At 72.2% G+C, this 56,505-nt stretch carries 49 protein-coding genes, 2 pseudogenes and 1 riboswitch; of the genes and pseudogenes, 24 read left to right on the top strand and 27 right to left on the bottom strand.

The window, feature by feature from the left end; all coding sequences use genetic code 11:
* The first annotated feature begins 50 nt into the window (after positions 1-50).
* From manD to ACIGXO_RS24745, 5 genes are all read left to right on the top strand, one after another.
* Positions 51-1,259 carry a D-mannonate dehydratase ManD gene (gene manD, locus ACIGXO_RS24765; RefSeq protein WP_399790804.1) on the top strand — a complete coding sequence of 403 codons (1,209 nt, stop codon included), beginning with the start codon at positions 51-53 and terminating at the stop codon, positions 1,257-1,259.
* Positions 1,260-1,264: 5 nt separating this feature from the next.
* A complete protein-coding gene (locus tag ACIGXO_RS24760) occupies positions 1,265-2,725 on the top strand; it encodes a mannitol dehydrogenase family protein (RefSeq protein WP_399790801.1) in 1,461 nt (486 codons plus the stop codon).
* 87 nt (positions 2,726-2,812) lie between these two features.
* Complete coding sequence (locus ACIGXO_RS24755; RefSeq protein ID WP_399790797.1) at positions 2,813-4,210, top strand: MFS transporter; 1,398 nt, start codon at positions 2,813-2,815, stop codon at positions 4,208-4,210.
* Positions 4,207-5,253, top strand: a complete 1,047-nt coding sequence (locus ACIGXO_RS24750; RefSeq protein WP_399790795.1) for an L-idonate 5-dehydrogenase — start codon at positions 4,207-4,209, stop codon at positions 5,251-5,253. The genes ACIGXO_RS24755 and ACIGXO_RS24750 overlap by 4 nt, the downstream gene beginning before the upstream one ends.
* A gap of 88 nt (positions 5,254-5,341) precedes the next feature.
* Positions 5,342-5,863: an AAA family ATPase gene (locus ACIGXO_RS24745; RefSeq protein ID WP_399790792.1), complete on the top strand. Its 522-nt coding sequence runs from the start codon at positions 5,342-5,344 to the stop codon at positions 5,861-5,863.
* A 12-nt stretch (positions 5,864-5,875) separates the two neighbouring features.
* Here the strand turns inward: ACIGXO_RS24745 and ACIGXO_RS24740 are convergent, their stop codons facing one another.
* Together ACIGXO_RS24740 and ACIGXO_RS24735 are read right to left on the bottom strand one after the other, a co-directional pair.
* A complete protein-coding gene (locus ACIGXO_RS24740; protein WP_399790789.1) occupies positions 5,876-6,769 on the bottom strand; it encodes an alpha/beta hydrolase fold domain-containing protein in 894 nt (297 codons plus the stop codon).
* A complete protein-coding gene (locus tag ACIGXO_RS24735; RefSeq protein WP_399790786.1) occupies positions 6,766-7,323 on the bottom strand; it encodes a quercetin 2,3-dioxygenase in 558 nt (185 codons plus the stop codon). The genes ACIGXO_RS24740 and ACIGXO_RS24735 overlap by 4 nt, the downstream gene beginning before the upstream one ends.
* A gap of 100 nt (positions 7,324-7,423) precedes the next feature.
* Here ACIGXO_RS24735 and ACIGXO_RS24730 point away from each other — a divergent pair, with 100 nt between their 5' ends.
* The gene (locus ACIGXO_RS24730) at positions 7,424-7,858 is read left to right on the top strand and encodes a MarR family winged helix-turn-helix transcriptional regulator (protein ID WP_399790783.1); all 435 of its coding nucleotides are present in this window, start codon (positions 7,424-7,426) and stop codon (positions 7,856-7,858) included.
* 39 nt (positions 7,859-7,897) lie between these two features.
* Positions 7,898-8,446 carry a dihydrofolate reductase family protein gene (locus ACIGXO_RS24725; RefSeq protein ID WP_399790780.1) on the top strand — a complete coding sequence of 183 codons (549 nt, stop codon included), beginning with the start codon at positions 7,898-7,900 and terminating at the stop codon, positions 8,444-8,446.
* Here ACIGXO_RS24725 and ACIGXO_RS24720 read toward each other — a convergent pair.
* Entirely contained in the window at positions 8,429-9,085 is a 657-nt protein-coding gene (locus ACIGXO_RS24720) for a TetR/AcrR family transcriptional regulator (protein ID WP_399790777.1), read from the bottom strand. The two genes, ACIGXO_RS24725 and ACIGXO_RS24720, sit on opposite strands and share 18 nt — an antisense overlap.
* Before the next feature lie 172 nt (positions 9,086-9,257).
* Between ACIGXO_RS24720 and ACIGXO_RS24715 the strand changes: the two genes are divergently transcribed.
* Positions 9,258-10,334, top strand: coding sequence for an aldo/keto reductase (locus ACIGXO_RS24715; protein ID WP_399791553.1), 1,077 nt, complete (start codon positions 9,258-9,260; stop codon positions 10,332-10,334).
* Here the strand turns inward: ACIGXO_RS24715 and ACIGXO_RS24710 are convergent.
* The 3 genes and pseudogenes from ACIGXO_RS24710 to ACIGXO_RS24700 form a co-directional block, all read right to left on the bottom strand.
* Positions 10,312-12,480 carry a LuxR C-terminal-related transcriptional regulator gene (locus tag ACIGXO_RS24710; protein WP_399790774.1) on the bottom strand — a complete coding sequence of 723 codons (2,169 nt, stop codon included), beginning with the start codon at positions 12,478-12,480 and terminating at the stop codon, positions 10,312-10,314. The two genes, ACIGXO_RS24715 and ACIGXO_RS24710, sit on opposite strands and share 23 nt — an antisense overlap.
* Positions 12,481-12,558: 78 nt before the next feature.
* Positions 12,559-13,491: an alpha/beta hydrolase family protein gene (locus tag ACIGXO_RS24705; RefSeq protein WP_399790771.1), complete on the bottom strand. Its 933-nt coding sequence runs from the start codon at positions 13,489-13,491 to the stop codon at positions 12,559-12,561.
* A 74-nt stretch (positions 13,492-13,565) separates the two neighbouring features.
* A pseudogene (locus ACIGXO_RS24700) lies at positions 13,566-13,796 on the bottom strand (hypothetical protein); the annotation flags it as partial.
* 284 nt (positions 13,797-14,080) lie between these two features.
* Here ACIGXO_RS24700 and ACIGXO_RS24695 point away from each other — a divergent pair.
* From ACIGXO_RS24695 to ACIGXO_RS24680, 4 genes are all read left to right on the top strand, one after another.
* Entirely contained in the window at positions 14,081-16,297 is a 2,217-nt protein-coding gene (locus ACIGXO_RS24695; protein ID WP_399790768.1) for a prolyl oligopeptidase family serine peptidase, read from the top strand.
* 33 nt (positions 16,298-16,330) lie between these two features.
* On the top strand, positions 16,331-17,233 hold the full coding sequence (locus tag ACIGXO_RS24690) for a LysR family transcriptional regulator (RefSeq protein ID WP_399790765.1): 903 nt from the start codon (positions 16,331-16,333) through the stop codon (positions 17,231-17,233).
* A 207-nt stretch (positions 17,234-17,440) separates the two neighbouring features.
* A complete protein-coding gene (locus ACIGXO_RS24685; protein ID WP_399790762.1) occupies positions 17,441-19,162 on the top strand; it encodes an acyl-CoA dehydrogenase family protein in 1,722 nt (573 codons plus the stop codon).
* A 76-nt stretch (positions 19,163-19,238) separates the two neighbouring features.
* Complete coding sequence (locus ACIGXO_RS24680; protein WP_399790759.1) at positions 19,239-19,754, top strand: Rieske (2Fe-2S) protein; 516 nt, start codon at positions 19,239-19,241, stop codon at positions 19,752-19,754.
* 53 nt (positions 19,755-19,807) lie between these two features.
* Here ACIGXO_RS24680 and ACIGXO_RS24675 read toward each other — a convergent pair whose 3' ends face one another.
* Positions 19,808-20,479, bottom strand: coding sequence for a cysteine hydrolase (locus ACIGXO_RS24675; protein WP_399790756.1), 672 nt, complete (start codon positions 20,477-20,479; stop codon positions 19,808-19,810).
* Positions 20,480-20,660: 181 nt separating this feature from the next.
* Here ACIGXO_RS24675 and ACIGXO_RS24670 point away from each other — a divergent pair, with 181 nt between their 5' ends.
* Positions 20,661-21,131: a pyridoxamine 5'-phosphate oxidase family protein gene (locus ACIGXO_RS24670; RefSeq protein WP_399790753.1), complete on the top strand. Its 471-nt coding sequence runs from the start codon at positions 20,661-20,663 to the stop codon at positions 21,129-21,131.
* A gap of 61 nt (positions 21,132-21,192) precedes the next feature.
* Here ACIGXO_RS24670 and ACIGXO_RS24665 read toward each other — a convergent pair whose 3' ends face one another.
* Positions 21,193-21,909: a FadR/GntR family transcriptional regulator gene (locus ACIGXO_RS24665; protein ID WP_399790751.1), complete on the bottom strand. Its 717-nt coding sequence runs from the start codon at positions 21,907-21,909 to the stop codon at positions 21,193-21,195.
* A 199-nt stretch (positions 21,910-22,108) separates the two neighbouring features.
* On the opposite strand from ACIGXO_RS24665, the gene ACIGXO_RS24660 reads away from it, so the two are divergent.
* The 3 genes from ACIGXO_RS24660 to ACIGXO_RS24650 all read left to right on the top strand — a co-directional run bounded on the left by ACIGXO_RS24660 (position 22,109) and on the right by ACIGXO_RS24650 (position 26,737).
* Complete coding sequence (locus ACIGXO_RS24660) at positions 22,109-23,488, top strand: SLC13 family permease (protein WP_399790748.1); 1,380 nt, start codon at positions 22,109-22,111, stop codon at positions 23,486-23,488.
* Positions 23,489-23,595: 107 nt separating this feature from the next.
* Positions 23,596-25,110: an acyl-CoA synthetase gene (locus ACIGXO_RS24655; protein WP_399790745.1), complete on the top strand. Its 1,515-nt coding sequence runs from the start codon at positions 23,596-23,598 to the stop codon at positions 25,108-25,110.
* Positions 25,111-25,132: 22 nt separating this feature from the next.
* Positions 25,133-26,737, top strand: coding sequence for a carboxyl transferase domain-containing protein (locus ACIGXO_RS24650; protein ID WP_399791551.1), 1,605 nt, complete (start codon positions 25,133-25,135; stop codon positions 26,735-26,737).
* A gap of 162 nt (positions 26,738-26,899) precedes the next feature.
* On the opposite strand, the gene ACIGXO_RS24645 is transcribed toward ACIGXO_RS24650, so the two are convergent.
* Positions 26,900-27,805, bottom strand: coding sequence for a LysR family transcriptional regulator (locus ACIGXO_RS24645; RefSeq protein ID WP_399790742.1), 906 nt, complete (start codon positions 27,803-27,805; stop codon positions 26,900-26,902).
* A 75-nt stretch (positions 27,806-27,880) separates the two neighbouring features.
* Between ACIGXO_RS24645 and ACIGXO_RS24640 the strand changes: the two genes are divergently transcribed.
* Entirely contained in the window at positions 27,881-28,915 is a 1,035-nt protein-coding gene (locus ACIGXO_RS24640; RefSeq protein ID WP_399790739.1) for a DMT family transporter, read from the top strand.
* A 74-nt stretch (positions 28,916-28,989) separates the two neighbouring features.
* Positions 28,990-29,463: a DUF4180 domain-containing protein gene (locus ACIGXO_RS24635; RefSeq protein ID WP_399790736.1), complete on the top strand. Its 474-nt coding sequence runs from the start codon at positions 28,990-28,992 to the stop codon at positions 29,461-29,463.
* A gap of 20 nt (positions 29,464-29,483) precedes the next feature.
* Here ACIGXO_RS24635 and ACIGXO_RS24630 read toward each other — a convergent pair whose 3' ends face one another.
* Positions 29,484-30,815, bottom strand: a complete 1,332-nt coding sequence (locus tag ACIGXO_RS24630; protein ID WP_399790733.1) for an aminotransferase class I/II-fold pyridoxal phosphate-dependent enzyme — start codon at positions 30,813-30,815, stop codon at positions 29,484-29,486.
* A 37-nt stretch (positions 30,816-30,852) separates the two neighbouring features.
* On the opposite strand from ACIGXO_RS24630, the gene ACIGXO_RS24625 reads away from it, so the two are divergent.
* Positions 30,853-31,620, top strand: a complete 768-nt coding sequence (locus ACIGXO_RS24625) for a pyridoxamine 5'-phosphate oxidase family protein (protein WP_399790730.1) — start codon at positions 30,853-30,855, stop codon at positions 31,618-31,620.
* Between the two features lie 130 nt (positions 31,621-31,750).
* Here the strand turns inward: ACIGXO_RS24625 and ACIGXO_RS24620 are convergent, their stop codons facing one another.
* The 3 genes from ACIGXO_RS24620 to ACIGXO_RS24610 form a co-directional block, all read right to left on the bottom strand.
* Positions 31,751-32,176: a VOC family protein gene (locus tag ACIGXO_RS24620; protein WP_399790727.1), complete on the bottom strand. Its 426-nt coding sequence runs from the start codon at positions 32,174-32,176 to the stop codon at positions 31,751-31,753.
* A gap of 553 nt (positions 32,177-32,729) precedes the next feature.
* The gene (locus tag ACIGXO_RS24615; RefSeq protein ID WP_399790724.1) at positions 32,730-33,752 is read right to left on the bottom strand and encodes an EamA family transporter; all 1,023 of its coding nucleotides are present in this window, start codon (positions 33,750-33,752) and stop codon (positions 32,730-32,732) included.
* Positions 33,753-33,881: 129 nt separating this feature from the next.
* Positions 33,882-34,430 carry a Clp protease N-terminal domain-containing protein gene (locus ACIGXO_RS24610; RefSeq protein ID WP_399790721.1) on the bottom strand — a complete coding sequence of 183 codons (549 nt, stop codon included), beginning with the start codon at positions 34,428-34,430 and terminating at the stop codon, positions 33,882-33,884.
* A 272-nt stretch (positions 34,431-34,702) separates the two neighbouring features.
* Here ACIGXO_RS24610 and ACIGXO_RS24605 point away from each other — a divergent pair, with 272 nt between their 5' ends.
* Positions 34,703-35,155 (top strand): SRPBCC family protein, encoded by a 453-nt coding sequence (locus tag ACIGXO_RS24605; RefSeq protein WP_399790718.1) that lies wholly within the window; start codon positions 34,703-34,705, stop codon positions 35,153-35,155.
* 85 nt (positions 35,156-35,240) lie between these two features.
* On the opposite strand, the gene ACIGXO_RS24600 is transcribed toward ACIGXO_RS24605, so the two are convergent.
* Complete coding sequence (locus tag ACIGXO_RS24600; RefSeq protein WP_399790715.1) at positions 35,241-35,831, bottom strand: PadR family transcriptional regulator; 591 nt, start codon at positions 35,829-35,831, stop codon at positions 35,241-35,243.
* Between the two features lie 258 nt (positions 35,832-36,089).
* On the opposite strand from ACIGXO_RS24600, the gene ACIGXO_RS24595 reads away from it, so the two are divergent.
* On the top strand, positions 36,090-36,923 hold the full coding sequence (locus ACIGXO_RS24595; RefSeq protein ID WP_399790712.1) for a PhzF family phenazine biosynthesis protein: 834 nt from the start codon (positions 36,090-36,092) through the stop codon (positions 36,921-36,923).
* 346 nt (positions 36,924-37,269) lie between these two features.
* Here the strand turns inward: ACIGXO_RS24595 and ACIGXO_RS24590 are convergent, their stop codons facing one another.
* Positions 37,270-38,064 (bottom strand): CPBP family intramembrane glutamic endopeptidase, encoded by a 795-nt coding sequence (locus ACIGXO_RS24590; RefSeq protein WP_399790709.1) that lies wholly within the window; start codon positions 38,062-38,064, stop codon positions 37,270-37,272.
* Positions 38,065-38,295: 231 nt separating this feature from the next.
* Complete coding sequence (locus tag ACIGXO_RS24585; protein ID WP_399790706.1) at positions 38,296-39,804, bottom strand: glutamate-cysteine ligase family protein; 1,509 nt, start codon at positions 39,802-39,804, stop codon at positions 38,296-38,298.
* Positions 39,805-40,338: 534 nt separating this feature from the next.
* On the opposite strand from ACIGXO_RS24585, the gene ACIGXO_RS24580 reads away from it, so the two are divergent.
* Positions 40,339-40,923 (top strand): hypothetical protein, encoded by a 585-nt coding sequence (locus tag ACIGXO_RS24580; RefSeq protein WP_399790703.1) that lies wholly within the window; start codon positions 40,339-40,341, stop codon positions 40,921-40,923.
* A gap of 372 nt (positions 40,924-41,295) precedes the next feature.
* Entirely contained in the window at positions 41,296-41,502 is a 207-nt protein-coding gene (locus ACIGXO_RS24575) for a DUF5999 family protein (RefSeq protein ID WP_030263889.1), read from the top strand.
* Positions 41,503-41,635: 133 nt separating this feature from the next.
* Here the strand turns inward: ACIGXO_RS24575 and gcvP are convergent, their stop codons facing one another.
* Positions 41,636-44,521 carry an aminomethyl-transferring glycine dehydrogenase gene (gene gcvP / locus ACIGXO_RS24570; RefSeq protein WP_399790699.1) on the bottom strand — a complete coding sequence of 962 codons (2,886 nt, stop codon included), beginning with the start codon at positions 44,519-44,521 and terminating at the stop codon, positions 41,636-41,638.
* 189 nt (positions 44,522-44,710) lie between these two features.
* Positions 44,711-44,808: riboswitch (glycine riboswitch) on the bottom strand.
* Positions 44,809-44,870: 62 nt separating this feature from the next.
* Here gcvP and ACIGXO_RS24565 point away from each other — a divergent pair.
* Entirely contained in the window at positions 44,871-45,335 is a 465-nt protein-coding gene (locus ACIGXO_RS24565; protein ID WP_399790696.1) for a PRC-barrel domain-containing protein, read from the top strand.
* Positions 45,336-45,475: 140 nt separating this feature from the next.
* On the opposite strand, the pseudogene ACIGXO_RS24560 reads toward ACIGXO_RS24565, so the two are convergent.
* From ACIGXO_RS24560 to ACIGXO_RS24515, 10 genes and pseudogenes are all read right to left on the bottom strand, one after another.
* Positions 45,476-46,831 (bottom strand): annotated as a pseudogene (locus ACIGXO_RS24560) (DNA polymerase IV); the annotation flags it as partial.
* A 120-nt stretch (positions 46,832-46,951) separates the two neighbouring features.
* The gene (locus ACIGXO_RS24555; protein WP_399790694.1) at positions 46,952-47,569 is read right to left on the bottom strand and encodes a MerR family transcriptional regulator; all 618 of its coding nucleotides are present in this window, start codon (positions 47,567-47,569) and stop codon (positions 46,952-46,954) included.
* A 219-nt stretch (positions 47,570-47,788) separates the two neighbouring features.
* A complete protein-coding gene (locus tag ACIGXO_RS24550; RefSeq protein ID WP_030263902.1) occupies positions 47,789-48,262 on the bottom strand; it encodes a bifunctional nuclease family protein in 474 nt (157 codons plus the stop codon).
* Between the two features lie 74 nt (positions 48,263-48,336).
* Positions 48,337-49,086, bottom strand: a complete 750-nt coding sequence (locus ACIGXO_RS24545) for a MerR family transcriptional regulator (RefSeq protein WP_399790691.1) — start codon at positions 49,084-49,086, stop codon at positions 48,337-48,339.
* 17 nt (positions 49,087-49,103) lie between these two features.
* Positions 49,104-49,973, bottom strand: a complete 870-nt coding sequence (locus tag ACIGXO_RS24540; protein ID WP_399790688.1) for an FHA domain-containing protein — start codon at positions 49,971-49,973, stop codon at positions 49,104-49,106.
* 106 nt (positions 49,974-50,079) lie between these two features.
* Positions 50,080-51,006: a DUF881 domain-containing protein gene (locus ACIGXO_RS24535; RefSeq protein ID WP_399790685.1), complete on the bottom strand. Its 927-nt coding sequence runs from the start codon at positions 51,004-51,006 to the stop codon at positions 50,080-50,082.
* Positions 51,007-51,698: 692 nt separating this feature from the next.
* Entirely contained in the window at positions 51,699-52,031 is a 333-nt protein-coding gene (locus ACIGXO_RS24530; RefSeq protein WP_003984969.1) for a small basic family protein, read from the bottom strand.
* Positions 52,028-52,945, bottom strand: coding sequence for a DUF881 domain-containing protein (locus tag ACIGXO_RS24525; RefSeq protein WP_399790682.1), 918 nt, complete (start codon positions 52,943-52,945; stop codon positions 52,028-52,030). The genes ACIGXO_RS24530 and ACIGXO_RS24525 overlap by 4 nt, the downstream gene beginning before the upstream one ends.
* Before the next feature lie 86 nt (positions 52,946-53,031).
* The gene (locus ACIGXO_RS24520) at positions 53,032-55,527 is read right to left on the bottom strand and encodes a sugar phosphate nucleotidyltransferase (RefSeq protein WP_399790679.1); all 2,496 of its coding nucleotides are present in this window, start codon (positions 55,525-55,527) and stop codon (positions 53,032-53,034) included.
* 112 nt (positions 55,528-55,639) lie between these two features.
* Positions 55,640-56,248, bottom strand: coding sequence for a CDP-alcohol phosphatidyltransferase family protein (locus ACIGXO_RS24515; RefSeq protein WP_399790676.1), 609 nt, complete (start codon positions 56,246-56,248; stop codon positions 55,640-55,642).
* Between the last annotated feature and the right edge of the window lie 257 nt (positions 56,249-56,505).

The following is a 56,505-nucleotide window of genomic DNA, read 5'->3' as shown; positions in this document are numbered from 1 at the left end:
TCGTTCGAGCGGTGTCACCACCCCCGAGGTCCCCGAAGGAGCAGGAACCTGTGAGCAAGATCGAGCGTGTCGAGGTGTTCGTCGCCTCGCCGGGGCGGACCTTCGTCACCCTGCGCATCACGACCTCGGACGGCGTGACCGGCCTGGGCGACGCCACGCTGAACGGCCGCGAGCTCGCCGTGGCGAGCTACCTGCGCGACCACCTCGTACCGCTGCTCATCGGCAAGGACCCGGCGCGCATCGAGGACATGTGGCAGTACCTCTACCGGGGCGCGTACTGGCGCGGCGGGCCGGTCACGATGACCGCGATCTCCGCCGTCGACACGACGCTGTGGGACATCAAGGGCAAGGTCGCCGGCCTGCCCGTCTACCAGCTGCTCGGCGGCCGCTCGCGCGCCGGCGTCATGGTCTACGCGCACGCCAGCGGCACGGACACCGCCTCGCTGATCGACGACGTCGAGCGGTTCCTCGGCCTCGGTTACAAGGCCGTGCGCGCCCAGGCGGCGGTCCCCGACGTCGGCGGTACGTACGGGGTGCGCAAGGGCAAGGTCTACGAGCCGGCCGCCACCTCGCTCCCCGACGAGCAGCCCTGGGACACCGAGGCGTACCTCCGGTTCGCGCCCACCTACCTGGAGGCGGTCCGCGAGCGCTGCGGCTTCGGCTTCCACCTCCTGCACGACGTCCACCACCGGCTCACCCCGATCGAGGCGGCCCGCTTCGGCAAGCAGGTCGAGGACTGCCGGCTGTTCTGGATGGAGGACCCTACGCCGGCCGAGAACCAGGAGGCGTTCCGGCTCATCCGGCAGCACACGACGACGCCGGTCGCGGTGGGCGAGGTACTCACCTCGATCTGGGACGTGCAGCGCCTGATCACCGAGCAGCTCATCGACTACGTGCGCACCAGCGTCGTGCACGCGGGCGGCATCACGCATCTGCGGCGGATCTTCGATCTGGCAGCGCTGTACCAGGTCAGGACCGGTTCGCACGGGGCGACGGACCTCTCCCCCGTCACCCTCGCCGCCGCCGTCCACCTCGACACCGCGGTCCCGAACTTCGGCATCCAGGAGTACATGGCGCACGCGGACGAGACGGGCGAGGTCTTCCGCAGCGGCGTGACCTTCGCCGACGGCATGCTGAACGTGTCCGAGGAGCCCGGACTCGGCGTCGAGTACGACGAGAAGGCGGCCGAGCGCTTCCCGTACCAGGCCCGCTACCTGCCCGTCGCGCGCCGCCTCGACGGCTCCGTGCACGACTGGTGAGCGCCATGACGTCCCCCGTACTGAACCTGGCCGCGCTCCCCCGCATCCCTGAGCACCTGCGCCCGGCCGTGGACCCCCGCGAGCTGCGCCCCCGTACCGTCCACTTCGGCCTCGGCGCCTTCCACCGCGCTCACCAGGCCGTCTACACCGAGAACGCCGCCGCCCGCTCCGGTGAGCCATGGGGGATCGCCGTCGTGGCCCCGCGCTCGGCCCGGACCGCGGCAGCGCTGCGGGCCCAGGACTGCCTGTACTCGATGACCGAGCTGCGCGCGGCGGAGACCGTGACCCGCGCCGTCGGGTCGGTCGTCGAAGCGCTGGGGATGGGTCCGGACGCCGCGCGGATCGACGCGCTGCTCGCCGATCCCGAGGTGTCCGTGGTGACCCTGACGATCACCGAGAAGGGCTACTACCGCAGCCCCGAAACGGGCGCGCTGGACGTCGCGGCGCCGGAGATCGCCGCCGACCTCGTGGCGGCGGCCACGGGCCCGCTCACCACCGTCGTCGGGCGGCTCGCCGCCGGGCTCGCCGCGCGGATGCGCGCGGGCGGCGCCCCGGTCACCGTCGTCTCCTGCGACAACATGGCGGCCAACGGTGCCGCGCTCGGCCGCGTCGTACGGGACTTCGTCGCGGCCGCGCCCTGGCCGGACCGGCAGGCCGTACTGGACTGGATGACGGCCTCCGTCGCCTTCCCCTCGACCATCGTGGACCGCATCGTGCCGGCGGCCACCGACGCGGACCGGCAGGCGGCACAGGCCGCGCTGGGCGTCCACGACGCGCTGCCGGTCGTCGGCGAGCCGTACCGGCAGTGGGTCCTGGAGGACGCCTTCGCCGGGCCTCGGCCGCCGTGGGAGCTGGACGGCGCGCTGTTCGTCCCGGACGTCGTGCCGTACCAGCTCACCAAGTTGCGGCTGCTGAACGGCTCCCACTCGGCGCTGGCCTATCTCGGCGCCGCGGCGGGCCGCACGACGATCGCGGACGCGCTGGCGACCGGCTGGGGTGAGCGCCTCGTCCGTGCCCTGTGCGCCGAGGTCGCCCCGACGCTGCCCGCGGGCGGCCCCGACCCGGCGGCCTACGCAGCGGACCTGGTCGAGCGGTTCCGCAACCCCGGGGTGCGGCACCTGCTCCGGCAGATCGGCTCCGACGGGTCCCTGAAGATCCCGGAGCGGTGGCTCGACGCGCTGCGCACGCTGCGCGCCGCCGCCACCGCCACCCCCGTGCTCGAACTCGCCCTCGCGGGCTGGGCGAACGCCACCCGCCCCGCCGACGACGGCGGGCAGCTCTTCGGTACCACCGACCCCGCGGCCGCCGCCCTGGCCCGCTGCTGGCACGAGGCACCGGACGACGCGGACGCGGTCCGCCGCCTGCTGGGTGTCCTCGGCGCCGCGGACCTGGCCGGGGACGGGGCGCTCGTCGCCGCCGTCGCCGCCCGGCTCCCCGCGCTGCGGGCCGGCCGGGTCGAGGTCTGACACCCGCCCCGCAAGCCCGAAGCGCAGTCCCGAAGTGCAGTCCCGAAGCGCAGTCCCGAAGTGCAGTAAGAACAACGGAGTTCACCCATGACGGACACCACACAGGCGGAGCCGGACGGCGCCGTCGGAAGAACGACGCGCGACCTGACCAGAGCGGCCGTCTCCGGCTGGCTCGGCACGGCCATGGAGTTCATGGACTTCCAGCTCTACTCGCTGGCGGCCGCCATCGTCTTCAACAAGATCTTCTTCCCCGATGTCAGCCCCGCGATCGGGCTGATCGCCGCCATGGCGACCTACGGCGTCGGCTATGTCGCCCGGCTCGCCGGCGCCCTGTACTTCGGGCGGATGGGCGACCGCATCGGCCGCAAGAAGGTCCTCTTCCTCACCATCCTCCTGATGGGCGCGTCGACCACACTGATCGGCGTGCTGCCGCCGTACAGCGTGATCGGCATCCTCGCGCCGGTCCTGCTGGTCGTCCTGCGGCTCGTCCAGGGCTTCGGCGCGGGCGCCGAGATCGCCGGGGCCACGGTCATGCTCGCCGAATACGCGCCCCCGAAGCGCCGCGGGCTGATCTCCTCCCTGGTCTCCCTCGGCACCAACTCCGGCACGCTGGCCGCCTCCGGCCTGTGGGCGGTACTGCTCGCCGTGCTCAGCGAGGACCAACTGGTCACCTGGGGCTGGCGGCTGCCCTTCCTGCTGAGCTTCGCCCTCATGGTCTTCGCGGTCTGGCTGCGCCGGAACCTCAAGGAGAGCCCGGTCTTCGAGGAGCGGCCCGACGTCGTGGACGGGGTGGCGATGTCCCGCGCCGAGGCCGCCGCGGCGGTCGAGGACAAGGCCGTCGAGCCGGAGCGCGAGAGCGTCATCGAGGCCGGTCTGCGGCAGCGCAAGGGCAAGGCGTTCTTCCTCGCGCTCGGGCTGCGCTTCGGACAGGCCGGCAACTCCGGCCTCGTACAGACGTTCCTCGTTGGCTACATCGCCACCACGCTGGGCGCCGACCGGTCCGTCCCGACCGACGCCATCGTGTACGGCTCGCTGCTGGGCTTCGCCACCGTGCCGCTGGTCGGCCTGCTCGGCGACCGCTTCGGCCGCCGCCCGGTCTACATCGCCCTCACCGTGCTGACCGTCCTGCTCGCCTTCCCGGTGATGTTCCTCATCGCCTCGGGCACCACGGCCGGGGTGACGGTCGGCATGATCGTCGGGCTCAACGTCGGCGTCCTCGGCCTCTTCTCGCTGGAGAGCGTCACGATGGCCGAACTGTTCGGTGCGCGGACCCGCTTCACCCAGCTCGCGCTGGCCAAGGAGATCGGCGGCATCCTCGCCACCGCCATCGGCCCGGTCGTCGCGGCCACCCTCACCGCCGTCACCGGCAGCTGGTGGCCGATCGCGGCGATGCTCGTCGGCTACTCGCTCATCACCCTGCTGTCCGTCGTCCTCGCCCCCGAATCGCGCGGGCGTGACCTGGTGCGTCTGGAGGACGCGATATGAAGTCGGTTGTCGTGCACGGCCCCGGTGACCTCCGGATCGACGAACGCCCCGACCCGGTGCCGGGTGCGGGCGAGGTACTGCTCGCCATGGAGTGGGGCGGCATCTGCGGCTCCGACGTGGGCTACTGGAAGCACGGCGGGACCGGTACGGCCGTGCTCAAGGACCCGCTCGTCCTCGGGCACGAGGTCGCGGGCCGGATCGCCGCCCTCGGCGAGGGTGTCAGCGGGCTGACGGAGGGTCAGCCGGTCACCGTCCACCCGGCCACGCCGGCCGACGACGAGCCCCTGCCCGACCGGCTCGCCGGCCGCAGCAATCTCCATCCCCGCGTCCGGTACTTCGGGTCGGCCGCGCTCCATCCGCACACGGACGGCGGGTTCAGCGAGTACCGCGTGGTCCGCGCGGCGCAGGTCCGGCCGCTGCCGGAGAACGTGACCACCGAACACGGCGCTCTCGCCGAGCCGCTCGCGGTGGCGATGCACGCCGTGCACCGCGCCGGGGACGTGCGCGGGAAGACGGTGCTGGTCAATGGCGCGGGGCCGATCGGGGCCCTGGTGGTGGCCGCCGCGAAGCACCGCGGAGCCGCCGCGGTGCTGGCCGCCGACCTCTCCGCCGCGTCGCTCTCCGTCGCGCGGGCCATGGGCGCGGACGAGACGGTCGACCTCGGCAGCGGCGCGGCCCTCCCGGAGGACGTCGAGCTGGTCTTCGAGGCTTCGGGCGCGGCGGCCGCGCTCGGCCCGGTCCTCCGGGCGACCGCGCGCGGCGGCACCGTCGTCCAGGTCGGCAATCTCCCCGGCGTGGCCGTACCCGCGGCGCTCGGGGACCTGGTCACGCGGGAGATCACCTGGATCGGCTCGTACCGCTTCGTCGAGGAGATCGACGACGCGCTGCTCGCGATGCAGCAGGGCCTCGACGTGTCGCCGGTCATTACGCACCGCTTCGGCATCGACCGCGCGGCCGAGGCGCTGGCCGTCGCCGCCGACCGGTCGAGCGGCAGCAGCAAGGTCATGCTGCGGCTGGCCGCCACGCCGGCCGGCGCTGTGTGACGCCCGGGCCGTCCGGCACCATGAGAGTGCCGGACGGTCCGGAACGCGGTGGATGGTCCGGAACGCGGCGGAAGGAGGTGCACAGCGGATGCTGCCGGAAAGTACGGAGCCGGAGCCGGCCCTGTCCGTCCCGGAAAGTACGGCACCGGGCCCGGTCCTGTCCGTGCTCGTCGGGCTCCAGGCGGCCGGTAAGACCACCTTCTACGAGCAGCACCTCGCCGGCCGGCACGCCCTGGTGAGCAAGGACCGTTTCCCCCACTCGGCCCGGAACAAGCAGGCCCGGCAGATGCGCCTGATCGAGGAGGCGCTGGCCGCCGGACGGCCGGTGGCGGTCGACAACACCAATCCGACGCCGGCGGAGTGGGATCCGCTGATCGCCATGGGCCACGCGTACGGCGCGCCGGTGACGGCGTACTGGTTCCCGCCTGACCTCGCGGGCTCCCTGCACCGCAACGCCGCGCGGGAGGGCCGGGACCGCGTCCCCGACATCGGTGTCCGCGCGACCTGGCGGCGGCTGCGCAGGCCGTCGCCTGCGGACGGGTTCGACGCCGTGCTGGAGGTGCGGTTCGACGGCCGGGGCGGGTTCACGGTACGGCCGGCCCGCGACTGATTCCTCGCGGGCTCAGCGCACCAGCCGCTCCACGAAGGCCAGCGAGCGGGTGAAGATCTCCGTCACCCGCGCGTCGGACGCCCCGTGCCAGCCGTGCTCCGCGCCGGGCACCGTCCACAGCTCGGCCGGCGCGCCGGCCGCCTCCAGGCGGGCGGCGAGGGCGTGGCTGTGGCCCGCGGCCACCATGGTGTCCGCGTCACCGTGCACCAGCAGGAAGGGCGGGGCGCCCGCGTGGGCGTGCGTCACGGGGCTGGCCGCGCGGGCGAGGCCGGGCACGGTGGCGGGCGCCGCGCCCAGCAGCGCGGCTTCGGGCGTGGCCGCGTCCCACGGGTCCCAGCCGCCGCGCGCGGTGGCCAGGTCGCTCGGCCCGTACCAGATGACGGCGCCGGCCGGAGCGGGCCCCGCGTGGCCCGGTGCCAAGCCGGTGAGGGCGAGCAGCGAGGCGAGGTGGCCGCCGGCGGACTCGCCCCACACCACCGTCCGCGCGGTGTCGACGCCCAGCTCGGCGGAGCGCAGCGCGAGCCAGCGCAGGGCGGCACGCAGATCGTCCAGGGGCGCGGGGAAGTGCGCCTCGCCGGAGAGGCGGTAGTCAGCGCAGGCGACCGCGAGGCCGGCGGCGGCGATCCGGGCGAAGGGGCCGGGCTCCCAGTCCCGCAGCCGCATCCCCATGTCGTCCCGCCGCCCGACGCGCCAGGCGCCGCCGTGCACGTACAGCACCAGCGGCACCGGGCCACCCGCCGGCTCCTCGGGCAGCCACAGGTCCAGCTCCAGGGGGCGGCTGCCTGCCGGAACGGCATAGGGGACGCCGCGCAGCAGCCGGACGCCGGGGGCGCAGTGCGCGGCGGGCGGCAGCGGGGCGGCCTCGGGCGCGGGCGCCGCGATCAGCGCGCGCAGCGCGGCGCTCACCGGGTGCGCCACTGGTGGTCGGGCAGGAACCGGACGTCGAACTCCCGCGGTACGGTGCCGAACTTCTCGGGCGCGGGGATCACGGGCTCGTGCGGCAGACCGAGCTGCTCGGCGGGCGCGCCGAGGTTCTCGAAGAACCGCTCGAAGGTGCCGCCGGGTCCGGCCGCGACGCCGACGACCTGGCTGTGGTGGCGCTCCATGCGGTACGCGTGCGCGCAGTTCTTCGGTACGAAGCCGAAGTCGCCGGTGGTCAGCAGCTTCTCCTGCTGCTCGCCCTCGGTGTCCTCGACGAACAGCCGGACGGCGCCCGCGGTGATGTAGAAGACCTCGTGGGTGTCGGCGTGCACATGGGCCGGGATGACATCCCCCTTGGGGCCCTCGACCGTGAAGAAGTTGAAGGTGTTCTCGGTCTGCTCACCGCCCGCGTAGATGGTGATCAGGTCGCCGAACAGATGGGCGCGGTCGCCCTCGCCCTTCTCGACGAAGTAGGGCTTGCCCGGCTCGGCGGGGATGCGCGAGGCGCGCCGGTAACGGGTGGCGTATTCAAAGGTCATCGACTCTCCCGGAGGCGTACGGCATTCATGTCAGGGCACTCGCACCATGGGCTGCATGTCAGGCAGCCTGACACCGACTACGTCAGGTAGCCTGACATCGATGGACACCAACCGCAACCTCCCCCAGCTGCTCGGCGAGGCCCGCAACTGGTTCGACCAGGGCCTGCTGGCGGCCATGGACGGCGACGGCACCCCGCCGGTCTCCCCCACCCAGCTCCAGCTCTTCGCCGTACTGGACGAGGACGGCACGACCGTGTCCGAACTGGCCCGGCGGATGGGCGTCACGCGGCAGACCGCCCACCAGGCGGTGCACAGCCTGGTCGCCGCCGGCCTGCTGGAGCAGGCACCGCACCCCGCCTCCGCCCGGCAACGCCTGATCCGCCGCACCCCGGAGGGCACCCGCGCGCACCGCCGGGCGCTGCGCGTACTGGAGCGACTGGAGCAGGAGCTGGCCGAGCGGATCGGCCACGGAACGGTCGACGCGCTCCGGACCGCGCTGGAAATGCCGTGGGGGGACCCGCCCACTGCCGGGTGAGCCGCCCCGGGCCGGCCGGGGAACGGCATACTGCGGGCCATGGCCAAGCTGCTGTACTCCGCGACCATGTCGCTGGACGGCTTCATCACCGGCCCCGACGGGGACATGTCCTGGCTGACCCGCCACCTCGGCGGCCCCGACCCGATGGTGGACCGGCTCATCGGGGAGACCGGTGCCCTGCTCGTCGGCAACCGCACCTTCCGCGGCGACGATCCGCACAAGGGCACGCCCCAGGAGGGCGAGCCGTTCGGCGGCGGCTGGGAGGGGCCGCAGTTCGTACTCACGCATCACGCGCCGGAGACCGCCGTACCGGGCGTCACCTTCGTCGGTGACCTCGACAGCGGTATCGCCGCGGCCAAGGCCGCGGCCGGCGAGAAGGAGTACGTCAACGTCCTCGGCGCCGACGTCGCGAAGCAGTGCCTCGCCGCGGGCGCGCTCGACGAGATCTTCGTGTGCATCGCCCCCGTCCTGCTCGGCGACGGGGTCCGGCTGTTCGCCCAGCCGGGCGGAGCGGACGTCACACTCGAACGCATCGACCTCGGCCGGACACCGCAGTCGACCAATCTGTGGCTACGCGTTGTGCGATGAGCCCTTGGGGCGCACGTACGCCCCTGCTCGGGCCGCGGCCGTGGCGGCTTCGGCCGCGCGGTCGGCCGCCGCCTCGTCCAGCGGGTCGCCGCTGGCCAGTGCGCGGTAGTAGAGCGGCGCCGAGACCGCGCGGATGACCTCGTGCGGGTCCGTGCCCGTCGGCACCTCGCCCCGTTCGACGGCCTGGCGCACGCAGGGCGCCCACTCCTCGATGCGCGCGGCGTAGAAGCGGTGCAGCGCCTCGGCCGTGCCCGCCTCACTGGTGGCCGCGGCGATCACCGCCTTGAACAGCGGGCCCTGCCGCGGATCGGTGAGCGTCCGCCGCACGAGAGCGGCGTTGGCCTTGAGGTCGCCGAGCAGCGAGCCGGTGTCCGTACGCGGCAGGGACTGTTCGGCCATGTCGGCCAGCAGGTCGGCCACCAGGCCGGCCGCGCTCCCCCAGCGGCGGTAGACGGTCGTCCGGCCGACGTCCGCGCGGCGGGCGACATCGGCGAGGTCCAGCCCCGCGAGCCCCCGCTCGGCCAGCACGTCACCGGCCGCCGCCAGCACGGCCGCCCGCACCCGCGCCGTGCGCCCGCCCGGACGCACGGTTCCCGGCTGCTCCGTGGCTCCCGGCCGCTCCGCACCCTCATCCGCCATAACGGTACTCCCGTTCCATTAGCTCGCGATCCCTGTTACGGTAACGCCCAGAGCCTAACGGAACGGATGACCCATTAGCGGGTTCGGTCTTCCGTTGCCTTCGCCGGCTTCCGTTGCCTTCGCCGGCTTCTTCGCCTTCTTCACCTTCATCGCCGTCGCGAGAGGATCGATCATGGAATACCGGCAGTTGGGCGCCTCCGGCCTCAAGGTCCCGGCCCTGAGTTTCGGCACGGGCACCTTCGGCGGACAGGGGCCGCTCTTCGGAGCGTGGGGCACCACCGACGCCCAGGAAGCGCGGCGGCTGGTCGACATCGCCCTCGACGCCGGCATCACCATGTTCGACACCGCGGACGTGTACTCGGGCGGCGCGTCGGAAGAGGTACTGGGCCGGGCGGTCAAGGGCCGCCGGGACCGGGTCATCCTGTCGACCAAGGCCGGGCTGCCCATGGGCGACGGACCGCAGGACGCGGGCACGTCCCGGTCGCGCCTGATCGGGGCGGTCGAGGACGCGCTGCGCCGGCTCGGCACCGACCACCTCGACCTCTTCCAACTGCACGCCTTCGACGCGCACACCCCCGTGGAGGAAGTGCTCGCCACGCTCGACGGGTTGGTGCGGGCCGGGAAGATCCGCTACGTGGGCGTCTCGAACTTCTCCGGCTGGCAGCTGATGAAGTCGCTCGCGACGGCCGAGAAGTACGGATATCCGCGGTACGTGGCGCACCAGGTCTACTACTCGCTCGTCGGCCGCGACTACGAGTGGGAGCTGCTGCCCCTCGGACTCGACCAGGGCGTCGGCGCGGTGGTGTGGAGCCCGCTCGGCTGGGGGCGGCTCACCGGCAGGATCCGGCGCGGGCAGCCACTGCCGGCCGGCAGCCGGCTGCACGACACGGCGGACTACGGCCCGCCGGTCGAGGAGGAGGCGCTGTACCGGGTGGTCGACGCGCTGGACGAGGTCGCGCGGGAGACGGGCCGGACCGTCCCGCAGATCGCACTGAACTGGCTGCTGCGGCGGCCGACCGTGTCCTCCGTCATCATCGGCGCCCGGAACGAAGCGCAGTTGCGGCAGAACATCGGTGCCGTGGGCTGGGAGCTGACGGCGGATCAGGTGGCCAGGCTGGACGCGGCGAGCGCGCGGACCGCGCCGTATCCGCACTTCCCGTACCAGCGCCAGGAGGGCTTCGCCCGGCTCAATCCGGCGCCGGCGGGGCTCACGTCCCCGGTCGGTCTCACGCCCCCGTCCGCGGCGTGACGGCACGGTCGACCAGGCGGGCCAGCTCAAGCCGGGACCGTACGCCCAGGGTCGCGAAGATGTTGCGGAGGTGGTGGTCGACGGTGCGGGGGCTCACGGACAGGCGTTGCGCGATCTCGCGGTTGGTGGCGCCGTCCGCCACGCAGCGGGCGATGCGGAGCTGCTGCGGGGTGAGGCCGGTGAGCGGTGCCGGGCGGCCGGCGGCCGGCGCTTCGCCGGTGGCGCGCAGTTCGGCGCGGGCCTGTTCGGTCCAGGTCCGGGCGCCACATCCTTCGAAGGCGACCAGCGCGTCCCGCAGCACCCCTCGGGCCGGTCCTGGGCGGCGTCTGCGTCGCAGCCATTTGCCGTGCAGGAGCAGGGTGCGGGCGCGCTCGAAGTCGTTGACGGTGTCGTCGTGGTGCGCGCGGGCCGCCTCGAAGTACGCGTCGGCCGCGGCCGCGTCCCGGCTCTCGGCTCCGGTACCGGTTCCCGTTCCCGCCCCCGCTCCGGCCAGCAGTGCGCGGCAGCGGGCCAGTTGGGCGGGGGCCGCGGGGTCGGCGCCGAGGGCGGCCCAGACCGCGAACTCGTCGACGGCGGTGCGCGCCGCGCCGGGCGTGCCCGCCTGCACCACCGCCTCGGTGTAGCAGGGCACGGCCAGCATGCGTACGGCGAAGTGGCCCTGCCGGGGCCCGGGCCGCACCAGCGGGCCGAGCCGGGCGGCGGCCTCGTCCACGCGGCCGGCGCCCAGGTCGGCCCTGGCCAGGGCCCAGCGGACGAGCGTGGACACCTGGACCAGCCCGTGCGGCCCTGCGACGGCACCGGCCGCCGCCGCGTGGGCGGACAACGCGTCCGTGTCGCCCTCGACGGAGGCGACGAGGGCGAGGATCGCGTGCTGGTGGGCCGCGATGTTGCGCTGTCCGGTCAGGCGCGCGGTACGCAGCCCCTCCTCGGCGTGGACGCGGGCCCGTGCGTGCCGCCCGGCACGCAACTCCCCGTACGCCAGGTGCTCCAGCGCCTGCGGTACGAGTGTGGCGCGGCCCAGCGCGCGGGCGGCCGCGAGGGCGCGCGCGTTGACCCGGCAGGCCGCCGCGAGGTCGCCGACGACCAGCGCGGCGACCCCGGCCCGCAGCAGCACCTCGGGGTCCTCGGCGTGTCCCGTGCGCGCGAGCAGCCGCCGCAGCGGCCCGACGCCCGCGCCGAGCCGCCCGCTCAGGACGGCGGCCATACCCGCCCGGTAGTCGTCGAGAGCGCCGGCAGCCCCGCCTCCCGGGGTACCGCGGCCCACGCCTCCCCGGCCGTCGTCGATCGCTTCCACATACGCCGCCGCGTCCCCCATCGCCCAGGCCGCCTCCATGGCCGCGAGCCGGGCGGTCAGGGAGGCGGCGGCGTCGTGAGGGTCGAGCAGGGCGGCCGCGAGGAGCAGCTCTTCGCGGGCGTCGGCGACCGGACCGTCGCGCAACGACAGCAGTCCGTGGACGAGTTGGGCCCGGCCGCGGACCGGCGCAGCGGCGGGCAGTTCGCGGACGGGGGCGAGCAGGGCGCGCGCCCGGTCGGGCCGGCCGGCGAGGCGCGCGTGGTCGGCCGCCGCGGTCAGCCGGGTGGCACGGTCGGTGCCGTGCCCGGTGAGGCGCGCCGCGACGGCCAGGGCCACCGCGCGCTCCTCGTGGGAGACGTGCGGCCCGGCGGTCCGCGCCGCGGCGGCCAGCCGCCCGGCGAGGCCGGGATCGGGCCCGTCGGCCGCCAGGGCGCGGTGCAGCAGGCCCGGCAGCCGGTCCCGGCCGGGCGCGCTCACCGATGCCAGCAGTGCGTGGGCCGCGCGGCGCCGGGCGAGCGGTACGGCCTCGTACAGGGCCCGGCGCAGCGGCGCGTTGTCGAAGTGGATCCGCTCCCCCGCGGTGCGGACCAGGCCCGCCGTCTCCGCCGGTTCCAGGGCGGCCGCGCCGAGCCCGGCGGCCGCCGCGGCCCGCAGGACGAGGGCCGCTTCGGCGCCGGGCCCGTCGGGGTGCGCTTCCTGCGCGGCCGCGGCCAGCAGCAGGAGCCGGCGGGTGTCTTCGGGGAGGTCGTCGGGCAGGCCGGCCGCGGCGGGCCCGTCCGGCGCTCCGAGTGTCACCCGCCGGTGCGAGGGATTCGTTCCGGGTGCTCCGGGCACGGTCTTCGGTCCGGTCACGACCGTCACGTTACTGGCGTGTAACCGGTCACGGAACCCCACGGAACCCCTCCGTCCCCCGTGCCCCACGGGGCGGGATCAGGACGTGTGCGGGCAGTTGCCCCGGTACTCCTCGATCGTCGTGCTCGGCCGCGGCAGCGGGCAGAGGAACTGCTCGTAGCGGGTGTCGTTGTCGATGAACCGCTTGAGCCACGAAATGCTGTACTTCGCGATCGTGGTGTCGGAGGTGTTCGGGGTGAAGTGCGTCGCGTTGTTCAGCTCCAGATACGCCTTGTCGAGCGAGCCGGGCAGGCTCTCGTAGAACGGTTCGGAGTGGGTCGCGACCGGTGCGATCGTGTCGCCGTCGGCGCCGACGACGAGCGTCGGGGTCGCGATCTCCGGCCAGGTCTTGTCGAGGTTCCAGCCGGTCAGGGGGATCGCGGCCTGCAGGGACGGCCGGCTCTTGGCGGCCTCCAGCGTGCCGCCGCCGCCCATCGAGTGGCCCATGACGCCGAGCCGGCTGCTGTCGATCCGGTCGCGCACGGAGCTGCGCCCGGTCAAGTAGTCCAGCGCGGCGAGGAGTTGACGGCCCCGGCTGTCGGGCTGGTCGAGGGTGGTGTTGGTGTCGATGGTGAACACGACGAAGCCCTGGGAGGCCAGCCGCGGGCCGAGCCAGGCGATGGACGACTGGTAGGCGGTGTAGCCGGGCGAGATGGCGACGGCGCCGAAGGTCCCGTCGCTGGTCGAGGTCGGGTAGTAGATGGTGCCGCCGCCGAAGCCGGTGACGCTCAGGGAGGAGACGGTGGTCTGGGAGACGGCGTAGGGGCCGCGGGACGCCTCGATGCTGGAGACGGTGGGCGCGGGGCCGCGCTCGTACGGGTTGTCCGCGGCCCCGGCCGGTCCGGCCTGCGAGGTGAGCAGGGTGCCCGCGGTCAGGAGGCCGGCCAGCCCCCACCGCGTCAGCCGGGTTCTGAGCCGGCTGCTCCGCTGCCGTTCCGGAATGCGCATGGACACGCTGGTGTGCTGCTGCACGACGGTTCCTCTCGGTAACGGTCACTGACGACCGCAACTCTCGTGCCGTGCGCCCCCTTCGCACATCGGCAGAATCACCGGCCTCGGCAACCGGCGGGAACCGGTTGAGCCTCAGCGCAGCCGCTCCGCCCCACCCGATGGCCGAGGAGACCCGGGACGGCGCGCGAGTGGTCCACGCGGGTCCGCAGGACGGGCGTCCAGCCGGCGCCGGACCGCAGGTACTCCTCGGGGATCTCCGCGTTGTGCACGGCGACCAGGTCGACGGCGCGGCCGTTGACGCGGTTGCCCGCCGCGGTCACCGGCGCGCCGGCCTGCTCACCGGACGGACCGGCGGCCTGCGCCGGTGCGGCGCCGAGTGCCCAGCCGACCTGGGTGGCGGCTCCGACGGCCGCGGCCGCTTTCAAGAGAGCTCTGCGGGGGATGGGGGACATCGTCGTTCCCCTCCGTTCACCTTCGTTGAATCGTTCAAGAAAAGCGCTTGTCGGCAAGGCCGAGATAGACCAACACCTGGCCAACGGCCGGTACTGAATCGATTCATCACCGAACTATTCACTGTCCGACACCGCCGCGCAGCCGATAGGACTCCCCCATGGACTCCACCCACACTTCCGAAAGCGCCGCCTTCCCCCGCCAATTCGCCCGCACTCGCCGCTTCTCGCTGGGCGTGCCACGGAACTTCACCCTCTCCCCCGACGGCCGGCGCGTCCTGTTCACGCGCACCGGGGGCGGCCGGGACCCGATCGGCCGGCTCTGGCTGCTGGCGGACGGCGCCGAGCGGCTGCTCGCAGACCCGACGGCGCTGGTGGGCGGCGGGGACGAGGTGCCGGAGGAGGAACGGCTGCTCCGGGAGCGGGCCCGCGAGCGCTCCGCCGGTGTGGTGGCGTACGCGACCGACCGCGCGGTGCGCCTGGCGGTCTTCGCGCTGGGCGGCGCGCTGTGGGCGGTGCGCACGGACGGCGGGGAGCCCTTCCCCGTACCGGCGGCGGGCCCCGTCACCGACCCGCGCCCGTCCCCCGACGGCCGGCACATCGCCTACGTGACGGGCCGTTCGCTGCACGTCGTGGAGGTACCGGAAAAGGGTGCGGGCGCGGCCGCCCGGGACCGGCAACTGGCCGCCGCCGAGGGCCCGGAGATCAGTTACGGCCTCGCCGAATACACCGCGGCGGAGTCCATGGGCCGGCTGCGCGGCCACTGGTGGGCGCCGGACGGCACGCGGCTGCTCGTCGCGCGGGTGGACACCACGCACGTCCAGCGGCGCTGGATCAGCGACCCGGCGCACCCCGATCGGCCGCCGCGCGCAATCCGGTATCCGCAGGCGGGCACGGCCAACGCGGACGTGAGTCTGTGGGTGTACGGCCTGGACGGCAGCCGTACGGAGGTGGCGTGGGACCGGGCGGCGTACGAGTACGTGGCCACCGTCGGCTGGGACGCGCACGGCCCGCTCATCGGGGTGCAGTCCCGGGACCAGCGCACGCTGCGCACCCTCGCCGTGGACCCGGACACCGGCGCGACCTCGCTCCTCGACGAGCGGACCGACGCCGCCTGGGTGGAGCTGGTGCCCGGCACGCCCGCCAGAACCGCGTCCGGCGCACTGGTACGCACCCATGACGTGGCCGGCACCCGGCACCTCGCGGTCGGCGGCGAGGCGGTCACGCCGGCCGGCCTCCAGGTGCGCGGGGTACTGGGCACCGAGGGCGAGCGGGTGTACTTCACCGCCTCCGACGACCCCGTGGAGACGCACGTGTGGTGCCACGACCCGGAGGCGGACGCGCCGGTGCGGCTGAGCGAGGGGCCCGGTACGCACGGGGCCGTGGTCCGGGGCGGCACGGCGGTGTTCCACGGGCTGACGCCGGAGGGGCCGTACGCGGAGATCCGCGGGACGGGCGGGACCGCGGCACCGCCCTCACCCACCGCGGCACCGTCCTCGCCCGCCGGGAGCACCCTGGTGACCACCATCGCCTCTCTGGCGGAAACCCCGGTCGTCACCCCGCGCCCGCGCCATCTCGTGCTCGGCAAGCGGCAGTTGCGCGCCGCGCTGTACCTGCCCTCCTGGTACGAGCCGGGGACGGGACCGCTGCCCGTACTGCTCGACCCGTACGCCGGGCCCGGCATGCAGCTGGCGGTCGCGGCGCGCGGCTGGCCCGCCTGCGTCTCGCAGTGGTTCGCCGAGCAGGGCTTCGCCGTACTGGTCGCCGACGGGCGCGGCACGCCGGGGCGCGGCCCGGAGTGGGAGAAGGCGGTCCACGGCGACCAGCTGACGCCCGCGCTGGAGGACCAGGTCGACGCGCTGCACGCGGCGGCCGAGCAGGTCCCGGACCTCGACCTGGACCGGGTGGTGATCCGCGGCTGGTCCTTCAGCGGATTCCTGGCCGCCGCAGCCGTACTGCTCCGCCCGGAGATCTTCCGCGCGGCGGTGGCCGGCGCCGCGCCGACCGACCAGCGGCTGTACGACACGTACTGGAAGGAGCGTTTCCTCGGCCACCCGGCCGAGCGGCCGGAGAACTACGAGCGGTCCTCGCTGACCGGCCGGGGCCATCTGCTGCGCCGCCCCCTGCTGCTGGTCCACGGGCTCGCGGACGACAACGTCACGGTCGCCAACATGCTGCGGTTCTCGGCCGAACTGCTCGCCGCGGGCCGCCCGCACACGGTCCTGCCGCTGTCCGGTGCCACCCACGCCCCGGCCGACGACCGGGTGAACGAGAACCTCCTCCTGTTCCAGCGCGACTTCCTCCGGGACGCGCTCGGGCTTGGCCGGAACGCCGCCGGAACCCGGCCGACCGGTCCGGCGGACGTGCACGGCGCTTGAGCGGCGGTCGCGCGCCCTGAGAAGGTGCGGCGCGTGGAACTGCGCCATCTCACCGGGTTCGTGGCCGTCGCCGAGGAACTGCACTTCGGCCGGGCCGCGGAACGCCTGCACATCGCCCAGTCCCCGCTCAGCCAGCAGATCCGGCTGCTGGAGCGGGACCTGGGCGCCGCCCTCTTCGACCGCACCACCCGCTCGGTACGGCTCACCGCGGCCGGCCAGGCCCTGCTGGAGCCGGCCCGCAACCTCCTCGCCGACGCGGCCGCCGTGCGCCGTACGGTGCAGTCGGTCAGCCTCGGCGAGGCGGGCCGGGTCACCGTGGGGTACGCGGGCGCCAGCAGCTACGCGGCGCTGCCTCCACTCGCCCGCGCGGTCACCTCCGAATACCCCGGTATCGAGCTGTCCTTGCAGGGCCAGGTCTACTCCGGCGAGGCGCTCGGCCGGATCACCGACGGCACCCTGGACCTCGGCTTCGTCTCGCTCCCCGTGCGGCGCGGCATCGTCTCCCGGGTCGTCCGCGTCGAGCGGCTGGTCCTGGCGCTGCCGGACACCCATCCGCTGGCCGCGCGGGAGGCGGTCGACGTCGCCGCGCTGGCGCGGGAGCGCTTCGTGACCTTCCCCGCCGCGCGCGGCTCGGCGGTGCGGGACGCGCTGGTGCACGCCTGTCACGCCGCCGGCTTCTCGCCGCGCGTCGCCCAGGAGGCGCCGGACTCCTACAACCTGCTGGCGCTGGTCGGGGCCGGGGTGGGCGTGGCGCTGGTGGTGGAGTCGGCGCGCAACATCCGCCTGGAGCATGTGGTCTTCCGCCCGCTGGCCGGCGAGGTGGCCCCGCTGCCGATCGCCCTCGCCTGGCGCGCGGGCAACGAGTCGGCTGCGCTGCACAACGTGCTGAAGGTCGCGGAACGGGTGCTGCCGACGCCGGCGGAGTACGTGCCGTAACGCCCTGACGAGTACGTGCCGTAATGCCCCGGCGGGTACATGTCGTGGCGCCCGGCGTCTCGAGGTACGGGCTGGTGGCGGGCGATTGTCCTCGATCGCGTCTCAATCGGGCGGCGAACAGGTCTTGGACAGCCTTCCCGCGCCCCTGCGAAGGTGATCGCGTCTCGTCATGCCGCGCGGATCACTTCAAGGCACCAGGAGACCCGTATGCCGAACTTCGCCGACCAGGACCCCGCCCTGCGTCCGTTCCTGGACCGGGTGCTGTCTGCCGACGACCGCGCCCGTATCGAACCCCTCCTCACGGAGCTCGGGGAGCTCGCCGCCGGGGAGATCGACCGGCAGGCGGCGCTCGCCGACGCCAATCCGCCCCGGCTGCGCTCGTACGCGCCCGACGGTGAACGCATCGACGAGATCGAGTACCACCCCGCCCACGACCGGCTCGCCGAGATCGCGTACGAACGCTTCGGTCTCGCCGCGATGTCCCACCGCCCCGGCGTGCACGGCCGCCCGGACCGCACCCCGCACACCGTCAAGTACGCGCTGTCCTACCTCTACGTGCAGTCCGAGTTCGGCATGGCCTGCCCGCTGTCCATGACCGACTCCGCGGCGCGCGTGCTGCGCCTCTTCGACCCCGAGCGGTACGCCGCCGAGATCGCCGCGCTCACCTCCACCGATCCCGCGACGCGTGCCACCGGCGCGATGTTCATGACCGAGAAGCAGGGCGGTACGGACGTCGGGCGCACCGAGACCGTGGCGACCTCGGCCGACGGGGGCACCCACTGGATTCTCACCGGGAAGAAGTGGTTCGCCTCCAACCCCGGTGCGGACGTGATCCTCACGCTCGCGCGCGTGCCGGGGCAGGGCGAGGGCACGCGCGGGCTCGGCATGTTCCTGGTGCCGCGGCTGCGCCCGGACGGCACCCGTAACGCGGTCCGGATCGACCGCCTGAAGGACAAGCTCGGCTCGCGCTCCATCGCCAGCGGCGAGGTCACGCTGGACGGCGCGTACGCCACCCCGGTCGGCGACCTCACCCGCGGCTTCCGGCAGATGGCCGAGATGCTCAACGTCTCCCGGCTGTCCAACGCCATGCGCTCCGCCGCCCTGATGCGCCGCGCGGTCCGCGAATCGGTCGCTCACGCCCGGGAGCGGACGGTCTTCGGTACGCCGCTGTTCGAGCAGCCCCTGATGCGTGTGACGCTGCTGCCGATGATCCTCGACGCGGAGGCGGCGCTCGCCCTGGTCCTGGAGGCGGCGGCCCGGCTGGACGAGGCCGACGCGGGCGACGCGGCCGCCCCGGACCTCGTACGCGTCCTCACCCCGCTCGCCAAGTACACGGTCTGCAAGCGCGCCCGCACCGTCACGGGCGAGGCGATGGAGATCCGCGGCGGCAACGGCTACATCGAGGACTGGGTGAACCCCCGGCTGCTGCGCGACGCCCACCTCGGCTCCATCTGGGAGGGCTCGTCCAACGTCATCGCCCTGGACGTGCTCCGCTGCCTGCGTCAGTACGCCGCGCATCACACCCTCGCGCGGGCGTACGGGGACCGGGCACGCGCCCTGTCGCTGCCCGCCGCGAAGCAGCTGGCCGTCCGGTGGGAGGAGCTGGCGGCCCGCGGTGACGGGCTGCTGGCAGGCCCGGCGGCGGAGCAGGAGATGCGCGCCGGGCGGTACGCGGAGGAGCTGACCCGCACCGTCATGGGAACGCTGCTGCTGGAACAGGCGGCATACGAGTGCGCGGCGCCCGCGCCGAACGGGCGGGCCCTGCTGGCAGCGCACGCCTACCTCACGCTGCTCGCCGATCCGGACGCGCTGCCGCGCACCGCCCTCGACCGTCTGGACGCGCTGGCGGACAGCGGCTCGGTGCCGGTCGCGGAGGCGGAAGGGGAAGGGGAAGCGGAAGGGGAAGCACCCTTTCGGCCGACCCGTTGAACACCGGAGGCCGCCGGTCCGTATGGAACCTTCACAAGGCGAAGGACATACCGGTACCGGGACCTCTGGAGACACCATGAGCTCACCATCACAGGAACGTGCCGGCGCCGCCCGGCGCACGGTCGTCGCCGCCGCCGGCGCGGCGGGCCTGACCGCGGCACTCGCCGCGTGCGGGGGCGGCGGGGACGGCGGATACGGCTCGTCGTCCTCGTCGTCCTCGTCGGGCTCGCCGTCGTCCGGCGGTTCCCCGTCGTCCGGCGGCTCGGCGGGCCCCTCCAAGAGCGGCGGCGCAGCCGAGGGCTCCGGGAAGGCGCTGGCCAAGACCTCGGAGATCCCCGACGGCGGCGGGAAGATCTTCAAGGCGCAGAAGGTCGTGGTGACCCAGCCCGAGAAGGGCGACTTCAAGGCGTTCTCGGCGATCTGTCGGCACGCGGGCTGCATCGTGGGCGACGTCAGCGGCGGCACGATCAACTGCCACTGCCACGGCAGCAAGTACGCCATCGCGGACGGCAGCGTGCGGCACGGCCCGGCGACCAAGCCGCTGCCGGCCGTACCGCTGAAGGTCAAGGGCGGCGAGATCGAACTGACCTGAGCGCCTCCCCCCGACTCCGCCGCGCTCCTCTCACCGCGCCCGCCGCGTTCCCCTCACCGCGCCCGCCGCGACCGTTTCCAGCAGGTCAGCACCGCTTCGGTGGAGGTGACGGTGGCGACCAGCGCGAGCGTGTTCCGCACCATCGCCGGGGTGTACTCGGCCGGCACCCCGGCGATGGCGTCGGCGGGCACGACCGCGGTGTAGCCGAGGTTGACCGCGTCGAAGACCGCGTTGGGTATCGCCACGTTCGCCGAGACACCGACGATCACGACGTTGCGGACGCCGAGGTTGCGCAGCAGCGCGTCCACCTCCGTACCGGCGATCGGCGACAGCCCGTGCAGCCGCCGGACGATCAGGTCGGCGTCGGACACCGGTATCGGGTCGGCGATCCGCACCGCGGTCGTCCCCGTGAGCTGCTGGACGGGCAGCCGCCCGGCGGCGCGGAAGAGGCGGGCGTTGTGGCTCGCGCCGCGGCCGTCGGGCCGGCGCTCGGCGACCGCGTGCAGGACCTGGACGCCGGCCTCGTGCGCGGCGGCGGTCAGCCGCGCCACCTTGGCGAGCGCACCGGATGTACGGGCGGCCTCGGCCAGTTCGGGCAGCGCGCTGTCGGTGCCGACGACACCGTTCTGGCACTCGACGGTGAGCAGCGCGGTGCTCGCGGGATCGAGCTGGTCGACGAGCTGGGCGGCCTGCGCGGCTTGGGGGACTTGGGCGTCCGTGGGCATGGGGGTACCTCCTGGGCTGGGCGGTCGGGAGGGCGGTCGGGGGAGGGCGGCCGTGCGGGGGTGGTCCGGTGTCCATTGCGTTCGCCGGGCAGCGGACTTCCATTGCTTTCGCCGGGCGAAGGGCTCATGATTCCTGACACTTGGTCAGGTGGCCAGGGAGCGACCGGGGAGGTGGCCGCGGATGGCGGCAGCGGCAGGGCAGCGCAGGGGACGCCGGATCATGATGAGCCCGGAGGAGCTGGACGTCTTTCTGGCGCGGCAGCGGACCTGCCGGATCGCCACGGTCGGGCCGGACGGCGCACCGCACGTCGGCGCGCTGTGGTACGTCTGGGACGGCACCGCACTGTGGCTGTACTCCCTCACCCGCAGCAGGCGCTGGGCCCACCTCGTGAGGGACCAGCGGGTGGCGGTCGTGGTCGACGACGGCCACGAGTACGGCGAACTGCGCGGCGCCGAACTGTCGGGCAGCGTGGCGTTCGTCGGCGAGGCACCGCGGCACGGCGAGCCCTGCCCCGAACTGGAGGCGCCCGAGAAGCTCTTCGCGGCGAAGTACTTCGGCATGGAGACGCTGCCGCACGACGGCCGGCACGCCTGGCTGCGGCTCACGCCGGAAGCGGTGGCGTCCTGGGACTTCCGCAAGATCCCGGGCTGATCCGCCTCCTCATGACGCGGGGGTGACCCGGCTGCTCAAGACGCGGGGGTGACCCGGCTGCTCAGCTTCCTTCTTCCTCCTCCGGCGTCCACGTGAGCAGCCGCACCTCGGCGACCGTACGGACGTGCTCGCGCATCGCCGCCGCGGCCGCTTCCGGGTCGCCGTCGCGTACCGCCTCGAGGATGCGCCGGTGCTGGGCCAGTGAGCCCTGCGGGCGGCCCGGCTGGCGCAGCGATTCGTTGCGGCTCTCGCCGATCTGCTCCGCGATGGAGCGCATGAACTCGGCGAGCAGCGCGCTGTGCGCGGCCGCGGTGACGGCGGCGTGGAAGCGGCGGTCGCCCTCGACGCCCGGACCGCCGTCCTCGACCTCCTTCGCCATGTGCGCGAGGGCGTCGTCGAGCGCCGCGAGGTCGGCGTCCGTACGGCGGCGGGCCGCCAGTTCGGCGAGCTTGGTCTCCATGGCCTCGCGCGCCTCCAGGACGTCCGGCAGCCGGCGGCGGCGCTCGACCAGGCGCTCGACGGGCTCCGCCGCGTCGAGGGTGTCGCGCACCAGGTAGGTACCGCCGCCGTGCCGCACCTCGACCAGACCCTGCACCTCCAGCACGACGATCGCCTGCTTCACGGACGCCCGGCTGACGCCGAGCCGCTGGGCCAGCTCGCGCTCCGCCGGCAGGCGGTCGCCCGCGCCCAGCCCGTCTTCGGCGGCGTACTGGCGCAGCCGCTCGACCACCTGCTCGTAGAGCCGTGGCCTGGCCATCGGCCGCAGCGCCTCGGACATCGGTCGGCCCCCCTCGATCGGTTCCCGCGACCCGGCGTCGCCGGAGAGTCGTGGCAAGAGTGCTGAAGACTCGCGACAAGAGTATTGACGCACCTCGTCGATCACCAGCAAAGTGGCTCAGCCACTTGGCCAATGTGCCACACCCCACCCCTGCGCCGCCCGGTGTGCCACGGCCTTCCCTTCACGAACGGAGCCGCAGATGTCGCCGGAAGTGCTCTCGATACTCGTGCTCGCGGTGGTCTTCGTACTGGCCACGACCCGCTCCATCAACATGGGCGCGCTGGCGTTCGCCGCGGCGTTCGGCGTGGGCACGCTGGTCGCCGGGATGGACGCGGACGAGATCTTCGCGGGCTTCCCCGGCGATCTGTTCGTGGTCCTGGTCGGCGTGACGTACCTCTTCGCCATCGCCCGCGCCAACGGCACCACCGACTGGCTGGTGCACGCCTCCGTACGGCTCGTCGGCGGGCGGGTCGCGCTGATCCCCTGGGTGATGTTCGCGGTCAACGGCGCGCTCACCGCGATCGGCGCGGTCAGCCCGGCGGCGGTGGCGATCGTCGCCCCGCTCGCGCTCGGCTTCGCGGCGCAGTACGGCATCAAACCGCTGCTCATGGGCGCGCTGGTGGTGCACGGCGCACAGGCCGGCGGCTTCTCGCCGATCAGCATCTACGGCTCGACGGTCAACGGCATCGTCGCCCGCGAGCACCTCCCCGGCAGCCCGCTCGCCCTCTTCGCCGCCAGCCTGGTCGTCAACCTCCTCATCGCGGCGGTCCTGTTCGTCGCCCTGGGTGGCCTCCGGCTCCCTCGTACGGGTGGCAAGGGCCGGACACAGAGCGCCCCCGACGAGGGAAGAGGCGACTCCGATGGCGGGAGCGCGGGTTCCCGCGCCGGCGCGCTCCCCGACGAAGGACGAGCGGTTTCCCCGGCCGCCGGCGCCCTCGCCCACGAAGGAAGCGCGGACTCCCCCGCCGCCGGCGCCCTCGCCCTCACGCCCGCCCGGATCGCCACCCTCCTCGCCCTCCTGGCCCTCGTCCTGGCGGTGCTCGTCCTCGACCTGGACGCCGGTCTGACCGCCATCACCCTCGCCGTCGTCCTCAGCGCCGTCTGGCCGCAGGACAGCAAGGCCGCCGTTTCGGAGATCACCTGGCCCACCGTGCTGCTGATCTGCGGCGTCCTCACCTACGTCGGCGTCCTCGACCAGATGGGCACCATCACCTGGGCGGGCAAGGCCGTCGGCGGCATCGGCATCCCGCTGCTGGCCGCGCTGCTGCTGTGCTACATCGGCGCGCTGGTCTCCGCCTTCGCCTCCTCCGTCGGCATCATCGGGGCCCTGATCCCGCTGGCCGTGCCGTTCCTGGCCCAGGGATCGATCGGGGCCGTGGGCATGGTCGCGGCGCTCGCGGTCTCCGCCACCGTCGTCGATGTGAGCCCGTTCTCGACGAACGGCGCACTGGTGCTGGCGAACGCCAAGAATGTCGACCGGGACGGTTTCTTCAAGCAGTTGATGGTGTACGGAGCCCTCGTGGTCGCGGCCGTACCGGCGCTGGTCTGGCTGGCGCTGGTCGTCCCGGGCCTCGGCTGAGGAAACCGGTCCGGCCACGGGACCCACAGGGACCTCAGGTATCCAGGAAAGAGACCTCAGGTATTCAGGAACGGGTACCCGACCAGCAAGAGAACGAAGGAGTTTCGGTGAACGAGCTTTTCCCGGCGCTGCGTACAGCGTCCTCCCGTACCGCACTGCGTTTCCAGGACCGCGCGCTGACCTACGGGCAGCTCGCCGCGGCCGCCGGCGCGCTCGCGGAGCGGATCGGCGCCGAGCGGCGGGTGGCGGTGTGGGCCACGCCCACGATGGAGACCTCGGTGGCGGTGGTCGCGGCGCTGCTCGCAGGGGTACCGGCGGTACCGGTCAACCCGAAGATCGGCGAGAGCGAGCTGGCACACATCGTGTCCGACAGCGCGCCCACCCTCGTCCTGGCCGAGCCGGACGCCGAACTCCCCGGCGCGCTCGCGGCCCTGCACCGCATCGACGTCGATCCGTACGAGGGGACCGAGGCGGGCGCGACGGCCGAGGGGGCCGCCGCAGGCGGGGCGAGTGGCGCTGCCGACGCCGCGGGGCCGGCGGACCGGGCGGTCGAACTGCCTCCGGAGCCGGGCGCCGAGGCCCCCGCTGTGATCGTGTACACCTCCGGCACCACGGGCCGTCCGAAGGGCGTGGTCATCCCCCGCCGCGCCATCGCGTCCACGCTCGACGCGCTGGAGGAGGCATGGGAGTGGACCGCTGACGACGTACTCGTCCACGGCCTGCCACTGTTCCACGTCCACGGGCTCATCCTGGGCATCGTCGGCCCGCTGCGGCGCGGCGGTACGGTGCACCACCTCGGCCGTTTCTCCACCGAGGGGGTGGCGCGCGAGCTGGGCGGCGCCGGCACGATGCTGTTCGGCGTGCCGACGATGTACCACCGGCTTGCCGCCGAGGCGGGCGAGAACCCGGCGCTCGCCAAGGCGCTGGGCGGCGCCCGGCTGCTGGTCTCCGGCTCGGCGGCGCTGCCGCTGACGGACCACCAGAAGATCAAGGCGGCGACCGGCGCGCGGGTCGTCGAGCGTTACGGCATGACCGAGACGCTGATGAACACCGCGGTACGGGCCGACGACACCTCCGCGCCGGGCACGGTCGGCGTCCCGCTCCCGGGCGTACAGGCACGCCTGGTCGACGAGTCCGGCGAGGTCCTCGAAGCGAGTGACGGCGAGACGGTCGGCGAGATCCAGGTCCGCGGCCCGAACCTCTTCGTCGAGTACCTGAACCGGCCGGACGCTACGGCCGAGGCGTTCGACGGGGGCTGGTTCCGTACGGGCGACATGGCCACCCGGGACGCGGCGGGCCGCTACCGCATCGTCGGCCGCAAGGCCACCGACCTCATCAAGAGCGGCGGTTACAAGATCGGCGCGGGCGAGATCGAGAACGCGCTGCTGGAGCACCCCGGCGTCGCCGAGGCCGCGGTGACGGGCGAGCCGGACGAGGACCTCGGCGAGCGCATCGTCGCGTGGATCGTCCCGGCGCCGGGCGAGCAGCCCACCCCCGCGGAGCTCGCCGACCACGTCGCCGCCCAGCTCGCCCCGCACAAGCGCCCCCGCGTCGTCCACTTCCTCGACGCCCTCCCCCGCAACGACATGGGCAAGATCCTCAAGCGGGGCCTCCATGCGTGAGGAGCCGAAGGCGGGGCGGGACATGGCTGCGGGGGCGCGTGCGGAGGTACCTGCTGAGGTACCTGCTGACGCGTCGGCGGGGCGGGCTGAGGGGCAGGCCGGGGGACCGCCTGCGGGGCGGGCCGAGGGGTCGGCTGCGGGTCTCTCCGCGCGGCTCTCCGCTCGGGAGGTGCTCGCGCAGGTGACGGACGCGGGCAGCTTCGAGCCGCTTCCGGGGTCGGAACGTGCCGGGGGCCCGGAGTCGGCGGATCCGCGCGCCGAGGGGCCGGTGTCGGCGCCGACCGAGGGCTCGGCATCGGCCCCGGCCAAGGAACCGGCTGAGGAACCGGCCGAGGCCCCGGAAGCGTCGCCCGAGGAGCCAGCGACGGCCCTCGGGCCGCTCGACGACGGCCCCCTCCGCTGGGACGGCTACGGCGCCGCCCGCGCACGCGCCACGGAGTCGACCGGCGAACGCGAGTCCGTCGTCTGCGGCACCGCCGCCATCGGCGGCACCCGCGCCGTCGTGATCTCCTTCGAGTTCCGCTACCTGGGCGGCTCCCTCGGCAGCCGCACCGGCGACCGCCTGGAGGCCGCGTACACCCGGGCCCGCGAACTCCGCCTCCCCGTCGTCTCCTTGATCGCCACCGGCGGCAGCCGCATGCAGGAGGGCATGCTCGCCCTCACCCAACTGCAGCGCATCGCCGGCCAGTCCACGCTCAACCGCGCCGCCGGCCTGCCCCAGCTCGCCGTCCTGCGCGACCCGACGACCGGCGGCGGCTGGGCGACGCTCGGCGCCGGCGCGGACGTCGTACTGGCGCTGCCCGGCGCCCAGGTCGGCTTCGCCGGTTCCCGCGTACGCCCCGCCGACGCCGACCCGTCCGCGTACACCGCCGAGGGCCAGCTGGCCACCGGCCACATCGACGCCGTCGTACCGCCCGAGAGGCTGCGCGCCACGCTCGCCCGCTGGCTGCGCCTGCTGACCACTCCGGACGGGGAGCCGGCCCCGGTACCGGCCGCGCAGGGCGCGGGCGATCCGCCGGCCTCCGGCTGGAGCGCCGTACAACGCACCCGCGCCCCCGAACGCCCACGCGCCGACGCGTACTTGGACACGTACTTCGACTGGCGCGAGGACATCAGCGGCGACCGCTGCGGCGGCGTGGACGACGGCATGCGCTGCGGATTCGGCCACCGGGCCGGCCGTACGGTCGCGTACGCGGCCCAGTGCGGCACGGCCACCCGCCCGGCCGGCTTCCGCACCGCCGCCCGGCTCGTACGCCTCGCCGACCGCCTGGGCATCCCCGTCCTCACCCTCGTGGACACCCCGGGCGCGGCCAACGACGCGGCGGCCGAACGCTCCGGCGCGGGTGCCGCCATCGCGGACCTCTTCGCCGCCATGGCCGCGGCGCGCACCCCGCTCACCTCGCTGCTCATCGGCGAGGGCGGCTCGGGCGGCGCCCTGGCGCTGGCCGCGCCGGGCCGCCTGTGGGCGACCCCGGACAGCTACTTCTCCGTCATCGCCCCCGAACTGGCCACCGCCATCCTCAAACGCCCCCTCTCCGAAGTCCCGCGCACCGCCGACCAACTCCACCTGCGCCCCCAGGACCTGATGTCCCTGGGCCTGATCCGCGGCATCGTCCCAGCCAACTGACCACTCCGCACCACTCTCCATCCCACCCGGGCGCCGGCCACCGCAAGGTGCGCCGGCGCCCGGCCTCATACCGCCTACGACACCTTCAGCCCCTGTCACACTTCCAGCCCCGGCCCCGGCCCCGGCCCCGGCCCCAACCTCCTGTCACGCTTCAGCCCCCTCTCACATCTCCATTCCGCCGCCCACCTCGCGCAACGCCGCGACCGCCGCGCGGATCGACGGCCGGCGGTCCGCGTCCGCGCGCCAGATCGCGTACACATGCCGCCGCATCGGATGCCGTACGGGCACCACGCTCACCCCCTCCGGCACCGGCCCCCGCCCGAGCCGCGGCGCCACCGCCACCCCCAGTCCCCTCGCGATCAGCGCGAGCTGCGTACCGTGCTCCTCGGCCATGTGCGCGATCCGCGGCTCGATCCCCTTGCTGCGCAGCGTGAACATCAGCCAGTCGTGGCAGAACTCCCCCTGGGGCCAGGAGATCCACGCGTCCTCCGCGAAGTCCTCCAGCTCCACCGTGCGCCGCCCCGCCAGCCGGTGGTCCGACGGCATGGCGACATCCGCCGGGTCGTCCAGCAGCGGAGCCTTCGCCAGCCCCTCCGGCAGCGACAACGGACGGTTGTACCAGTCCAGTACGACCCCCAGGTCGATGTCGCCGCGCACCACCGCCCGCACCGAATCGCCCGGCTCCATCTCCCACAGCCGCGCGCGCAACTGCGGGTGATCGACGACCAGCGCGGCCAGGGCGTCGGGGAACAGCCCGCGCGCCGCCGTGGGGAAAGCCCCCATCCGCAGCTCGCCCACCGCCTGTCCACGGTGCGCCTCCAGCTCGGCCTCGGCCAGCTCGACCTGCGAGAGGATGCGCGCGGCGTGCCCGGCGAGCAGTCGGCCCGCATCGGTCAGCCGTACTCCCCGCCCGTTCTTGGCCAGCAGTTGCTGCCCCGTCTCCCGCTCCAGCTTCGCCAGTTGCTGCGAGACGGCGGAGGTGGTGACGTGCAGCCCCTCGGCCGCCGCCCGCACCGATCCGTGCCGCGCCACCGCACTGAGCGTCCGCAGTCGCTCCATGTTCAACATATAAGCGATGCTAAGCGATGCCTCCCACGAATTCTCACTTGTGCTACGCGATACAGACGGACGATCGTGTAAGCCATGAGCTCCACCGCCGCCACCTCCTCCTCCCGTTCCACCACAACACCCACCCCCGCCCCTCCCCCTTCTCCGGCTCCCCCTTCGCCGGCTCCCGCGTCGCCTGCTTCCCCTTCGCAGCCCCTCGCGTCGCCCACTCCCCCGGCCGCGCCGCGGTCCGCCGTCGACTGGCGCATCCGGTTCGCCGTCCTGGCGCTGATCTGGGGATTCAGCTTCCTGTTCATCAAGGTCGGCACGCAGGGCTACGCCCCTCTGCACGTCACCCTCGGCCGCATGGCCTTCGGAACGGCCGTGCTGGCCGCCGTACTCGTCGCCAAGCGGGACCGGCTGCCCCGCACCCTCCGGACCTGGGCTCACCTGGCGGTGGCCGCCCTGTTCCTCAACGCCCTCCCCTTCTCGCTCTTCGCGTACTCCGAGCTGACCATCCCCTCCACCCTGGCGGGCATTTGCAACGCCACCTCCCCGCTGTGGGGCATGGCCCTGTCCGTGGTGGCACTCTCCGAGGACCGCCCCACCCGCCGCCGCGTCGCGGGGCTCGGCCTCGGGTTCCTCGGCGTGCTGACCGTCCTCGGCGCCTGGCAGGGCTTCTCCGGCACGGACCCGCTGGGCACGTTCATGGCGCTGGGCGCCTCGCTCTGCTACCCGATCGGCTGGATCTACGTCCGCCGCACCCTCGCGGGCAGCGACAACTCCAGCCTCTCCATGTCAAGCGCCCAGCTGATGCTGGCCACGCTCCAACTGGCCGTGGTCACCCCGTTCTTCACCTCTCTCCCCACCTCGTTCCCCGTCGTCCCCCTGCTGGCCGTCATTGCCCTCGGCGCCCTCGGCACCGGCCTCGCCTTCCTCCTCCAGTACGGTCTGGTCGCCGAAGTCGGCCCCACCACCGCGCAGATGGTCACGTACTTCATCCCGGTCATCGCCACCGCCGCCGGCGTCGCCGTCCTGGACGAACGCCTCACCTGGAACACCCCCGTCGGCGCCCTGATCGTCCTCGCCGGCGCCGCCCTCACCCAAAGCCGCCCCCGCCCGACCGAATGACCTGGTACTGACGGCGGCCCCCGCCCGGGTAATTACGTCGACCGCACCCCCGTCCCCCGTTACTCTCACCCTCCATGAGCACCCTGACCCTGCAGACGATCCATGACGTGCCCGTCCTGATCTACGCCTCCGAGGACGGGGCGCCCGAAGACGGGCCGTCCGAGGACAGGGCCTCCGGGGACGGGGCTTCGGAGGACAGGACCTCAGGGGACAGGGCCTCGGAGGACGGGCAGGTCATCGCCGACGAACGCGACGTCCTGGATCTCATCGGCAACGCCTCCTACCAGGGCGCCGAGTGGGTCGTCATCCCCGCCGAACGGCTCGACGAGCGGTTCTTCCAGCTGCGCACCCGCGTCGCCGGCGACATCGTCCAGAAGTTCGTCAACTACCGCACAGGGCTCGTCGTCCTCGGCGACATCTCCCGTCATACGGCGGCCAGTTCAGCCCTGCGGGACTTCGTCAGGGAATGCAACCGCGGACGCCAGACCTGGTTCCTCACCGACCTCGCCGAACTCCACCAGCGCCTGAAGAGCCAGCAGAACCAGTAGAACCAGCGGGGCCGCACCGGTCAGTCGTACCGGCGAGCCTCCCCCGGCAGGCAGGCGGCCGCTATGGCCTCGGCGAGCGGCTCGGTGTCGCCGTGCGAGAGGGAGGACACGGTGACACGTATCCCGGGCGGGGAGTCCATCCGGAACCGCGCGCCGGGCGCCACCGCCCAGCCGGCGTGCAGCAGCCGCGACACCGTGCCCGTCTCCTCGGGGACCGGCACCCAGACATTCATCCCGCTGCGGCCCTGCGCCGCGACGCCCCGGTCGGCCAGGGCCCGTATGAGAGCGTCGCGGCGGCGCCCGTAGGATCCGGCGACCTCGCTCGGGTCCACGGCATCCGTCTGCCAGAGATGGATCAACGTGTCCTGCAGCAGATGACTGACCCAGCCGGGGCCGAGGCGCTGCCGCCCGCGCACCCGGTCCACCGTGACCTCATCGCCCGTGAGCACCGCCAGCCGCAGGTCCGGCCCGTACGCCTTGGCCGTCGACCGCACCATGACCCAGTGATCGGTCACCCCCGCCAGCGGATGCAGCGGGACGTCGACGATGTGATGGCCGTGATCGTCCTCGATCAGCAGCACGGTCGGATACTCGGCCAGCAGCGACCGGAGCTCCTCGGCGCGCGCGGCGCCCACCGCCGCTCCGGTCGGATTCTGCGCGCGGTCCGTGACGATCGCCGCCCGCACCCCGAGCGCCAACGCCCGCTCCAGCTCCGTCGGCAGCGGCCCGTCCTCATCGATCGCCACCGGAACAGGGCGCAGGCCCAGCGCCGGAATGAGATCCAGCAGGCTCCCCCAGCCGGGGTCCTCGACCGCCACCGCGTCGCCGGGACGGAGATGCGCGGCGAGCACCCGCTCAATAGCGTCGAGCGAGCCGGAGGTCACGGCGACCGGGCCGGCCGGCACACCATCGGCATCCAGTGCGGCCCGCGCCCGGCCGGCCAGCTCCTCGTCGATCAAGGGGGCGCCGTACAGCGTCGGGCGGGCCGTGGCCCGCTCCGCGGCCGCGGCGAGCGCCGGCCCGAGCGCGGGGAGCAGCGCGGGGTCGGGATTGCCGTCGGACACATTCCGCACGCCCGGCGGCACCTCGACCCGCAGCGCCTCGCGCGGCGTGCTCGTCGGCCGCGGACGCACCCGGGTGCCGCGCCGTCCCCCGGTCTCGACCACTCCGCGGTCCCGCAAAGTCCGGTATGCGGACGCGACCGTATTGGGATTCACCTCTAGATAGACGGCCAACTCCCGCATGGGGGGCAGGACTTCGCCTGGTAGGAGCTCGCCCGCACCGATGGCTCGCTCGACGCTGGCGGCAATTTCCGATGCGCGCCGCCCTTCGATCCGATACTCTCCTAGCACAAACTTGATTATGCACTAGTGCAATGGAGTTGGCAAGATGCCCGAGCCCGTATCTCCCGCAACGTCCGACGACAGCTCCGAGTTCGCCACCGTCGCCAAGAACGCTGCCGAGACCGGCGCCGAGTCCGTCGCCGGCGCCGGTGACGGCTCATCCCCCGCCTACGCCCCGAGCGAGCGCACGGTCCCGACGCGGTCCGCCCACCGCGCCGCGTACGACCACGACACCGTCCACGCCATCCTCGACGCCGGATACGTCTGCCATCTCGGCTTCGTGCGCGACGGCGCCCCGGTCGTACTGCCCACGCTCTACGGCCGCGTCGGCAGCCGCCTCTACCTGCACGGCTCCACGGGCTCGCGGCCGCTGCGCATGGCCGGCCAGGCCGACCCCGGTCTCGAGGTGTGCGTGACCGTCACCCACGTCGACGGCCTGGTCCTCGCCCGCTCCGCCTTCCACCACTCCCTCAACTACCGCAGCGTCGTGGTGCACGGCACCGCCCACCAGGTCACCGACCCCGAGGAGAAGAACGCGGCACTCGACGCGCTGGTGGACCAGGTACTGCCCGGCCGCGCCGCCGACTCCCGCCCCGGAAACGCCAAGGAGCTGGCCGCCACGGCCGTCATCCGGCTCGACCTGACCGAGGTCTCCGCCAAGATCCGTACCGGCGGTCCGAACGACGAGCCCGAGGACCTCGCCCTCCCCCACTGGAGCGGCGTCGTCCCCGTGGCACCTGTATACGGCGCCCCCATACCGTCCGCCGACCTGGCCCCCGACGTCCCCCTGCCCGCCTACCTCAAGAACCTCTGAGGTCCGCCATACGACGGCCCCCGGGACGCTTACGGCAAACGGCTCCCCAACTACCCGCCCCGGGCGTGGGTTCGGCGCGGGTGCTGGGGAGCCGCAGGGCGGGGAGGGCCAGCCCCTGTTGGGCGGTCTGCTACGGCCGTGCGTACGGCCGCGTCATGATTTCCATGTTGTGGCCGTCCGGGTCGTCGAAGTAGGCGCCGCGCCCGCCGAAGAGGCGGTTGATCTGCCCGGGCTCGGTGTGGCTGGGGTCGGCGTAGTAGGTGACCCCGACCGTCTCCAGGCGGGCGATCATGGTGTCGAACTGCTCGTCGGGCACGAGGAACGCGTAGTGCTGCGACTGGATCGGCTCGTCGCGCTTCTCGTAGTAGTCGAGTGTCACGCCGTTGCCCAAGTCGACGGGCAGGAACGGCCCGAAGGGGGCGCCGACCTTCAGACCCAGAATCGCGGCGATGAACTCGGCCGACAGCTGCCGGTCCGTAGCGTAGATGGCGATGTGGTTCAGCTGGACGGTGGCCGGCAGCTCGTATGCGTGCTGGTGCTGCTGCTCATGTGGCATGTGTGGACGTGGCTCCGAGTCTTGAATCCGATGGGAAGCGCCGCGCGTGGGCGCTGGGAGGGAAGACACGGAGAAGCGGCGGGCCTCTTGCCCGCCTCGTGCTCACGCCGAGGCCGGGTGCCTCACTCTTGAATGGCCCATGGCCGACCCGGCAGTCACCTGGCCAACCCTAGTGCCTCACTGTCCGTCACGGCAATGCCGGATTCCGCGGTCCGCGGCCGACCTGAGTCCTACCTGGCCGGCCGGCGGGCTGCCGGGCGGGAGATCCGAGTACCGGCTCTGGGGGCGTTGGTCCACCAGGCATTGAGGCGGTGAAAGTTCATCGCGGCGGCGGTGAGCCGGTGTGGTAACCGGGCTTCGGCCAGACCGTGACACCGGCGCCGCACCAAGTCCGCGTCCAGGAACAGCTCGCCCAACCCCGTCGACCTTCCTGGCGTGCGACGACACCGATACCCTCCCCAAACGCAACGTCGGCCGTCACGACCACAACGGGTCATGAAGGCCGACGTCACACGTCACGCTCAGCCGCCGAAGGATTCGCCAGCAGTGCCGCTTACGTGCCGGGCGTGCCCGCTGTACCGGCCGGCAAGGCGGCTTCCGCGTGCGCCTCGCCATCGTGCTGCGATGCCACGTCCCGGGGCGCCTTGGGCGTGGTGGACTGCGCGATGAAGGCGCCGATCAGTACCACCGCGCCGCCGATGATCTGCGGCGCGGACAGGTGCTCGCCGAGCAGCACCCAGGCCAGTACGGTGGCGATCACCGCCTCCAGGCAGGCGACGACGCCGGCGACCTGCGGCGAGAGCCGGCGGATGGAGATCACGCCGGTGAGGTAGGCGAGCACCGTCGCCATCAGCACGAGCCACGCGAGAAGCAGCACGGCGGGGACGCTCGTACCGTTCATGTCCGCGGCGCCGACGAGCACCGACCAGTCCATGGACCAGGGGCGCGCGACCACGGTCAGTACGAGTGCGCCGAAGAGCAGGCCGTACGCGATCACTCCGAGCGGATGGGTGGCCTCGTCGCCGTCGCCGCCGTGGTCGGAGAGGACGAAGTACCCCACCTGGCAGCAGGCCGCGCCCAGCGCGAGCGCCAGCCCGAATACGTCGAAGCTCAGCCCGGCCCACACCTCCACGACGCAGGCGAGACCGCCGACGGCGAGGACGGCACCGACCGCGGCGGCGCGGCTGACGGGCCGGCGCTGTACGAAGCGCACCCAGCCCAGGACCAGGGCGGGCGCCAGGTATTCGATGAGCAGCGCGACGCCGACCGGGATCCGGGACAGCGCGGCGAAATAGCATGCCTGGACGCCCGCGACGGCGAGCAGTCCGAAGCCCGCCAGCAGCGCGGGGCGACGGCGCAACAGGGCGCGGTGGCGCCAGGCGAGGGGCAGCATGACGAGCGCAGCGCCCGCGCTTCGCAACCAGGTGACGTGCAAGGGCTCCAGGCCAGCCGCGATCAGCGGTTTGGCGACCACGCCCGATCCGCCGAACGCCAACGCCGACAGCAGGGCCAGGCCGAGGCCGAAGCCTCTTCCCGCGCCCCTTTGGCTCGATTCCGTCTCCACAGTCGCGTGCATCCGCACATGATGACAGGGGAGGTCAGCAGCGTCACCACCGATGCCCCTGTCGCGAGACGCGGCAGGGAGCGTTGGGAAGTGTTCGGCCCCCAAAGGGCGGTATGAGGAGAGTGCGGTTCGGTGAGGGAGTTACCGCTCGTCCTCGACCAGCGCGCCCTGCGTCTGCCGGTCCAGGCGTGCCGCGAGCTCCGCCATGTCGATCGAAGCCCGGCGCAGTACCTCAACGGCACGGCATTCCCCGTCGTCCACGAGCGCGGCCAGCAGATCGAGGCATTCGGCACGGAGGGCATAGCGGGCGTGCGCGCGATCCCGCGCGCCGTCCATCGCAGCCGCAGCGGCAGGTGACCAGCCCGGGACGCCGCCCTCGGTCACCATCGGCACCGCCCCGGAGTCCTCCACCGTGCCGTGCCACTGCAGTCCATAACCGATGCTGCGCTGGACGAGGTACCCGAGGAGGCGCGCGATCCTGACGCCTTCGGGGTCGACCATCTCCCGTACGGCGGGGTCGGATTCGAGGAGGCCGTGCAGGAGGTGGGCGGTGTCCACCTGCCGGTCGCCGTCGCGCGTGGCCCGCCTGCGGGCAGACGACAGTACCGACGCGAGCTCGGCGGTCAGGAAAGCGTCGAGGTCCTCCGGCGACGGACCACCTCCGCTGTTGTACGCAGTACGGTTTTGCACAGAACCCACCCCACCAGCCTCTTGCTACCGGAACATCCCCGGGAGGGAGCATTTGCGCATCCCACCGTGGTTGGGTGCGCGAGAACGAAATCTCATCCCTACGGAGGATATGCCCGGCGCGCGATCGGCGATCAAGGATGCGCTGGAGGCACGAACGCGCGCCCGGCGCCACACCAGTACGCCCCCGAAACCTGACGGCCCATCAGTATTGAACCTTGCACCTTCGGCGGCTACCTTCCGCGGCACCACTCAGGAACCGAAGGGGTGCCCGCATGGCCGATGTCACCGCCCAGGCCCGCATAGAAGCACCGGCGGAGAAGATTTGGGACCGCCTGACCGATTTCGACGGTTACGGCCAGTGGAATGCCACCCACACCAGCTTCCCCGAAGGGGGCCCGACGGCACTGGAAGCCGGGGCCACTTACGCGGAGAACATGAAGCTCATGGGCTTTCCGGCGGAGGTGACCTGGACGGTACGCGCTGCGGAACCCACCCGCCTGCTCGACCTCCGGGGCAAGGGTCCGATGGGCGTGACCCTCGGGATGCGGTATGCGCTCGTACCGGAGAGTGAGGGGACGACCGGGGAGCAGGGCGGCGCGACGACCGTACGGATCGACGGTTCGTTCACCGGCGCGGCCGTGTCGCTGATGGCCGGCAAGCTCAGGGACTCGGCGACGTCCGCGCTCGAGGAGTCACTCGGCAGACTCGCACGGCTGGTCGCCTGATCACGCTCACTACGTGCTGCCGGGTCACGCCTGGCCGCGAAGGCCGTGGCCGGTCTGTGCACCGGCCACGGCCTCGCCGTCTCTCTCACTCGTCCTCCGCGAGGATCAGGTACAGCTCCTTCCGCGCCCGGTTGACGACCGTGATCGCCTTCTCGCGCTGCTCGGGCGTCCCGGTCGCCCACACCTGACGGAACGCCTCGACCAGGCCACCACCCGCCTTGCGGACCTCGTGCATCGCCTCCCAGTCCACGCCGCGGCCGGCTTCTTCCCAAGGGGCGTCCGAACCGCTTTCCGCAGCCGCACGCCCCTCGTCGGTGAGCTCGAACAGCTTCTTGCCGCCCTCGCTCCGACTGGCGATCAGGCCCTCGTCCTCCAGCAGCTGAAGGGTCGGGTACACGGAGCCGGGGCTCGGCTTCCATGCGCCGCCACTGCGCTCGGCGATCTCCTGGATCATCTCGTAACCGTGCATCGGACGGTCCTTGAGGAGCGCCAGGATCGAGGCGCGCACGTCACCGCGCCGCGCCCGGCCGCGCGGACCTCCCCGACCCCGGCCGCCGAACGGAGGCCCACCGAAGGGCGGCCCGAACGGCCCGAAGGCGGCGCGCCGCCCCTCGTACTCACCCCGGCCGCCGCCATGGCGCCCGGCTGCCCAGTGTTCGTGTCCATGTGAACGCATTTTTACGTCACTCCCATCATTGATCTGTCACGATGCTTCAACGATATATCGGAAGCCTTCGGTCGGCAAGGACTCACTGGCGGGTTTCTGTCGGCGCGCCATCGGCGGGAGCACCGGAACCCCGGGGCGTTCGGGGCGCGCTGGGTGGACGATCCGGTAACTGGCTCTGGACACCCAGTCCACAGAGTGATGCCTTGCAGGCCAATTTCTCAGGATTGGACCTCGTCGCTCGGGATTTCCGGTGCTTAGGCTCGCGCCATGCGAATCCGAATCGTCAACGCCTTCACCGACCGCCCCTTCGCCGGCAACCCGGCGGGAGTCGTACTGCTGGATGGCCCCTCGTTCCCCGACCAGCACTGGCTGCAGCAGGTCGCGGCCCAGGTCAACCTCTCCGAGACCGCGTTCGCGCTGCCGCTGCCGGACAGCGAGGAGGCCGACTGGGCGCTGCGCTGGCTCACGCCCGCCACCGAGGTCGACATGTGCGGCCACGCCACGCTCGCCACCGCGCACGTACTGCACTCCACCGGGACGGCCACCGGAACGGTCCGCTTCGCGACCCGCAGCGGAGTACTGATCACCACGGCATCGGCCGACGGCTCCATCACCATGGACTTCCCGACCGCGCCGCTCACCGAGGTGCCCGTACCGCAGGGGCTGGCCGCCGCGCTCGGTACCGAGCCGGTCGCCACGTACGAGACGGGGGCGCAGGTCGGGGACCTGCTCGTGGAGGTGGCGGACGAGCGGACCGTACGCGAACTGTCGCCGGATCTCGCGGCGCTGACCCGGTTCGGCAGCCGGGGCGTGATCGCGACGGCGCGCGCCGAGGACCCCGACGGCGGTTACGACTTCGCCACGCGGTGCTTCTTCCCGGGCGTCGGCATTGACGAGGATCCCGTGACGGGGAGCGCGCACACCGCGCTCGCGCCCTTCTGGTCGGCGCGGCTGGGCCGCGACGAACTGACCGGCCTGCAGGGCTCAGCGCGTACCGGTTTCGTGCGCACTGCGCTGCGCGATGAGCGCACGCTGCTGAGCGGCAGCGCGGTGACGGTCATCGACGGCGAACTGACGGAGGCGGCACGGGCTGGAGGGTGACAGGCGGGCTGGAGGGTGACAGGGCGGGTGGAGGCAGGGGCCGGTGGGGGCAGGGGTGGGGAGGAGCGGGGCTGGGCGGGAGGGGGCGGGGCGGGGGATTTTCGCTCGGCGGCCTCCGGGGGGGGGCTGCCCCCCCCCCCCCCCCCCCCCCCCCCCCCGAGGCCCCCCCCCCCCACACCCCCCCCCCCGGGGGGTGCCGCGGCCCCGCCGGAGTACGGGGGGGGGGGGGGGGGGGGGGGGGGGGGGGGGGGGGGGGGGGGGGGGGGGGGGGGGGGGGGGGGGGGGGGGGGGGGTTTTTGCGCGGGGGGCCCGCGGGGGGGGGGCTCCCCCCCACCTCCCCCTCGCCTCACCCCGTAGGCAGCCACCCCACTCTCCCCGCCAGGAGGGCGTAGCCGGCGAACGCGATGATGTCGATGATGGCATGGGCGGCGACGAGGGGGGCGATTCGTCCACAGCGGCGGTAGATAAGTACGAAGAGTGCGCCCATCACCATGTTGCCGATGAAGCCGCCGATGCCCTGGTACAGGTGGTACGAGCCGCGGAGGACCGAGCTGGCCATGAGTGCGGCCATCGGTGACCAGCCCAACTGGCCGAGGCGGCGCAGCAGGTAGCCGAGGACGATCACTTCTTCCAGTACGGCGTTCTGCAGCGCCGAGGCGATCAGTACCGGGAACTTCCACCACACGTCGGGCAGCGATTCCGGTACGACGGTGAGGTTGGCCCCGGCCGCCCTGGCCCCCAGGTAGAGCAGCAGGCCGCTGCCTCCGATGCCGGCCGCCACCACGAGTCCCCACCCGAGGTCGAAGCCGGGGCGCCGGCGGTCGAACCCGAGGGCGCGCAGGCCGCCTGCGCGCTCCCGGAGCAGCAGGTGGGCGACGAGCAGTACGGGGACCAGCGCGGTGGCGATCCCGAAGAGCTGCCAGGCGAGATCCAGCCATGGGCGGCCGGGCGCCTGCGAGCTGTTGAGGTTCGCCGCCTGGTCCTTCAGGCCGCCGGGCTTGGTGAGTGATCCCGTGAAGCTGATGAGGGCGGACACCGCGCTGGCGCCGACGGAGAGCGCGAGGACGATCAGCGTCTCGCTTCTCAGGGTGCGGCGTGCGAGGCCGCCGGGCGGGTCCTCGTCGGGGAGAGATTCAGCCACGGGGTGCACTTCGGACTGCACGCCTGCCTCCAGTTCCGCGATCGCGCCGGTACGCCTCCACTGCCCCGCCAGCTTGCCCGAAAGGCCGGAGGCCGTCAGCACGGGGCCCGCCCAGGACGGCAAGAAGGTGGGGGCGTACAGGCAGCCCCGTGCGCCCCCACCTAGCCTCTACAGCCCGCTCAGCTCCTCAACCCCTTAGTCCCTCACTCCAGCCCCTCACTCCTCAGCTCCTCACTCCTGCACAACTCCCTCCACCGGCCACTCATGCACCGGCCGCCCCTCATGCATCAGTTCGCTGTACCGCCGGGTCATCGCGGCCAGCGCCTCCTCGCGCTCCAGGCCGCTCTGCAGGGCGCGGTGGAAGGCGGCGGCCTGCCAGGAGGCGCCGTTGACGCGGCGGCGGCAGCGTGCCTCGATGACGCCGAGGTAGTAGTCCCGGTCGGCCGGTGCCACGCCCCAGCCGTCCAGTCCGGCGGCGGCCATGGGCAGCAGCTCCTGGAGGACGAGGCGTGCGGCGGGGATCTGGGCGATGCCACCGGAGCGGCCGGGGCGTGGCCACTGGAGGGCGGCGTCGATGCCGTAGCGGCAGGCGGTGTCGAAGTTCTCGGCGGCGGCGGCGAACGGCAGCCGGGTCCAGATGGGCCGGGGTTCGTCGGCCAGGGCCCGTACGAGGCCGTAGTAGAAGGCGGCGTTGGCGATCACGTCGGTGACGGTGGGGCCGGCCGGCAGCACGCGGTTCTCGACGCGGAGGTGGGGGACGCCTTCGGCGACGGCGTAGACGGGGCGGTTCCAGCGGTAGACCGTGCCGTTGTGCAGGACGAGTTCGGAGAGTTCGGGCACGCCGCCCTTCTCCAGTACGGCGAGCGGGTCCTCCTCGCCGCACATGGGGAGCAGCGGGGGAAAGTAGCGGACGTTCTCTTCGAAGAGGTCGTGCGCCGATTCGATCCAGCGCTCACCGAACCAGGTGCGCGGGCGGACGCCCTGGCTCTGGAGTTCGGGCGGGCGGGTGTCGGTGGACTGCTGGAAGACGGGGGGCCGGGACTCGCGCCACAGTTCGCGGCCGAAGAGGAAGGGCGAGTTGGCGCCGATGGCGACTTGTACGGCGGTGAGTGCCTGGGCGGCGTTCCATACGGCGGCGAAGCGGTTCGGGGTGACCTGGAGGTGCAGTTGTACGGAGGTGCAGGCGGCTTCGGGGGCGATGGAGGGTGAGGTGGCGGTGAGCCGCTCCACCCCTTCGATGTCGATCTCGAAGTCCTCGCCGCGTGCGGCGCGCATCTCGTTGTTGAGGAGCGTGTAGCGGTCGGCCTCGGAGAGGTTCGACGAGACCAGGTCCCCGGCGGTGAGCGTGGGCAGAATGCCGATCATGACAATACGGGCTGCGACCTCGCGGGCCTTGCGGTCGGCGTAGGCGAGGCCGGTGCGCAGTTCTTCGGCGAGCTGGTCCAGCACGCGCCCGGAGAGGCGGTGCGGCAGGATATTGACTTCAAGATTGAACTGGGCGAGCTCGGTCTGGAAATCCCGGCTGGCGATGCGCTCCAGCACCTCGGAGTTCATCATCCTGGGCATGCCGTCGGCGCTGGCAAGATTCAATTCTATCTCTATGCCCATGAGGTTCTTCGGGCGGTCGAAGCGCTTCTCGTCCAGGAGCCTCGCCAAACCCTCCAGGCACTCGCTCAGCCTTCTTCGATAACGCTGCCGGTCGTCGTGGATATTTCCACCGGCCGTGACCTTCTCCCCCATTGAAGCGTCCCTCCTGACGTGGCCGACCCGCGGCCGCGGGCCCGTGCGGTCGATGATGCCCGGCAATCGGTTCGATAACGCCTCGGGGAGCCGGGTGCCCCCGATAGGCTGGGGAGCGCGAGCCGAATGGCACATTCCGTGGGCATACCGAGGTGGCTCGGGCCCCGCGCATTGGCCCTGTTCCAAAGCACGATGACATCAGGCCGACCGCGTCGCCGGGGTAATCCGAGGTCCATGGAGCGGCGGGGTGCATAATTGCATCGAAAACACCGTGGAGAACGGGCCGTAATACGACTTGCCAAAAATCTCCGTCAGCGGTAGTCGAAACAAGCACTGAACACCTGTCGTATAAACTTCGTGGACGAGGCAGAGAGTTGGCGCCCAGCTAGCGGGGCATTTCCGAGGCTGAGGCACAGCGGCTGACACCCCCGCCGGGCCATGGCCCCGGTCGGCCACGCTCTGCTCCCGCCTGCTGACAGCGCCGTCCGCACTTGCCCAGCACCACCGTGTCTCCCAAGTGAGAGGCGACCCACCATGCCGCTGCATGTACCCCCTGCTCCTGCTCCCGCCCTGCGCAGCGTCCTCACCGCCCTCGGCTCTCCTGCCGCCGTACGTGAGGCCCCGACCCCCGCCCTCCGTGTCCACCAGGGGCCCCTGCGTCCCGAACGCCCCCTGCCCGTCCATGTGCTCGACGACGTCTCCCGTCGCGGCACCCCGCGTACCCGCCTGACCGGCTGGCGATTCCTCATCCGCGGCGGCGAGCACGCGCTGGCCACGGCGGACGCCATGCTCACGCCGGACGGCTGGGCGTTCTCGCACTTCGGCGAGGGTCCGTACGTGTCCGCGATCGAACGGGCCCTGCACCAGGCCGAATCCATGCCCGCCGCGTACCAGCCACGGCTGCTGTCCGTACCGGAGCTGTACATGCTCACGCTGTGGCTGCACGAGGACATCACGGCGGACGGCGCCGAGGGCTGCCCGGGGGCGGGGGACCTGTTGGTCCCACTGGCCCCGGCTCCCCCCGGTATCGCCGCCCACCGTCCGCACCGTGTCGCCGAGCTTCTGTCCCGTCTCACGCTCCGCCTCACGCCCGCGTCCCTTATGAGCTCGCCGGCCTAGGGGCCCCGGACGCGGCGTCCCTCGAAGCGCCGCGTACCGGACGGGTTCCGATTCGCCGGAGTGCGCCCCGCGGTTCTCCTCGCCGCGGGGCGCACTGCTGTCCGGTGGGCGCCCCGAACGCATCGTTCCGCCGGGTGACTAGCCCACAATGACCAGTCGAGACCACCCAAAGGTGCGCTACGAGAGGCGGCAACCGCCCGCACGGGTGATGCGTCTTCATCCAGTAAGTACCGCTGCTGCGAAATCCCTGCGGAATCACGTCCGTAGGGCAACACTGGGAGCGAACTACCGAACGGGGGGAGCGGCGAAATGAACAGTGCATCGAGCCGCAGGAAGACGTCCACCACCACACCGCAGCGAAAGACAGCATCCATGTGCCAGCACCAGCCACCGTGTCCGTCAGCAGAGTCCGCCGACCGGGAGGCCGCCCATCTCGTGGCGCACCACCCGGAGCAGGGCTGGAGCCTGTTGTGCAACGGCGTCCTCCTCTTCGAGGACACCGGTGAGCTCCTGCCGGACGGGCAGGTCATCGACCCGCACCGGCCGATGGGCACCGGGCAGGTCGTCACCGCAGCCTGACGCGGTGAGCGGGAAGTACGAGCAGGGCCCCCGGCGGAGAGATCGCCGAGGGCCCTTTGACGTGCCGGGACGCTTCAGGGAGCGCCCTCCGTCAGCTCGGGGAGCGCCGCCTCAGGAGGCGCGCCCGCCGCCGTCAGCCGTCGTAGTCCTCCAGCGGCGGGCAGGAGCACACGAGGTTGCGGTCGCCGTAGGCACCGTCGATGCGGCGCACCGGCGGCCAGTACTTGGCCGCGGCGTCCACGCCGGCCGGGTGCACGGCTTCCTCACGGGTGTACGGGTGGGTCCACTCGCCGGTGAGGGAGGCCGCGGTGTGCGGGGCGTTGCGCAGCGGGTTGTCCTCCTTGTCCCACTCCCCCGTGCCGACCTTCTCGATCTCCGCGCGGATGGCGATCATCGCGTCGCAGAAACGGTCCAGTTCGGCGAGGTCCTCGCTCTCGGTCGGCTCGATCATGAGCGTGCCGGCCACGGGGAAGGACATCGTCGGCGCGTGGAAGCCGTAGTCGATCAGGCGCTTGGCGACGTCGTCGATGCTGACGCCGGTGGCCTTGGTCAGCGGCCGTACGTCGATGATGCACTCGTGCGCGACCAGGCCGCCGGGGCCGGTGTAGAGCACCGGGTAGTGCGGCTCCAGGCGCTTGGCGATGTAGTTCGCGGAGAGCACCGCGACCTGGGTGGCGCGCTTGAGGCCCTCGCCGCCCATGAGGCGGACGTACGCCCACGAGATCGGCAGGATGCCGGCCGAGCCCCAGGGCGCCGCGGAGATCGGGCCGACGCCGGTCTCGGGGCCCGCGGTGGGCTGCAGCGGGTGGTTGGGGAGGTACGGCGCGAGATGCGCGCGCACGCCGACCGGGCCGACGCCCGGACCGCCGCCGCCGTGCGGGATGCAGAAGGTCTTGTGCAGGTTCAGGTGCGAGACGTCGCCGCCGAACTTGCCCGGCTCGGCGACGCCGACCAGCGCGTTCAGGTTGGCGCCGTCGACGTAGACCTGACCGCCCGCGTCGTGCACGGCCGCGCAGATCTGGGTGATGTGCTCCTCGAACACGCCGTGCGTGGACGGGTAGGTGACCATCAGGACGGCCAGCTCGTCACGGTACTGCTCGATCTTGGCGTGCAGGTCGTCGGCGTCGACCTCGCCGTCCTCGCCGGTCTTGACGACGACGACCTTCATGCCGGCCATCACGGCGCTGGCGGCGTTGGTGCCGTGCGCGGAGGACGGGATGAGGCAGACGGTGCGCTGCTCGTCGCCGTTGGCGCGGTGGTACGCGCGGACCGCCAGCAGGCCCGCGAGCTCGCCCTGGGAACCGGCGTTGGGCTGCAGCGAGACCTTGTCGTAGCCGGTGACGACGGCGAGGCGCTCCTCCAGCTCCTGGATGAGGGTGAGGTACCCCTGCGCCTGGTCGACCGGCGCGAAGGGGTGCAGCTGGCCGAACTGCGGCCAGGTCACCGGCTCCATCTCGGTGGTCGCGTTCAGCTTCATCGTGCAGGAGCCGAGCGGGATCATGCCGCGGTCCAGCGCGTAGTCGCGGTCGGCGAGGGTGCGCAGGTAGCGCAGCATCGCGGTCTCGGAGCGGTACTGGTGGAAGACCGGGTGCGCGAGGTAGTCGTCGCTGCGCAGCAGGGACTCGGGCAGCGCGTCGGCGGCGGCCGCGTCCAGCTGCTCGATGTCGCCCTGGACGCCGAAGGCGCCGAGCACGGCGGTGAGCTGGGCGCGCCCGGTGGTCTCGTCACAGGCGATGCCTACGAGGTCGGCGTCGACGTGGCGGAGGTTGACGCCGGCCTCGCGGGCGGCGGCGACGATCTCGGCGGCACGGCCGGGGACCCGCGCGGTGAGGGTGTCGAAGTACGTGCCGTGCACGACCTCGATGCCGCCGGCGCGGAGGCCCTCGGCGAGGACGGCTGCGTAGCGGTGGGTACGGCGGGCGATGGCGGCGAGACCCTCGGGGCCGTGGTAGACGGCGTACATGCCGGCCATGACGGCGAGGAGGACCTGCGCGGTGCAGATGTTGCTGGTGGCCTTCTCGCGGCGGATGTGCTGCTCGCGGGTCTGCAGGGCCAGGCGGTACGCCTTGTTGCCGTCGGCGTCGACGGAGACGCCGACCAGGCGGCCGGGGAGGCTGCGGGCGAACTTCTCCCGGACGGCCATGAAGCCGGCGTGCGGGCCGCCGAAGCCCATCGGCACACCGAAGCGCTGCGTCGTGCCGACCGCGATGTCGGCGCCGAGCTCGCCGGGCGAGGTGAGCAGGGTCAGCGCCAGGAGGTCGGCGGCGACGGTCACGATCGCGCCAAGTTCGTGAGCCTGTTCGATCAGGGCGCGGGGGTCGCGGACCGCGCCGGAGGCGCCGGGGTACTGCAGCAGCACTCCGAAGACGCCGCGCTCGGCGATCTCGGCGGGGATGCCGTCGCTCAGGTCGGCGACGACGACCTCGACGCCGGTGGGCTCGGCGCGGGTCTCTATGACGGCGACGGTCTGCGGCAGACAGTCGGCGTCGACGAGGAAGACGCCCTTCTTGACCTTGCCGACGCGGCGGGAGAGCGCCATGGCCTCGGCGGCCGCGGTGCCCTCGTCCAGCAGCGAGGCGCCCGAGGTGGGCAGCCCGGTGAGGTCGGCGACCATGGTCTGGAAGTTGAGCAGGGCCTCCAGCCGGCCCTGCGAGATCTCCGGCTGGTACGGGGTGTACGCGGTGTACCAGGCCGGGTTCTCCATGACGTTGCGCAGGATGACCGGCGGCGTGAACGTGCCGTAGTACCCCAGGCCGATCATGGAGGAGAGCACACGGTTGCGGTCCGCGAGGCCCCGCAGCTCGTCCAGGACCTCCGCTTCGGTACGGCCCTGGGGCAGGTCGAGCGCCTCGGCGCTCTTGATCACGTCGGGGACGGCGGCCGCGGTCAGCTCGTCCAGCGAGCCGAAGCCGATGTGCGCGAGCATCTTCGCCTGGGCCGCCTGGTCGGGGCCGATGTGGCGCTGCTCGAACGGGGTGCCGCGCTCCAGCTCGGTCAACGAGATGCGGTTGGTGGTCATCTGCGGGGGCCTCCTGGTCTCTGGGACCTACGAGGGGCACCACGGCGCTGGTGCCCGGACGGCCTCCCCCTCTGTCATCTCAACCTGAGAGCTTCACCGGAACGCACGCAGTGTCCGGTTTTCACCGTCGGTGAGGAGGGGCTCCCGGCACAGCACTGGTCCGTGGCCCACCCTGCTTTCCAGAGTGATCTCGTCCGCGCGGTACAGGTGCCTGAGAGATTCCGGGGAGGAGTTGCTCCTTCGGCGCCTCCGGCCCGGGGGTCGGAGAGCTCTCCCGCACGGGGTCATCGATCGCTGACCAGCCTACCAGCGCGACTGCTCGGCATCCCTCGAGTGGCCAGGGTGGGAAATGTGCCGTTTCGTTGGGTGCAGAGGACAGTTCCAGCAGGTAGGAGGAACAGTGCAGACCGATATCGATCCACGCAGTCTGATCGGCCGCAAGGCGTTCGACCGGCACGGCACCAAGATCGGCACCGTCGACGAGGTGTACCTGGACGACGCCACCGGCGAGCCGGAGTGGGCGGCGGTCCGTACGGGGCTTTTCAGCCGGGACGCGTTCGTGCCGCTGGAGCCGAGCCGGCTGGTCGACGACGCGCTGCACGTGCCGTACGAGCGGAAGCTGATCAAGGACGCGCCGGACTTCGGAGTGGGCCGCCACCTCTCACCGGAGCAGGAACTGCAGCTCTACCACCACTACCGGCTGGATATCTCCGCCACGGACGCGGAGCTCGCCGGGGAGGACGCCGTCGGCCGTCCGGCCGCGGGGTCCGCCGACCGGGACTTCGGCCGGATAGCGGGCTCGTCGGAGGACTGACCGGCAGGCGGGGGCGGCTCCGCGGCTGTCCGATCCATCGGGGCTGTCGGCAGGGCCGGGCCCCCGGCTATGGGCGGGTGCGCGCTCTCCCCGGCCACTGTCCCATCGGCCGCCGGCGGAACGTCCGGACCGCCGCCCACCAGAGGCAGCGCCTCCCCCGGCGTCAGCGCCGGGTCGTCCACCAGGAACGTCCGCACCCGCCCCGGCGCGGACCAGGGCTGCTCGAACCGTACGGTGACCCGCCCCAGGCCGCTTCCCTGGACCCATCCGGGGCCGTACTCGGCATGGACCACGTCCAGGCCCGGCAGCCACTTCCTGGGCCGCTCAGGGGCCTCCTCGGCCTCTTCTGCCGCCCCGTCCTCCGCCGCCCCGGCCGTCGCCCTGGCCTCCTCCATGAGCCGGGCCTCCTCGGCCGCCCGCTCCGTCGCCACCTGCGCGAAGAGGTCCTCCTGCGTGAAGTCGGCGAGGCCGGTCACCCCCACGCCGAGCAGCCGCACCCCGCCCGTCGTGTCGATCAGGTCCAGCAGCCGCCCCGCCGCCTCCCGCACCACCGCGGGGTCGTCCGTCGGCCCGCGCTGCGTCTCGGACCTGGTCAGCGTGGAGAAGTCGTAGTTACGCACCTTCAGCACGACCGTACGGCCCGAGCGTCCGGCCGCGCGCAGCCGCTGTACGCAGCGGTCCGCCAGCCGCATCACCTCGGCACGCACCCTCGTACGGTCGGTGAGGTCCACCTCGAAGGTGTCCTCGACGGAGATCGACTTGGCGTCCCGCTCCGCGACCACCGGCCGGTCGTCCTGGCCCAGCGCCATCGCGTACAGCCCCGTGCCGTGCGCCCGCCCGAGCAGCCGCACCAGCTCCGCCTCGCCGGCCTCGGCGGTCTCCGCGACCGTGTGGATGCCGGCCTTGCGCAGCGCCTCGGCCGTGGCCGGGCCGACGCCCGGCAGCGTCCGCACGGTCATCGGCCCGAGCAGCTCGCGCTCGGTGCCCGGCTCTATCAGTCGCAGGCCGTCCGGCTTGGCCTGCTCGGACGCGATCTTCGCGAGCATCTTGGCGCCCGCGAGGCCCACCGAGCCGGTCAGTCCCGTGACCTCGAGGATGTCGCGGCGCAGCTGCTCCCCCACCGCACGGGCCGATACGGCGTCGTCGGCGACCCCGCCGGCCTCCAGGTCCACGAACGCCTCGTCCAGGCTCAGCGGCTCCACCAGCGGCGACAGCTCGTGCAGCAGCGCCATGACCTTTTCGCTCACCTGGCGGTAGACGTGAAAGCGGGGCGTGAGGTACGCGGCGTTGGGGCAGAGGCGGCGGGCCTGGGCGGTGGGCATGGCCGAGCGGACGCCGAAGACACGGGCCTCGTACGACGCGGTGGAGACGACGCCGCGCCCGCCGATGCCGCCCACCACCACGGGCTTCCCGCGCAGGCTGGGCTTGGCCGCCTGCTCGGCGGCCGCGAAGAACGCATCCATGTCCAGATGCAGGATCGTCGGCGCACGTCTCACGTCACTGATGGTGCCGTACGCCACTGACAATCGGCCGCGCGGCGGGCCGGGAGCGCTCCGGCAGGAGCCGTACGACGGCTTCCGCACTCCGCGTCGTACCGTGCGCCTGCACGTGCCGTTCTAGACCGCGCGGTTCCTCCGGCGGGCCAGCTCGTCGTGGGGATTGTGGCCGATGAGGGTCTCCCCGGTGTCCACGCGCTCTCCGTGCAGCTGGGACAGCCCGGCCTCCACGTCCCGCCAGACCACGCCGACCGCGATACCGAAGACGCCCTGGCCCCCCTGGAGCAGATCGACGACCTCGTCGGGCGAGGTGCACTCGTACACCGTCGCGCCATCGCTCATCAGCGTCATCTGCGCCAGATCGGACAGTTCGCGGGAGGCGAGGTGCTGCACGGCCGTGCGGATGTTCTGCAGCGAGACGCCGGTGTCCAGCAGCCGCTTGACGATCTTCAGGACGACGACGTCCCGGAAGCTGTAGAGCCGCTGGGTGCCCGAGCCGTACGCGGGCCGCACGCTGGGCTCGACCAGACCCGTACGCGCCCAGTAGTCCAGCTGCCGGTAAGTGATCCCCGCGGCGGCACATGCCGTCGGCCCTCGGTATCCGACGGTCTCGCTGCCCGGGCCGGCCGGCTTCCCGGCGGCCTGTGCCGGGGCACGGTTTACCGGGGCACGATTCGCCGCGCCAGTGTGAAGCGGCAATGCCCCTCCCGCCGCCGTACCGTCGCCGGTGATTGCCACGCCGACCTCCGTCCTTCACGTCCCGGACGGGACCTGCCTTATCGACGGTATGCAGTCACTCGGGGTGCGTCAACGATCGCCGCGCTCGCCACGCCGAGTGATAATCACCCTACGAGTGGTTTCACGTGACTTTATGCGGGGAATGTCTGGTGGGTTGTGCGCCGGGTGTGCTGTCGTGCGCCTCGCTCGCTCCCTGACGGCGCGGCGCCCGCTGTGGCGCTACTGGCTGTTGGTGCCGAAGTCCTCGGGCGAGATCTGATCGAGGAACTCGCGGAACTTCTCCACCTCGTCCTCCTGCTCATCCGGGATCGCGATGCCGGCATCGTCCAGCACCCCGTCGGTCCCGTAGATCGGCGTACCCGTGCGCAGCGCCAGCGCTATGGCGTCGGACGGGCGGGCGCTGACCTCCACGCCACTGGCGAAGACCAGCTCGGCGTAGAAGACACCTTCCCGCAGGTCCGTGATGCGCACCTGGGACAGCTCCTGGCCCACCGCCTCCAGCACGTCCTTGAACAGGTCGTGCGTCAGCGGCCTGGCAGGGGCCATGCCCTGCTGGGCGAAGGCGATGGCGGTCGCCTCGCCGGGCCCGATCCAAATGGGCAGGTAGCGGTCGCCTCCCACCTCGCGCAACAGCACGATTGGTTGGTTGGAAGGCATTTCCACCCGGACACCCACGACGTCGAGCTCGTTCACACAGCAACCCTAGGACGTGCCCGGCCGGTTTGGGTAGTCGGGCACCCCCTCGGCGGGGGTGACCGCACCCAAGGTCACGGCAGCCGGACGTGGAGGGCGGCCTGGACCAAGGCCGCATGAAGTCGTACGGAGAGCGTGGCCAGCTCCCTGGCCGTGGCCTCCGCATGGGCCCTGGTCTGCGGGTTGCGGTGCCGCTTCAGCGGCGCCACGACCTGCTCGATCAGGCCCGCCTCGCGCTCCGCGGCGGCCTTCACCGCCCGCAGATGACGCGCTTCCAGGCCGAAGCGGCCGAGCTCGGCGACGAGCTTGGCGACCGCCACGGCTTCGATGCCGTACCCGCCGTCGGACGCCGGGGCGAGCAGACCGTACGCCTCCCAGTCCGCGAGCTCGGACTCGTCCACCTCAGTGGCGGCGAGCAGCTCGTCGCGGCCGATCCGGGCGGCCGTCGGATGCTCACCGGACGACTCCTGTACACCGTCCAGGAACTCCCCGGGCGCCGAGGCTGGCGCCGGGAGCTGCACGTCCTCACCGCGCGCCACGGCGTCCAGGTGCTCGCGGATGACCTTCAGCGGCAGGTAGTGGTCGCGCTGCATCCGCAGCACGCCCGCCAGCCGCTCGACGTCCTCGGTGCTGAACTTGCGGTACCCGGACGGCGTACGCTGCGGCTCGACCAGGCCCTCGGACTCCAGGAAGCGGATCTTGGAGATCGTGACCTCGGGGAATTCGTCGCGCAGCAGATTGAGCACCGTACCGATGCTCACCAGCTCGCCGCCCGCGGCGGCGGTGCCGGAGGAACCGGCACCGCCGGACGGTGTGTGGTGCATGTGCCTTCCCTGGCCGGTCAGATGCCGACGCCCCGCTGGCTCGCGTAGAAGACCAGGCGGAACTTGCCGATCTGCACCTCGTCGCCGTTCGCCAGCGGAACGGAGTCGATCCGCTCACGGTTGACGTAGGTGCCGTTCAGGCTGCCGACGTCCCTGACGGTGAAGCTGCCGTCCTGACCGCGGTGGAATTCCACATGGCTGCGGGAGACCGTCACGTCGTCCAGGAAGATGTCACTCTGCGGATGACGGCCCGCCGTGGTCAGCTCACCGTCCAGCAGGAAGCGGCTGCCGGAATTGGGGCCCCGGCGCACGACGAGGAGCGCGGAGCCGAGCGGCAGCGCGTCCACGGCGGCCTGGGCCTCGGGGGACAGCGAAGGCATCGGGGTCTGCCCCGTCGACTCCGCGTCATACGCCTCGATACCCGAAATGGAGATGGTCGAGGTCGTCTCGGAGGGACGCTCGGCCTGCCCACCGGCGCGCAGCGGCGCGCCGCAGTTGGAGCAGAACCGGCTCGCCTCGGCATTGCGGTGCCCGCACCTCGTACAAACCGGCAAGGCGGACCCTCCACCCGTAGCGGCTGATGGTTCCTGGAAACCTATGGGGCCGGACGCGGCAGGGTCAACAGAACCGGGCTGCTGACCTCCGGAAGTACCACCGGCCGGACCTGCCACCTCGTCACGGAAGAGCGGGCGCTCCTCATTGGACGCCGGCTCACCTGACTGCCGTGGCGCGGCGTGCCGCGCAGAGGCTTCGGCGCCTTCCTTGCGGTCACTCTTGCCGAACAGCTTCGCAAAAAAACTCACGGGCGATTCCCCTTGAACGAAACAGACCCGCCCGTGGGGCAGGACGAACCCTCGATGCACACACCGGCCGATCCGGACATCCATTCAACGTCCGTGGCCTTCACACAGTTTCCACCACGCACCACTTGTGCGGTGCGCCGACCCCCGGCTACCTCATGCCCCGTCGCACGCCTCGCCATACGTTCCCGCCTCACTGCGACGACGACCGCGCGTAGTCGGGCCGTTCCGCCTTGCGCAAGGCGTCCACGACGATCTTGTTCTGCCGGGTCACAGACACCGTGGCCTGCTCCTTCTCCAATGTCTGAACCACTCCGCCGGGAATGTTCAGGGCCGGCTCCAGGTCCTCGGGCTTGCCGATGACCTTGAAGCGGAACGGCTGCACGACCCGCTTCCCGTCGATCTCCACGCCGCCCCGCACGTCCGAGACGTAGGTGTTCGCCACGACACGGACGTCGTTGACCTGAATGGCCTCCGCACCGGCCGCGCGCAGCTCCTGGATCGTGTCCAGGAGCTTGTCCGCCTCGACGGAGCGGGACGGGTCGTCGATCGTGAGCGAGATGCCGGGCCCCTCGGCCGCCACCGTACCGGCCAGCACCCCGAGCTGCTGTTCTTTTTCCACCGTCTGCTTACGGGCCTCCTCGGCCTGGTCCGAACTGTTCTCCAGCTCGGTCTTCTGGCCTTCCAACCGCCGCTGCTCGTCCTCCAGGCGCTGCGAGCGGTCATCGAGCTCGTCAAGGATGCGCACCAGGTCCTCCTGGCGCGCTCCGCGCAGCGCACTGCTGTCACTGGTGGAACGTACCTGAATAGCGAGCCCCAGCCCGAGAATGAACAGCAGTACCGCGGCAATCAATTGAGCCCGGTTCAGGCGCGGCGGCCACAGACCGGCTTTCAGCCGCTCCCGGCCGGTGAGCTGGGGCGCGTCTTCGGGGCCCGGACGCGCCGCGGACGGCTGACCGGACACGGGAGGCTGCGCGGGCCCTACGGGGCCGCGCTGCTCCGCACCGGATGCCGCGGCGGCCGCGGGACGGCCGCCCTGAGGTCCTGCCGACGCGCCACCGGGACGGCCCTGCTGCGGCCCCTGAGGAGGCGCGCCGGGCCCCTGCCGCTCGGGCGGCATGGGGAACCGCCCAGCGGGCCCGGAACGGCCGTCGGGGGCCTGCGGACGCCCTTGCCCGGGCCCTTGCACAGGCCCTTGCGGCCGCCCCCGTACGGGGCCGTGCGCGCCATGGGGGCCGGCCTGGCCGCCCCTCTGAGGGCGCGCCTGCGGCCCTCCTTGCGGGCGGCCCTGCACCGGGTGCGGCGGACGGCCCTGAGCGGGCCCCTGGGGGCCGCCCTGTCCTTGTACGGGGCGCGGCGGGCGCCCTTGGGCGGGGCCCTGCAAGGGGCCTTGCAGACGGCCGGGGCCGGGACGCTGCGTACGGCCTTCGCCGGGCTCCCCCTTCGGGGCCTGCGCGGCCGCCCCCTGAGCGGCGTCCGCCTCGTCCGACCTGCGCGTCACCGGCTTCTCGGGCGCGCCGGCACGCTCCCCCTCGTCGGGCTTACCGGACTTCTCGGGCGCCTTGGGCGTTTCGCGACGCTCCGGGACATCGTCACCCTTGGGAGTGTCGCGGTCTTCTGACGGCTCGCCACTTTCCGGCGCCGTGGGACGTTTCTGCGCCGCACCGCCCTCAGCAGGTGCGGCCTCGTCACGCCCGGCCGTCCGGTCGTTCTCAGGCGACGCGGCGCGCTCCTGCGAGTCCTCGCGCCCCTGCGCCTCGTCACGCTCGTTGCGCTCGTCGTGCTTGTCGTGCTCGTCGGATGCCATTGGTCTCACGCCCTGAACACGTGCCGGCGGATCGCGGCGGCGTTGGAGAAGATGCGGATGCCGAGCACTACGACCACACCGGTGGAGAGTTGGGCACCGACGCCCAGCTTGTCCCCGAGGAAGACGATGAGTGCGGCGACCACCACATTGGACAGGAAGGAGACGACAAAGACCTTGTCGTCGAAAATGCCGTCCAGCATCGCCCTCAGACCGCCGAACACGGCGTCCAGCGCCGCGACGACAGCGATCGGCAGGTAGGGCTCGACCACCGTCGGCACCACGGGGCGGACGACAAGTCCGACCACGACTCCCACGATGAGGCCCAGTACGGCGATCACGATGTGCCCTTCCCTGTGTCGGTGCCGCCCGGCTGCGCGGCACCGGTCTTCGGCTGTGCGGTACGTACGATCAAGCTCGGCGCGGGCGGCAGCGTGAGGTCACCCTCGGTGGAAATCCTGGTGCGGACGCCGTAGTTCTGCTGGAGCACATGCAGGTACTGGCCGTCGGCGCTGTCCTGGAACGTGGTGCTCAGCCGCTGCCCGTCCCCCACCGCCAGCACCGTATACGGAGGCGCCAGCGGTTTGTTGTCGACCAGTATGGCGTCTCCCGCCGCCCTGATCGCCGAGAGGGACGTGAGGCGCTGCCCATTGACGGAGATGGCCTCGGCACCGGATTCCCACAGGCCGTTGACCACCCGTTGCATGTCCCGGTCGCGCACCCGCCCGGTGTCGGAGAAGCCGGTGCTCTCGCGGGGACCGCCACTGCCGGTCTCCGCCTCCTTGGCGTCGTCCACGACCAGCTTCACCCCGGGTCCGGTGACCTGCGTGGAGCCGGACAGCAGCGCCAGCAGGTCGGCCCGTTCACCGTCGCTCTTCTTGAGCGCCTTGCGCTGCATGTCGCCGACGTCCTCCCGGAGCGAGTCGACGTGCCGCTGCAGTTTGTCGGCCTTGTCGGTGCCCTGGTCGATCCGGGCGATGAGCTCCTCGCGCTCCTTCGCCATGGTCGGTGCTGATATCCGCGCCTGCGCCGCACCCACCGTGACGACCACGGCCGCGAGGACCAGCCCGGCCGCGAGGCCCAACTTGGCCCGCAGCGTACGGGGCAGGCCCCCGGCCGTCGCCGCCTTACGGGCCGCCGCTTCGGCGTACCCGTCATCGAGGCTGTGCTCCATGACATTGGTCAGCAGCGACATGGAGGCATCGGGGCGCGGAGCGTATCCGGGGCTGCTCCGTTCGGGGTGCTGCTGCGACATGCCGCACATCGTCGCACGTCGGCGGCGCGGTCACCCAATGGCCCCACCGGCGCGCCGAATCGGACGCGCCGGCGGGGACACCAGGGTCAGCGGCCCGCGCTGTCCACGACGGACGCCCACTCGTCCAGCAGCTGCTGCGCGGAGGCGTCGTCAGGGCCCTCCGCCCACAGGTGCGTGACCGCCTCGGCCGGGTCGGGCAGCACCAGCACCCACCGCCCGTCGGCCTCGACGATCCGCACGCCGTCCGTGGTGTCCACGGAACGGTCGCCGGCCGCCTCCACCACGTGCCGCATGACGAGCCCCTTGACCGCCCAGGGCGTCGCCAGGTCGCGCTTGAGGACATGGGCACGCGGGATACGCGCGTCGATCTGGCTCAGCGTGAGCTGGGTACGAGCCACCAGGCCGATCAGCCGGACGAACGCGGCCGAGCCGTCGAAGACGCTCGCGAACTCCGGGACGATGAAGCCGCCCCGGCCGTCGCCACCGAAAATGGTGTCGTCCGCCCTGCCCACCCGGGTCAGGTCGTCGGGCGACGTGGTCGTCCACTCCACCTGAGTACCGTGGTACGCCGCCACCTGCTCGGCGATACGGGTCGTGGTCACGGGCAGCGCCACCCGCCCGCTGCGCCGCTCGGCGGCCACCAGGTCCAGCATGACCAACAGGGCGCGATCGTCCTCGATGATCCGCCCCCGCTCGTCAACGAGGGACAGCCGCTCACCCACCGGGTCGAAGCGCACCCCGAAGGCCGCGCGCGCCGACGCGACGATCTCGCCCAGCCGAACGAGGCCGGACCGCCGCGCGTCCTCGGTCTCCGTGGGCCGCGACTCGTCGAGGCCGGGGTTGATCGTCAGGGAATCCACCCCGAGCCGACCCAGCAGGCTCGGCAGCACCAGACCGGCGCTGCCGTTCGAAGCGTCCACGACGACCTTGAGGCCGGCCTCCGCGATCCCGGTCGTGTCCACGGAGCGCAGCAGCGAACCCGTATACGAGTCGAAGACGCTGGACGGGAAGTGCAGATCACCGATCTCGCCGGGGAAGGCGCGACGGTACTCCTGGCGGGCGTACACCCGGTCGAGCTTGCGCTGCCCGCCCTGAGAGAGGTCCGCGCCCCGCTCGTCGAAGAACATGATGTCCACGGAGTCCGGCACACCGGGCGTCGTACGGACCATGATGCCGCCGGCGCTGCCCCTGGCTGTCTGCTGACGGGCCACCGGCAGCGGCACGTTCTCGAGGTCTCGTACGTCGATGGCGCTCGCCTGCAGCGCGGAGATCACCGCACGCTTCAGCGCCCGGGCACCACGTGAGTGGTCCCGCGCCGTGGTGACCGAGGAACCTTTCTTCAGGGTCGTCGCATACGCGCCCGCGAGCCGTACCGCCAGCTCGGGCGTGATCTCCACGTTCAGAATTCCGGAAACGCCGCGGGCGCCGAAAAGGTGCGCCTGACCGCGGGACTCCCAGATCACCGAGGTGTTGACGAACGCGCCCGCTTCGATCGTCTTGAACGGATAGACGCGGACGTTCCCCTGGACAATCGATTCCTCACCGATGAGGCACTCGTCGCCGATGACGGCGCCGTCCTCGATGCGGGCCGCCCGCATCACATCGGTGTTCTTCCCGATCACGCAGCCGCGGAGGTTGCACTGCTCCCCGATGTACACGTTGTCGTGCACCACCGCCTTGTGCAGGAACGCGCCGCTCTTCACGACGACATTCGAGCCGACGACGGTGTGCTCACGCAGTTCTACGCCGGCCTCGACCTTCGCGTAGTCGCCGATGTAGAGCGGGCCGCGCAATACGGCGTCCGGGTGAACCTCGGCGCCCTCGGCCACCCACACACCCGGGGACATCTCGAAGCCGTCGATATCGACATCGACTTTCCCCTCGAGGACGTCCGCCTGGGCCTTCACATAACTCTCGTGTGTACCGACATCCTCCCAGTAGCCCTCGGCGACATAGCCGTAGATCGGCTTGCCCTCCTTCATGAGCTGCGGGAAGACATCGCCGGACCAGTCCACCGGAACGTCCGGTTCGACGTAGTCGAAGACCTCCGGCTCCATGACATAAATGCCCGTGTTCACCGTGTCGGAGAAAACCTGACCCCAGGTCGGCTTCTCCAGGAAACGCTCGACCTGACCGTCCTCGTCGACAATCGTGATACCAAACTCCAGCGGATTCGGGACCCGGGTCAGACAGACGGTGACGAGGGCGCCCTTCTCCTTGTGGAAACGGATCAGGTCGGTCAGGTCGAAGTCGGTGAGGGCATCGCCCGAGATCACCAGGAAGGCATCGTCCTTGAGCGCCTCCTCGGCGTTCTTGACGCTGCCGGCGGTGCCGAGCGGTTTTTCTTCATTGGCGTACGTGAGCTCCATGCCGAGCTCTTCACCGTCGCCGAAATAGTTTTTTACCAGCGAGGCCAGAAATTGCACCGTCACTACGGTTTCACTGAGGCCATGCCGTTTCAACAGCCGCAGCACGTGCTCCATGATCGGCCTGTTTGCCACCGGAAGCAGTGGCTTGGGCATGCTCGAAGTCATGGGCCGAAGGCGTGTACCTTCTCCGCCCGCCATCACAACGGCCTTCATGTCGGAAGCGTCCTCCTCTAAGAGACGACGATCTAGCCGACTTCACCCGCCAGATGGCCCACTTCTCTCGCGTTGGGCACCCGGCCATCGCACGGCTGCCGGTTCGGCGAGCTCAGTCGGCCGCGGCGTCCGCCTTGATGATGCGGCGGACCTGAACCACGTAGAGGATTCCTGCCCACCAGTAGAGCGTTGTACCCCATCCGGCGAACGCCCATCCGAAAATAGCAGCGAGCGTATGCAGCCAGCCACTTCCGTCACTGAGAAGCAGCAAGGGGAACGCATACATCAAGTTGAACGTGGCCGCCTTGCCCAGGAAGTTCACCTGGGGCGGTCCGTACCGGTACCGGCTCAGCCAGCCCACCGCGATCAGCAGCATGAGGTCTCGGGCCAGCAGAGCGATCGTGAGCCACAGCGGAAGGATCTCCCGCCAGGTCAGGCCGACCAACGTGGACAGTATGTACAGCCGGTCGGCCGCCGGATCGAGAATGCGCCCCAGGCTGCTGATCTGATTCCAGCTGCGGGCGAGCTTGCCGTCCAGGTAGTCACTGACGCCGCTCAGAGCCAGCACCAGCAGCGCCCAGCCGTCGGCCTTGGGACCACCGAATTCCGGCCACAGAATCAGCCACAGGAACACGGGTACGCCGACCAGGCGAGCCATGCTCAGAATGTTGGGGATGGTGAGGACGCGATCAGTCTGGATGCGCGTCTCCTGAACCTCCACCCGTGGGCCTCCTGTGGGGAACGTAGCGACGATGCCCCATGACTTTACCTGCCCGGTTCGTCCCCCTGTACCGCGGGCCCCGTATCGGCCGCCGTCAGGCCGGCGCTGAGGCCCGATCATGTCCGGAAACAAACACCGGCCGACAAGCCGGGAACACCAGAAAACAAAAAAGCTCCGGTCCCTGAACCAGAAGGTTCAGGGACCGGAGCTGAAGAATTGTTCGGCGGCGTCCTACTCTCCCACAGGGTCCCCCCTGC

It is taken from the genome of Streptomyces sp. NPDC053542, assembly GCF_044544685.1.
Lineage (GTDB): Bacteria > Actinomycetota > Actinomycetes > Streptomycetales > Streptomycetaceae > Streptomyces.
Note: the sequence above shows the minus strand (reverse complement) of the source record. Positions and strands in the feature narration are given on the sequence as shown.

Excerpts from the sequence above, each read along its gene's own strand:
- ACIGXO_RS24615 (WP_399790724.1), bottom strand. The coding sequence starts at position 33,752 with ATGCACGCGACTGTGGAGACGGAATCGAGCCAAAGGGGCGCGGGAAGA.
- ACIGXO_RS24745 (WP_399790792.1), top strand. The coding sequence starts at position 5,342 with ATGCTGCCGGAAAGTACGGAGCCGGAGCCGGCCCTGTCCGTCCCGGAA.
- ACIGXO_RS24620 (WP_399790727.1), bottom strand. The coding sequence starts at position 32,176 with ATGCCACATGAGCAGCAGCACCAGCACGCATACGAGCTGCCGGCCACC.
- ACIGXO_RS24525 (WP_399790682.1), bottom strand. The coding sequence starts at position 52,945 with ATGTCGCAGCAGCACCCCGAACGGAGCAGCCCCGGATACGCTCCGCGC.
- ACIGXO_RS24585 (WP_399790706.1), bottom strand. The coding sequence starts at position 39,804 with ATGGGGGAGAAGGTCACGGCCGGTGGAAATATCCACGACGACCGGCAG.
- ACIGXO_RS24565 (WP_399790696.1), top strand. The coding sequence starts at position 44,871 with ATGTGCCGTTTCGTTGGGTGCAGAGGACAGTTCCAGCAGGTAGGAGGA.
- ACIGXO_RS24540 (WP_399790688.1), bottom strand. The coding sequence starts at position 49,973 with ATGGATGTCCGGATCGGCCGGTGTGTGCATCGAGGGTTCGTCCTGCCC.
- ACIGXO_RS24625 (WP_399790730.1), top strand. The coding sequence starts at position 30,853 with ATGCCCGAGCCCGTATCTCCCGCAACGTCCGACGACAGCTCCGAGTTC.
- ACIGXO_RS24605 (WP_399790718.1), top strand. The coding sequence starts at position 34,703 with ATGGCCGATGTCACCGCCCAGGCCCGCATAGAAGCACCGGCGGAGAAG.
- ACIGXO_RS24600 (WP_399790715.1), bottom strand. The coding sequence starts at position 35,831 with ATGCGTTCACATGGACACGAACACTGGGCAGCCGGGCGCCATGGCGGC.
- ACIGXO_RS24760 (WP_399790801.1), top strand. The coding sequence starts at position 1,265 with ATGACGTCCCCCGTACTGAACCTGGCCGCGCTCCCCCGCATCCCTGAG.
- ACIGXO_RS24680 (WP_399790759.1), top strand. The coding sequence starts at position 19,239 with ATGAGCTCACCATCACAGGAACGTGCCGGCGCCGCCCGGCGCACGGTC.
- ACIGXO_RS24725 (WP_399790780.1), top strand. The coding sequence starts at position 7,898 with ATGGCCAAGCTGCTGTACTCCGCGACCATGTCGCTGGACGGCTTCATC.
- gcvP (WP_399790699.1), bottom strand. The coding sequence starts at position 44,521 with ATGACCACCAACCGCATCTCGTTGACCGAGCTGGAGCGCGGCACCCCG.
- ACIGXO_RS24640 (WP_399790739.1), top strand. The coding sequence starts at position 27,881 with ATGAGCTCCACCGCCGCCACCTCCTCCTCCCGTTCCACCACAACACCC.
- ACIGXO_RS24730 (WP_399790783.1), top strand. The coding sequence starts at position 7,424 with ATGGACACCAACCGCAACCTCCCCCAGCTGCTCGGCGAGGCCCGCAAC.
- ACIGXO_RS24675 (WP_399790756.1), bottom strand. The coding sequence starts at position 20,479 with ATGCCCACGGACGCCCAAGTCCCCCAAGCCGCGCAGGCCGCCCAGCTC.
- ACIGXO_RS24685 (WP_399790762.1), top strand. The coding sequence starts at position 17,441 with ATGCCGAACTTCGCCGACCAGGACCCCGCCCTGCGTCCGTTCCTGGAC.
- ACIGXO_RS24695 (WP_399790768.1), top strand. The coding sequence starts at position 14,081 with ATGGACTCCACCCACACTTCCGAAAGCGCCGCCTTCCCCCGCCAATTC.
- ACIGXO_RS24580 (WP_399790703.1), top strand. The coding sequence starts at position 40,339 with ATGCCGCTGCATGTACCCCCTGCTCCTGCTCCCGCCCTGCGCAGCGTC.
- ACIGXO_RS24715 (WP_399791553.1), top strand. The coding sequence starts at position 9,258 with ATGGAATACCGGCAGTTGGGCGCCTCCGGCCTCAAGGTCCCGGCCCTG.
- ACIGXO_RS24635 (WP_399790736.1), top strand. The coding sequence starts at position 28,990 with ATGAGCACCCTGACCCTGCAGACGATCCATGACGTGCCCGTCCTGATC.
- ACIGXO_RS24750 (WP_399790795.1), top strand. The coding sequence starts at position 4,207 with ATGAAGTCGGTTGTCGTGCACGGCCCCGGTGACCTCCGGATCGACGAA.
- ACIGXO_RS24720 (WP_399790777.1), bottom strand. The coding sequence starts at position 9,085 with ATGGCGGATGAGGGTGCGGAGCGGCCGGGAGCCACGGAGCAGCCGGGA.
- ACIGXO_RS24670 (WP_399790753.1), top strand. The coding sequence starts at position 20,661 with ATGGCGGCAGCGGCAGGGCAGCGCAGGGGACGCCGGATCATGATGAGC.
- ACIGXO_RS24535 (WP_399790685.1), bottom strand. The coding sequence starts at position 51,006 with ATGCCGCCCGAGCGGCAGGGGCCCGGCGCGCCTCCTCAGGGGCCGCAG.
- ACIGXO_RS24645 (WP_399790742.1), bottom strand. The coding sequence starts at position 27,805 with ATGTTGAACATGGAGCGACTGCGGACGCTCAGTGCGGTGGCGCGGCAC.
- ACIGXO_RS24595 (WP_399790712.1), top strand. The coding sequence starts at position 36,090 with ATGCGAATCCGAATCGTCAACGCCTTCACCGACCGCCCCTTCGCCGGC.
- ACIGXO_RS24520 (WP_399790679.1), bottom strand. The coding sequence starts at position 55,527 with ATGAAGGCCGTTGTGATGGCGGGCGGAGAAGGTACACGCCTTCGGCCC.
- ACIGXO_RS24735 (WP_399790786.1), bottom strand. The coding sequence starts at position 7,323 with ATGACCTTTGAATACGCCACCCGTTACCGGCGCGCCTCGCGCATCCCC.
- ACIGXO_RS24660 (WP_399790748.1), top strand. The coding sequence starts at position 22,109 with ATGTCGCCGGAAGTGCTCTCGATACTCGTGCTCGCGGTGGTCTTCGTA.
- ACIGXO_RS24545 (WP_399790691.1), bottom strand. The coding sequence starts at position 49,086 with ATGCACCACACACCGTCCGGCGGTGCCGGTTCCTCCGGCACCGCCGCC.
- ACIGXO_RS24755 (WP_399790797.1), top strand. The coding sequence starts at position 2,813 with ATGACGGACACCACACAGGCGGAGCCGGACGGCGCCGTCGGAAGAACG.
- ACIGXO_RS24650 (WP_399791551.1), top strand. The coding sequence starts at position 25,133 with ATGGCTGCGGGGGCGCGTGCGGAGGTACCTGCTGAGGTACCTGCTGAC.
- ACIGXO_RS24575 (WP_030263889.1), top strand. The coding sequence starts at position 41,296 with ATGTGCCAGCACCAGCCACCGTGTCCGTCAGCAGAGTCCGCCGACCGG.
- ACIGXO_RS24665 (WP_399790751.1), bottom strand. The coding sequence starts at position 21,909 with ATGTCCGAGGCGCTGCGGCCGATGGCCAGGCCACGGCTCTACGAGCAG.